Genomic DNA, 54530 nt, shown 5'->3' on the forward strand with positions numbered 1-54530 from the left:
CGTCGAGCAGCTCGTCCGCGCGGGCGCGCGCCGCGGGCCGGCGCATGCCCAGCAGCCGGCCGAGCAGCACCAGGTTCTCCCGGCCGGTGAGCTCCTCGTCCACCGAGGCCAGCTGCCCGGTGAGGCTCACCAGGTCACGGACGGCGTCGGACTCGGTGACGACGTCGTGCCCCAGCACCCGGGCGCTGCCCGAGTCCGGCCGGATCAGCGTGGCCAGCATCCGGATGGTCGTGGTCTTGCCCGCACCGTTGGGGCCGAGCACCCCGTAGATGACGCCGGCGGGGACGGCGAGGTCGATGCCGGCGACGGCCGTCGTCCCCCCGAACGACTTGACCAGGGCGGTGGCCTCGATGGCCAGGGGTGCCTGCGGGGGCATGGGGACCCTTCCGGGAGGTCGGGACTGGATGTCTCCTGTCCGACCGACTCTGCTCCCGGAACTCATCGACGGCGAGCGAGTTTCCCCGCGGCCACCGCCCCCGTACGCCGTCCCCGGATCAGCCGGGCAGCAGCCGGCCGAGGACACCCTTGGCCGTCGAGCCGGCCCGGTAGGACTGCACGAGCCAGGACCCGCACACGATGTTCGCGCCCGCCAGGACGGGCACCAGGAACTGGGTCGCGCGCTGGCGGTGCTGCCACGCGGCGATCTCGTCCGGGGTCCCTGCCGAGGGGATCGTCGCGTCCTCGACCGCGACCGGCGTGCCGCGCCGCTCGGCCTCCTCGGCCAGCTGGGCGATGCGGGCCCCGGAGTAGGACGCGAAGCCGGTGGCAGCCGCTCCGGCGACGACCACGCCCGCCTTAAGGGCGCCCACGGTGCCGAACCCCTTCTGCAGCGCGATCCGGCGGCCACCGGTACGGGTGAGCTGCAGGCCTGCGAGCACGGTGGCGGCGATGCCCGCCCACTGAGCCGGGGCGAAGCGTCCCCACGCCGCACTCGCCACCCGGATCCGGTCGATGCCCTGGCTCAGGTCCGCGCCCGACTTGTTGACCCCGGCCACCCCCATGACCGTTCCGCCGAACCACAGGGCCGAACCCAGGTCGTGCACCGCCTGTGCGGCGACGTGGTTGTCGCTGCGGGTCCCGAGCCCGCCGCGCGACCGCAAGGCTGCCGGTCCGGCGGAGCGCCTGGTCACGCGGAGTCCTCCTCGCCGGCACCCATGGCCTCGTCGACGCTGGTCTCGCCGCCGGTGCGGCCGCCTCCGGGCCGGTCGACGTCCTTCCCGACGCTCGCGCGCGAGCCCTCCTCGTCCTCGGGCAGAGGGGTGGCGTTCGGCTGCTCGGTCATCCGGTGCTCCTCGCTCGTCGGTCCGTGTCCTCTCATGGTGACCCGGGTCACCTCCTGGCGCATCCGCCCGCCGGTCAGGCGGTCACGAGTCCGGCCGGACGTGGCACCGGGCGGAGTAGGTTCTCAGCTGCCCGTTCACCGACCCGCCAGGAGACCGCCCGATGTCCGACGTGCTCCTCGTCCTGCTGATCGTCTTCCTGGTGGCCGTCGCGATCCTGGCTGCGGTCGTCCTCGTGCTGCGCCGCCGCAACCTGGCGAAGGCCGCCGCCCCGCGGCCCCGTGTCGACCCGCTGGCCGACGAGCCCGACGTCTACGACCCGCACTCGATCGGGGTCGGCGACGTGATCACCTACGCGGGCGTCGACCACGTCGTCCGCGGCACCATCGTGCTCGAGGAGGGCGGGATGACCTGGCGCGAGCACCTGCTCGACGGGTCGACCGGCCGGCGGTGGCTCACGGTCGAGGACGACGAGGGCGACCTCGAGATGACGCTCTGGATGCGCCGGGAGGGCACGAACCTGACCCCGGACGGCGACGTGATCCTCGACGACCGGGTGCACCGCCAGATCGAGCGCGGCCGGGCCGCCTACACCGCCGAGGGCACGACCGGCACGCCGCCGAGCGGCACCATGGAGTACGCCGACTACGCGACGGCCGACAAGACCGGGCAGATCGCGTTCGAGCGGTGGGCCCCCACGCAGTCGTGGGAGGTCTCCACCGGGCGCACCGTCAGCCGGGGCGAGCTGACCGTCTACCACCGGACGCCCGAGGCATGACCCTGCACCTGCTGGACGTCGAGCCGCGGGACGTCGCCGCCGGCGCTCTCGGCCTGCTCCTCGGCGGCCCGGCGCCCGAGCCGCTCGCGCGGCTGCGGCTGACCGACGCGCACGGCGGGTCGCTGATCCTCGGTGTGCTCGGCGCCTCGCACGTGGTGACGGCGCGGGCCCGCGGGGAGGAGTGCACCGAGGAGGTCTCCTGCGACGCGATCGGGGCGGGCGGCGCCCCCCTGCCCCCGGCCCTGCGGTCCGGCGGCTACGGCTTCTCCTCCGCGGTCACCCGCACGAACCGGCTCGAGCTGGACGCCACCGCCGACGGGCTGCGCGCGCGGGCGGCGCGGGACACGGCGTGGCTCTGCGGCGCCTTCCCCGGCTCGGGCAGCGCACTCACCGCCATGACCGCGGACCCGCTCCCCGACGGGGGCTGGGCCTGGCGGACCTGGCACCTCTACCCCGCCGGCGACACCGGCGAGGTCGTCACGACACAGACCAGGTGGACGCCGTGAGATCCATGTCCCGGATGGTGGCCCTCGCACTGGCCGCCGTCCTGCTCCTGACCAGCTGCGGGACCGGTACCCGCATCCGCGCCTTCCTCGACGACACCTACGAGCGGACCGAGATCGTCGGCGACGCCGCGGTCTACGCCTCGCCCGATCCGGTGGGCACCACGACCGCGGCCATCACCGACGCCGTCCCCCCGGCGGAACGGCAGGCCGACGGCGGGAACGAGTACCTGCGCTACGACGACGACATCGTGATCGTCAGCGCCGCAGCGAACGGCAGCACCGTGCGCGTCGAGGACCTCGACGAGCGGTACCGCAGCGGCTTCTTCGCCTTCCTCGGGCCGGGCTTCCGGCCGGGCTCCCCCGTCGGCACGGGCGGCAGCGGCGGTCCCGGGGACGCCAAGTGACCCCCGCCCGGCACGTCCCCACTCCCCTCGAGACCAGGAGCGACCTCACGTGAGCACGACCTACCAGGCCGTGGAGTTCGGCTACGTCGACGCCGACCTGCTGATCCAGGGCGTCGTCGGGACGCTGCTGTTCTTCGTCATCGGGGTGGGCGTGCTCGCCCTCGGGTTCCTCGCGCTCGACCTCATCACCCCGGGGAACCTCCGCACGCAGGTCTACCTCGACCACAACCCGAACGCGGCGATCCTGCTCGGCGCCAACCACCTCGCGCTGGCGATCATCGTGGTGACGGCGATCATGACCAGCGCCGACAACCTGGGCCAGGGGCTGGTGGACACGGCGGTCTACGGCCTGATCGGCGTGCTGCTGCAGGCCCTGGCGCTCCGGGTGCTGGACGCGGTCATCCCCGCCGACCTGCGCTCCCTGGTGAACCAGCCGCGGATGCGTGGCTCGGCGTGGGCGATCGGCATCAGCCTGGTGGCGATCGGCGCCGTGAACGCCGCCGCGCTGTCCTGAGGTCATGACGGCGACGGCGCAGGGGGTGTCGGCGGCGGGTCCCGCCGCGGCGGGCGGCGGCGTGCGCTCGCGCCCCCTGCTGCTGGCCGCCGTCGCCGTCTGCGCGGCGTGCGGGCTGATCTACGAGCTGGTGCTGCTCACCCTGTCGGCGAGCCTCACCGGTGGCGGGATCACCCAGACCTCGCTGATCGTGGCGGGGTTCGTCGCGGCGCTCGGCGCGGGCGCGCTGCTGGTCAAGCCGTTCCTCGGGCACGCCGCCGCGACCTTCGTGGCGGTGGAGATCCTGCTCGGTGTCGTGGGCGGCCTGAGCGCCGTGACGCTCTACGTCTCGTTCTCCTTCTACGGGACCAGCAGCGCGGTCCTGCTGGTCGGCACGGCGGTGATCGGCGTCCTCGTGGGTGCCGAGGTGCCGCTGCTCATGACGCTGCTGCAGTCCGGGCGCAGCGGTGTCGACGCCCGCGGCTCGGGCTCGCTGCTCGCCGACCTCAACGCCGCCGACTACGCCGGCGCGCTGCTCGGCGGCCTGGCCTGGCCGTTCCTGCTGCTGCCGCTGGCCGGTCAGATCCGCGGCGCGGCTTTCACCGGGGTGCTCAACCTCCTGGCCGCCGCGGTCGTGGCCACCTTCCTCCTGCGCGGTGAGCTGACCCCCCGCGCCCGCCGCACGGCCACGGCGGCGCTACTGGCGGCGGCCGCCGTCCTCGGGGTGCTGCTCCTCCGGGCCGAGGACATCGAGACCACCTCCCGGCAGCGGCTCTACGCCGACCCGGTGGTGGCCGCGCAGCGCTCGGACTACCAGGAGGTCGTGCTCACCGAGCGCGGCGACGACGTCCGGCTGTACCTCGACGGCGACCTGCAGTTCTCCAGCCGGGACGAGCACCGCTACACGGAGGCGTTGGTCCACCCGGTGCTGGCCCGCGATCCGGAGCGGGTGCTGATCCTCGGCGGCGGGGACGGGCTGGCCGCGCGCGAGGTGCTCCGCCACCCGACGGTCGGCGAGGTCGTGCAGGTGGAGCTGGACCCGGCGGTCGTCGACCTGGCGCGGACGCGGCTGGCCGGGCTCAACGCCGGCGCGCTGGACGACCCCCGGGTCGAGGTGGTGCTGGACGACGCCTTCCGCTGGCTGCGCTCCCCGGCCGCGACCGGCTTCGACGCGGTGGTCGTGGACATGCCCGACCCGGACACCCCGGTGCTCGGCCGGCTCTACTCCACCGAGTTCTACGGGCTCGTCGCCGCGGCCGTGGCGCCCGGCGGGCTGGTCACGGTGCAGGCCGGCAGCCCCTACTCCACGCCCACGGCCTTCTGGCGGACGATCGCGACGCTGGACTCGGCCGGGCTGGCGCCCACGCCGTACCACGTGCACGTGCCGAGCTTCGGCGACTGGGGCTTCGCCGTCGCGCAGTCCGGCGGGACCCCGCCCGGCCTCTCCCTCTCCCCCGCGGCCCCGCCGCTGCGGTTCCTCGACGACGCGGTCCTGCAGGCCGCCGGGGTCTTCCCGGCCGACCGGCGGCCGCAGCGCCTGGAGCCCTCCACCCTCGACCGGCCGCGGATCGTCGACGACATGCGCAGCGGCTACGTCGGCTGACGCATGTAGCGTTCTTGTCCTGGGCCGCCCTTCCGGGCCGCCCGTCCGGGCCGTGTGCCCGGACCCGCCGGACGCCGCCCGAGGGCCGGCCGCCGCGGGACGCGGAACCGAACGAGGAGAGTGCCACCGTGGCCGCCGTCACCGACGCAGCCGAACGACACGAGGCCGGCCGGGCCGCACGGTCGGCGGTCGCCGAGGCCGCCCGCCGGCGGACCTTCGCCGTGATCAGCCACCCCGACGCCGGGAAGTCCACGCTCACCGAGGCCCTCGCCCTGCACGCCCGGGTCATCGGCCAGGCCGGCGCGGTGCACGGCAAGGCCGGCCGCCGCGGCACGGTCTCGGACTGGATGGACATGGAGAAGGCCCGCGGCATCTCCATCACCTCCGCCGCCCTGCAGTTCGAGTACCGCGACGCGGTCATCAACCTGCTCGACACCCCCGGCCACGCCGACTTCTCCGAGGACACCTACCGGGTGCTCACCGCGGTCGACGCCGCCGTCATGCTCGTCGACGCCGCCAAGGGCCTCGAGACGCAGACGATGAAGCTGTTCGCCGTCTGCAAGCACCGGGGCATCCCGATCGTCACCGTGGTGAACAAGTGGGACCGGCCCGGCAAGGACGCCCTCGAGCTGATGGACGAGATCGCCGAGCGCACCGGGCTCACCCCCACCCCGCTGACCTGGCCGGTCGGCATCGCCGGCGACTTCCGTGGCGTTCTCGACCGGCGCGACGGCACCTTCCGCCGCTTCACCCGCACCGCCGGCGGCGCCACGATCGCCCCCGAGGAGCTGCTGACCGCCGCGGACGCCGCGGCCCAGGAGGGCGACGTCTGGCGGCAGGCCGAGGAGGAGGCCGAGCTGCTCGAGGCCACCGGTGCCGAGCACGACCAGGAGTCGTTCCTCGGTGGCGTCACCACGCCGGTGCTCTTCGCCTCCGCCGTCTCGAACTTCGGCGTCGGCGCGCTGCTGGACACCCTGGTCGACCTCGCCCCGCCGCCGGCCGGGCGGCCCGACGCCGACGGCGAGGTGCGCGGCCTCGACGAGCCGTTCAGCGCCTTCGTGTTCAAGGTGCAGTCGGGCATGGACGCCGCCCACCGCGACCGGCTGGCCTACATCCGCATCTGCACCGGGGTGTTCGAGCGCGGCATGGTCGTCACCCACGACCGCACCCGCCGTCCGTTCACCACCAAGTACGCCCAGCACGTCTTCGGCCGGGAACGCGAGAGCATCGAGACCGCCTACCCCGGCGACGTCGTGGGGCTGGTCAACGCCTCCGCCCTCGGGGTCGGCGACAGCCTCTACACCGACCGGCCTGTCAGCTATCCCCCGCTCACCACCTTCGCGCCCGAGCACTTCGCCGTCGCCCGCAGCCTCGAGACGGCCAAGCACAAGCAGTTCCGCAAGGGCATCGAGCAGCTGGACTCCGAGGGCGTGGTGCAGGTGCTGCGCTCGGACCGGCGCGGCGACGGCACCCCGGTGCTGGCCGTGGTGGGGCCGATGCAGTTCGAGGTCGCCACCCACCGCATGGAGCACGAGTTCAACGCCCCCGTGGCGCTGGACCGGCTGCCCTACAGCATCGCGATGCGCACCGACGAGGCGTCGCTGCCGCTGATCGCCGCGTCGGGCGGGGTGGAGGTCGTGCAGCGGACCAGCGGCGAGCTGCTGGCGCTGTTCACCGACAAGTGGGCGCTGCGGATGCTGCAGCAGCGGCACCCCACCCTCACGCTCGAGCCCCTGGTGGCCGCGCAGCTCGCCTGAACCGGCGCACCGGCGGTCAGCCTCGCAGCGACGCGTAGATCTCCTCGGCGTGGTCGAAGACCAGGAAGTGCCCCTCGCCGCTCAGCCAGTGCGCCGTGCAGTCGGGCAGCATCGCGCTGAGCACCTGGCCGAGGACGACGGGGACCTGCCAGTCCTGCGTCCCGTGCCAGACGTGCACGTGCTGGCGGACCGACGACAGCGGGAACCCCCACGGCCGGAACAGCAGGGCCCGGTCCTCGGCGAGCACGGCGGTGCCGTTGCGCAGCCCCTCGGTGAACGTCCGGGCCAGGATCCGCCGGACGGCCGGCCGGCCGATCACCCGCCGGTCGGCCGCGTTGAGCCGCAGCTGCAGGTAGCGCGGGATCATCGCCGGCCGCAGTCCGATCGGCGCCAGCACCGGCCGCAGCACGGCCGCGAGCCGAGCGGGGCGGTGCACGGTCTCCCGCACGCGACGGGGCACCCACCGCGGCCACGGCCACGGCACGTCGGGCGGCGGCGCCCCGCCGAGGATCCCCACCGCCCGGACGCGGTCGGCGAAGACGTGCGCGCAGGCCAGGGCGTAGGCCGCCCCGCCGGACAGGCTGACCACCGAGAAACGGTCGACGCCGAGGTGGTCGAGCAGCTGGCCGACGTCGTCGGGCCAGTCCATCACCCGGCGCCCGGGCTGCGGGTCCGAGCGCCCGAACCCCGGGCGATCGGGGACGATCAGGCGGATCCCCCAGCGTCGGTAGTCCGCGGGGTCCTCGACGTGGCGTTCCAGCCGTGAGCTCGGCGAACCGTGGCACGCCAGCACCGGCCAGCCGGCCGGGTCGCCGTGCTCGGCGTACGCGAGCGTCCGGCCGTCACGCAGCCGGATCGAGTCCTCCCGGGGCGATGCGTTCTCGATCATCGGGCTCCCCTACCCGGGTCGACGGGGTCCACCCGGGCTTCGCCATTGCTAGCTTGCCCGCATGGCGATCGATCCCCGCGGTGCAGACCTCAAGCGCTACCTCCAGGAGGACCCGGGCGGGCCGGTGGTGATGCTAAACCTGCTCCGGTACGCCGAGGGCGGCCGCGAGCTCTACGCGCAGTACGCCAAGGCGCTGTCGACCACGTTCCTGCCCCGGTACGGCGGCGAGGTGCTCTACGCCGGCGACGGGTCGACCGCCCTGGTGGCCGAGTCGGGCCAGGCCTGGGACACGGTGCTGCTGGTCCGCTACCCCTCGCGGGAGGCGTTCAGCAAGATGGTCGCCGACCCCGAGTACCAGCAGGTGACCGAGCTGCGCAGCCGCGCGCTCGCCGAGGCGGTCCTGCAGGCCACCACCGAGCGCTGACCGGGCCGACGTCCGGCCACGACCATTGCGCCCGCGGGGAGAAGCCGAGCGGGTCAGGCGCCGAGCCGGGCACTGACCTCGGCGACCGCGGCGAGCGAGGCCGATCGCAGCCGGGTGCGGTCCCCCCGCCAGCCGAGGGCGTGCAGCCCGAGATCCGCCGTGCGCAGCGGCTCGTCCGTCCGCCCCAGGCCGTCGGCCCGCAGGTTCGGCAGCGTCTCGGTCAGCCGGAAGACGACGTCGTCGTCGACCGGATCTGCCACCAGGACGTCGTCGGTCGGCTGCGGCAGCCCGGCGAGGACCTCCCGTGCCAGCTGCCGGTACCGCTCCCGCAGGTCGTCGCGCTCCCGGTGGAACCGGGCGAAGCGCTCGGTGCGCACCTCCGGCAGCAGGTACAGGATCCCGACGTTCCAGGCGCTCTCCCACAGCTGCCGCGAGTCCAGCAGGGCCAGCGCGTGCAGTCGTACCTCCGGGGGATCGGGGCGCTCGCCGAGCAGCGCCCAGGCCGCCAGCGGCCGGGTGACCGTGTCGCTGAGCAGCGCCTCGAGGATGTCGTCCTTGGTCCGGAAGTAGTGGTACAGCGACGCCTGCCGGATGCCGACGGCCTCGGCGATCTGCCGGGTGGAGGTCGCCGCGTACCCCCGCGTGGTGAACAGCTCCGCCGCGGCGTCCAGCACCTCCTCACCGGCGGTGGCACCGGGGCGTCTGCGGTCCTCGATCCGGGGACGCCCGGCGGTCGGTGTGCGCACACCGACGATCGTGCCCGCCGCCCCGGCCGACGGACGGACCGCCGCTCCCGCCGTCACCGGGCGGCCGCGAGGCCGGCCGGCGCCGGGACCGGCGCCGGGAGCGCGGCCGGGACCTCCACGACCACCCGCCGGGGGACCACGACGGCGACGACCACGTACCCCACGAGCGAGGCGACCGCCGACCAGATCGTCGACCAGCCGTCGACCGCGGAGGTGACCAGGCCGTTCGGCACGTGCAGGAGCGTGTTCTCGACGCCGTAGATCGTCGGCGTCAGGACGAAGAGCACCAGGCGGAGACCGATGCCGACCACGACGGACGCCAGCGCCGCGGCCGACCCTCCCCGCTGCCAGTACAGGCCCAGGACGAACGGCACGACGAGGCTGGCCAGCAGCAGGTCGAAGGTGAGGGTCAGCAGGATGCCGGTCTGCGGCACCCGCAGCGCGATCAGCGCGGCGAGCGCGGCCATGGGGAGGGTCGCCAGCCGGGTGGCCCGCAGGATCCGCGGGGTCATCTCCGGGGCGCCGGCATCGACCCGGACCACGTTGCGGACCAGCACCGACGCCGTGCTGAGCAGGACCCCGCTGACCGTGGTGACGGTGGCCGCCAGGATCCCCGAGATGACGACGACGGCCAGCCAGGCGGGGGCGTACTCGCCCAGGAGCGTGTAGAGGATCGGCCCGTCGGCCGCGGCGTCGCCCACCACCCCGACCGCGGCCACCGCCACGAACGACAGCGGCAGGCAGAACAGCAGGATCCCCGCGGCGGCACCGAAGCAGGCGCGCTGCGCGGTCCGCGGGCTGCGCGAGGAGAACACCCGCTGCATCAGGTCGATCGCGACCAGGTTGCCGAGCCCGAGGGCGATGATCGTGGCCCAGTTGATGACCGCACCGGAATCGGCCGCGGTGAGCTGCTCCAGGGAGCCGGCGCCGAGCCCCTCGGGTGCGTCGAAGCCGTAGGTGGTGCCCATCCACACGACGAGGGCGATCACCCCGACGACGTTGATCGCCACCTGGGCCACGCCGGTGTACACGCTGGCGAACATGCCGCCGGTGATCGTGTAGAGGAGCGCCAGCGGGATCACCAGCACGATGCCGACCGCGTAGCTGACGCCGACGAACCGCTCCAGGAGGAACCCGAGGGCCACCAGGTTGCCGGCCAGCAGCATCGAGAAGCTGCCGACGGTGAGCACCGAGGCGCTGAGCTCCATGGCCCGGCCGAACCGGCGGCGGAAGTACTCCGGCAGGGTCACGACGCCGGACCGGTGCATCCGGCGGGCGAAGAACAGGCCCATGAGCAGCAGGCAGAGCGCCAGCCCGATGGGCAGCGCGGCGCCGGCCCACCAGCCGAAGCCGGCGGCCAGGTCGGCGTTGCCGAGCGTGGCGTTGGAGTCGACCGCCTGGGAGATCAGGACGGCGCCGACCAGACCCGCGGACAGGCTGCGCCCGGCCACGAGGTAGTTGGCCGAGTTGCCGCGCACCCTGCGCGCGGACACCAGGCCGCTGACGGTGATCACCAGCAGGCAGACGCCGATACCGGCAACGATCATGAGAGGGGCTCCAGACGGGCGGACGGAACGGAACGGGGTTCGCGGTACGGGGCCCGGCGCCGTTGCCGGAGGAGGCGCGGAGGGGTCAGGCGTCCACGAGGTGCCGGCGCTGCGCGGTGGGCCAGTCGCCGTGCTCGCTGATGTCGGTGCCGGCGGCCCAGGCCTCCGGCGAGCAGCCGAACCCGACGGCGGACGAGCCGTCGGACAGCTCGACGCGGCCCAGGTACATCGGGGCGGGGAGCGCGGCCAGGAAGTCCCCCAGCTGCGCGGTGCCCACGAGCCACAGCTGGCCGCCGACCGCCACGCCGTCGGCCGGTCCGACCCGGGCCAGCCCGGGCTTGGCGGGCACGGTGCGCAGCCGGGCCAGCCGGTAGGCCGGCGCGGTGGTCGCGGGGCCTAGCCACCGCGCACCGCGGTCGTCCAGTTCGTGCTCCAGGGGCTGCCCGCGCAGGTGGGCGCCGACGACGAAGAGCCGGGTCGTCGCCGCACCGGCCCGCAGCGGCCACGGCAGCCCCGGACCCGGCGGCACCTCGGCGGCGCCCGGCCGGGCGACCGCGGGCGGGTCCAACTGCACCAGCCGGGCGAGGTCGAGGGCGAGGGCGTCGCCGCCGGCCCGGGCGATGACCGACACCCCGAAGCAGGAACCGCCGCCGTCGTCGTCCCGCACCGTGCCCGAGGGCACGGCCACGGCGCACAGGTCCATCAGGTTGCAGAAGTTCGTGTAGGTGCCGAGCCGGCTGTTCACCCCGACCGGGTCCGCGGCGACCTCCGCGAGCGTCGGGTGCTCCGTGGTCGTGGGCACCAGCAGGGCGTCGAACCCCTCGAGCCGCGCCAGCGCGGCGGCGGTGAGCTCGGCCAGCCGCTCGCGGTCGTGCAGCAGGCGGGTCGCCCCCACCGAGCCGGCCGCGCCGATGATCGCCCCGACCGTCGGGTCGACCTCGTCGGCGTGCGCGTCGACGAAGGCACCGACCGCGGCGTGCCGCTCGGCGACCAGCCCGCCGTCGTAGAGCAGCCGGGCGGCCGCCAGGAACGGCGCGAGGCCGATCGCCTCGATCTCCGCCCCCGTGGCGGCCAGCCGCTCGACCGCGGCCCCGAACGCCGCCTGCCAGGACGGCGACAGGCCCGGCAGCTCCCGGGGCACGGCGACGCGGGCGCGCGGCCGTGCGGCCAGCTGGGTGGCGGGCGGCCAGGGGCGGGCACCCCCGGCCATCTGCGCCATCGCGGCATCGGCCGTGTCCACGTCGCGGGCGAACACGGTCACGCAGTCGTAGGAACGGCAGGCGGGCACCACACCGGCGGTGGGCACGACGCCGACGGTGGGCTTGATCCCCACCAATCCCTGCAGCGCGGCCGGGACGCGGCCGGAGCCGGCCGTGTCGGTGCCCACGGCCACGTCCACCAGGCCCAGGGCGACGGCCACCGCCGACCCGGAGCTCGACCCGCCGGAGATCCGGTCCGGCCGCCGGGCGTCGCGGACCGCACCGTAGGGGCTGCGGGTGCCGACCAGGCCGGTGGCGAACTGGTCGAGGTTCGTCGTCCCGAGGACGACGGCGCCGGCGGCGCGCAGCCGGCTCACCACGGGGGCGTCCTCGGCCGCCGGCCCGGCAGCGTAGGAGGGGCAGCCGGCCGTGGTGGGCAGCCCGGCGACGTCGACATTGTTCTTGACCGCGGCGGCGAGCCCGGCCAGCGGCAACCGCTCCCCTGCTGCCACCCGCGCGTCGACCGCCGCGGCCTCGGCGACGACGTCGGCCTCCGGGCGCAGGTGGATCCAGACCTCCGGCCGGCCGACGTCCGCGATGGCGCGGTAGGCCGCCCGGACCCGCTCGACCGCGGTCACGACGCGGCTCCGGCCACGGCCGGCTCGGGGGCCTCGGCCGCCACGACCACCAGCGGGGTGCCGGCGGTGACCTGCGTGCCGGTGCCCACCAGGACGTGGGTCACCACGCCCTCGGCCGGTGCGGTCACGACCGACTCCATCTTCATCGCCTCCAGGGCCAGCAGTGGTTGTCCGGCGGACACCCGGTCGCCCACCGCGACGTCGATCCGCCACACGTTGGCCACGAAGGGCGCATCCACCCGCTCGGCCCCGTCGGGCAGCACCAGCTCGGCGGCCGGCGCGGCGACGGCCGCGGACTCCGCGCGACGGGCCCGGTCGAACTCCCCCGCCTCGGTCCAGGCGGTGCGCTCGGCGTCGAAGGCGGCGGCCTGCCGGGCACGGAAGGCCTCGATGGAGCCGGCGTTGTCGGCGAGGAACCGCTCGTGCTCGGCGAGCGAGAAGGAGCCCTCGGTGATCTCCACCGAGCCGCGGCCGGCGGCGAGGTCGGCGCGCAGGTCCAGCAGCTCCTCCGGGGAGACCGGGTACCAGGAGATCCGGTCGAAGAAGCGCAGCAGCCAGGGGCTGCCCGGCTCGAACGGCGCCGTCCGCCGGTACCGGCTCCAGACCTGGCTGGTGCGGCCGACGAACTGGTAGCCGCCGGGGCCCTCCATGCCGTAGATGCACAGGTAGGCGCCGCCGATGCCGACGGAGTTCTCCGCGGTCCAGGTGCGGGCGGGGTTGTACTTGGTGGTCACGAGGCGGTGGCGCGGATCGAGCGGAGTCGCCACCGGGGCGCCCAGGTAGACGTCGCCCAGGCCGAGGGTGAGGTACTCGGCCGCGAAAACGGTGTCCATCACGTCCTCGGCCCGCTCGAGGCCGTTGATCCGCCGGATGAAGTCGATGTTCGACGGGCACCACGGCGCGTCGTCGCGGACGCCGGACATGTACCGGGAGATCGCCTCCCGCGTCGCCGGGTCGTCCCAGCTCAGCGGCAGCCGCACCGACCGGCTCGGCACCACCAGCTCCGAGGTGGCCGGCAACTCCCGCTCGATCTCGGCCAGCAACCCGAGCAGCCGCGGCACCGGCAGGACGTCGGGGTCGACGTGCACCTGCAGCGAGCGGATGCCGGGCGTGAGGTCGACGACGCCGGGGAGCCGGAGCTCGGCGAGCCGGGTGTGCAGCGCGTGCACCCGGGCCCGGAGCGCGAGGTCCAGGACGATCTCCCCGTACTCGACGAGCACGTTGTCGTCCCCGCTGCGCCGGTAGGTCACCGACGGGGCGCCGTCCAGGGCCGGGTGCCGGGCCAGCACGCCGTCGTCGCCGTCGCCGCCGGAGCCGTGCACGGCCGGCGAGGCGGCCCGCCGGGCCGCCGACAGGTCTGCCCGGGAGGGGGCCTCGGCGGCCCGGACGGGGACGAACCGCACGGTGTCGCCCGGGCGCAGCTGCCCGAGCTTCCACCGGTCGGCCGCCACGACGGTCACCGGGCAGACGAACCCGCCCAGGCTGGGGCCGTCGGGCCCGAGCAGGATCGGGGTGTCGCCGGTGAAGTCCAGGGCGCCGACGGAGTAGGCGTTGTCGTGGATGTTCGACGGGTGCAGCCCCGCCTCGCCGCCGTCGGGTCGGGCCCACGTCGGCTGCGGTCCCTCCAGGCGCACACCGGTGCGGGCGGAGTTGAAGTGCACGGTGTAGGCGCTGGCGTAGAGCGTGTCGACGTCCTCCCGGGTGAAGAACTCCGGCGCCGCGTGCGGCCCCTCGGTCACCGCCAGCTGCCAGTCGTGCGGGATGGCCGGCCGCACCTCGGCCGGGACGGCCGCGGGCACCTGTGCGGGGGCCACCCCGGCCACGGTGCGCAGCACGTCCCCGGGACGCAGCGCCCTCCCGCCGTGCCCGCCGAACTGGCCCAGGGTGAAGGTGGCGGCGCTGCCGAGGTAGGCCGGCACGTCGAGGCCGCCGGCGAGGAGCACGTAGGCGCGCAGGCCGGTCCCCTCGGCGGTGCCGACGTCGAGCAGCCCGCCCGCGGGCACGTGCACCGGCTCCCACATCGGGACGGGCTCGCCGTCGACGGTGACGGGGCACTGCGCGCCGGTCACGCACACCGTGGTCGGGTGCGTGAAGCGCAGCGCCGGTCCGCCGGAGGTGCACTCCAGGCCCGGCGCGCCCTCGGGGTTGCCCAGCGCCCGGTTGCCGAGCCGGAACGACAGGTCGTCCATCGGCCCGCTCGGCGGTACGCCGACCTGCCACAGGCCGATCCGGCCGGGTGCGTCCTGGACCGTGGTCAGCAGGCCCGGGCGCTCGACGGTGATCCGCGGTCGCGGATCACCGACGCCGGCCAGGGTGGCGGTGCTGTGCGTGCCGGCGCGGACGTCGCCGTGACCGGGGACGGCGGCCAGCAGGCCGAGGTTGACCTCGATGCCGTGCATCGACGTCCGCTCCAGCGCGGTGGCCAACCGGTCCAGCGCCTCGTCGCGGTCGGCCCCCGAGGTGATGACCTTCGCCAGCAGCGGGTCGTAGGCCGGGGAGATCTCGGTGCCGCTCTCCACCCAGGTGTCGACGCGGACGCCGTCCCCGTCCGGGAAGGTGACGGCGGTGAGCACGCCGGCGCTGGGCTGGAAGTCGCGGGCCGGGTCCTCGGCGTACACCCGGGCCTCGACCGCGTGCCCGCGGACGGGCACCGCGCCGGTGCCCCGCCCGGCGGTCAGGTGGCCGTCGAGCACGCCGGTGTCCCCCTGTGCCAGCCGCAGCATCCAGGCGACGAGGTCGACGCCGGTCACCGCCTCGGTCACCGGGTGCTCGACCTGGAGGCGGGCGTTGACCTCCAGGAAGGAGGCCTCCTGGCGGCGGGCGTCGTAGACGAACTCCACGGTGCCCGCGGATCGGTAGTCCACCGACGCGGCCAGGGCGCGGGACGCCTCCTGCAGCCGCTCCCGGAGCTCGTCGGGCAGCCCGGGCGCGGGCGCCTCCTCCAGCACCTTCTGGTTGCGGCGCTGCAACGAGCAGTCGCGGTCCCCCAGCGACACGACGCGGCCGGTGCCGTCCCCGAAGACCTGGACCTCGACGTGGCGGGCGTTCTCGACGTAGCGCTCGGCGAACACACCGGTCGTGCCGAAGCTGCGCTCGGCCTGCCGGCTCACGCGGTCGTAGGCGGCCAGCAGCTCCCCGGCGTCGCGGCAGACCTGCATGCCGATGCCCCCGCCGCCGCCGGTGGCCTTGAGCATCAGCGGATAGCCGACCTCGTCGGCCGCGGCGAGCGCCGCCGGCGCGTCGGTGAGCAGGCCGGTGCCCGGGAAGATCGGCACGCCCGCGGCCTGGGCGGCGGCGCGCGCCGTGTGCTTGGTGCCGAAGATCCGCAGCTGCTCGGGGGTGGGCCCGACGAACACCAGGCCGGCGGCCTCGACCGCAGCGGCGAACCCGGCGTCCTCGGACAGGAAGCCGTAGCCGGGGTGCACCGCACCGGCGCCGGTGCGCACGGCGGCGTCGAGGACGGCCTCGGCCCGGAGATAGCTCTCCTGTGGTGCGGCCGGGCCGATGCGGACGGCGTCGTCGGCCAGGTGCACGTGCGGGGCACCGCGGTCGGCGTCGGAGAAGACGGCGACCGTGCGCAGTCCGAGCGCGCGGCCCGAGCGGATGATCCGCACGGCGATCTCGCCGCGGTTGGCGACGAGCAGGGTGTCGATGCTCATGCCGCGTCCCTCCCGGCGGGCCGGGTGACGACCATCCGGACGGGGGTCGGGTCGAAGGCGTTGCAGGGGTTGTTGATCTGCGGGCAGTTCGAGACCAGCACGAGGGTGTCGACGTCGGCCCGCAGGGCCACCCGCTTCCCCGGCCCGGAGAGGCCGTCGACGATGCCGAGGGCGCCGTCGGCATCGACCGGGACGTTCATGAACCAGTTGATGTTCGACGCGAGGTCACGGGCGGTCAGTCCGTGCCGGGCGCCCTCGAGGAGGAAGTTCTCCATGCACCCGTGCTGGGCGCGGGTGTGCTGGCCGTAGCGCAGGGTGTTCGACTCCTTCGAGCAGGCTCCGCCGAGGGTGTCGTGGACGCCGACCTCGTCGGCCACCACCGTCATCAGCGCCTGGCCGGTGTCGGCCCGCAGGACCGAGCCGGTGGTGAGGAAGATGCGGCCCTGCCGGCGGATGGTCTCCGGCGCGGAGTAGCGGACGGCGGTGTCGCCGGCGGCGTAGAGCAGGCAGTCGACGGCCTGGTTGCCGGCGAGGTCGACGATGGTCAGCACGTCCCCGGCGGCCACCACGGCCGACCAGGACGCGCGGGCCGGCACGTGCTCGTCGAGCAGCACGGCGCCCGGCACGAGGGCGGCCGCCGCGGCGTCCGGGGCGTCGGTCCGGTCGAGCTCTCGGATGGTCACAGCACTCCCCTGGCCCGGAGGTCGGCGTCGGTGTTGGCGATGGCCTGCAGGTGCTCGGGGCCCAGCGGCCCCACGAGCTCCCCGGCCGCGAGGCGGTCGAGTTCGGGGGCGGCACCCCAGGCGCGGACCTCCAGCGGGGAGCAGGTGAACTCCGGCCGCGGGTCGAGCGGGTGGGCGGTGTTGGCCAGCAGCACGATCGTGTCGGCGTGCAGCAGCAGGTCGACGGATGCGCCGGCCCCCGCGGAGCCGAGCCAGCCGAACCCGCCGTCGGCACCGACGCGCACGCCCTGGAAGAAGGAGATCGACGGCGGCAGGTCGCGTACCCCGATCCCGTGCTTGAGCGCGGCGAGGGTGAACAGCTCGCGCCCGGCCGGGCTGGCCGACTCCGGCTCCGCTGCGCCGTAGCGCGCCTGGTTCCCCGCGCGCGTCGACGTGCCGGTCAGCGCGTCGTGCATCCGGGACGAGTCGGCGACGACGGTCGCCAGCACCCGGCCGAAGCCGCTCAGCAGCGGGTGGCCGGTGGTCGGGTACGCCTGCCACGGGACCTTGACGGTGTCCGCGACGTTGAGCCGCTCGTGCGGCGAGTCCGCACGGTGCAGCAGCAGGTGGGCGCACGCGTCGCCGTCCCGGTCGGTCAGCCGCAGCCGGGTGCCGCGGGCGAGGACGGCGGTGGTGTAGCCGCCCGGCGCCACGGTCTCCGCCCAGGTCACGGCGGCGGCCCGGATGTCGTCGGGCTGCACGCCGGGCAGCTCCGGTGCGGTGGACGGCGGGACGTACCGCATGTGGGCGGCGACCTGGCCGTGCTGGGCGCGGGCGTGCGCCCGGGCGCCGGCCGTGGTGGCCGTGCCGGAGTCCTCCGGCACGCGTGCGGCGGTCGCGCGGATGGTGCTGGTCACGGGCGCTCCGTCCTGTCGGCGACCCCCTCGTGGAGAGGGGTTTCTGTCGCTCGACAGTTTTCGGGGCGCCGTCCGGTCGCGGGTTGCCGTGGAGTTACCGGTCCGGGCGCACTCGTTAAGAAGCGTCGCGATGTATTTCTGTCAGGTGACCGGAACCGCACCGTGACGCAGCGCCACGGAGAGCACGACCGGGGGCGCTCCGGGCCACCACCGCCCGGTAGCCCGGACGTCCGGGCACGGCCGTTGCGCGCTCGGCGTCGTCCCGACGGGCACGGGACGACGCTGAGCGCGCACTCGCGCCCCCGACCCCGGTCAGTGGCCCCGGAAGGCCTCGTCCAGCCACCACGAGGGCTCGTCGCGGGCGACCTTGGCGTCGACCAGCAGCGGCGCCGAACGCGGCCCGGCCAGCCACGCGGCCACCCCATCGAGGTCGGCCGGGCGCCGGACGGTGACCGCCGAGTAGCCGTGCCCGCGCGCGATCGCGGCGAAGTCGGTCTCCGGGAAGCGGACGACGTCCAGCGGGTGCCCGTCCGGGCCGAAGTGGTGCACCTCGGCGCCGTAGCCGGCGTCGTCGTAGACCACGACGACCATCGGCAGGCCCAGCCGGACGACGGTCTCCAGCTCGGCCGCGCCCATCAGCGCACCGCCGTCGCCAAGGGCGGCCACCGGCAGCCGGTCGGGCCTGGCCAGCGCGGCACCGATGGCGGTCGCCAGCCCGAGGCCGACGGACTGGAAGGCCTGGGTGAAGCAGAAACCGTGCTCGTCGGGGACGTCCAGGAACATGCTCGGGTAGCCCATGAAGTTGCCGGAGTCCACGGCCACGACCCGGTCGGCGGGCAGCAGGTCGTCGAGCGCGATCGTCAGGGTCCGCGGGTCGATGCGCTCGCCGTCGCCGGCGTCGGCGAACGGCTCGTCCCGCCAGCGCCCGCGGCGGGACAGCGCCTCGCGCACCTCTGGGGTCCGGTAGCCGGTCGCGCCGTCGTCCCCCAGCCCGGCGACGGCCGCCTCCGCGACGGCCCGGACGTCGCCGACCACGCCGAAGGCCACCTCGCGCTGGGCACCGACGGCGTCGGCGTCGAGGTCGACCTGCACCACGACGGCGTCGTCGGCGATCAGCCGGCCGTGCCGCATCGTCCACATGTTGAGCGCGCAGCCCCAGCCGACGACCAGGTCGGCGCCGGAGATCAGCTCCGCGGCCAGGGGTGTGGCGAACCCGCCGGAGACGTCCAGGTCCCACGGGCTGCCGCGGAAGAGGCCCTTGGCCACCGCCGAGGTGGCCAGCAGCGCGCCGCAGCGGCCGGCCAGCTCCTCCAGCGCCTCCCGGCACCCCGGCCCCCGGGCACCGCGGCCGGCCACGAACACCGGGCGGCGCGCCTGCCGCAGCGCATCGGCGAGCAGCTCCAGCTCCCGGCCGGCGGCAGGGGGCGCCGGGGGCGGGGCGGTGAGCGGGAGCGCGGCATGTCCCGCCCCGGCGCCCTGGACGTCCAGCGGCAGGTTGAGGACGACGACGCGTCGCTCGTCCCGGGCCCGCGCCACCGCCGCGGCGGCCTGCGTCGCCGCGTCGGCGGCCGACGTCACGCGCACGGAGAGCGCGCCGACCGCGGCGGCCAGCGCCGGCTGGTCGACGAAGAAGTTGGACCGCGGGGACGTCGCCTCCGCGGTCAGCACCACGAGCGGGGTCCGGCTCTTGGCGGCCTCGGTGATACCGGTGAGCGCGTTGGTCAGCCCGCACCCCTGGTGGACGCTGAGCACGGCGGGCCGGCCGCTGGTGCGGGCGTAGGCGTCGGCCATCGTGGCCGCCCCGCCCTCGTGCCGCGCGGCGACGTACCGCGCCCCGGCGGCGACCATCGCGGTGGTGGCGACGAAGTTGCCCGACCCCACCACGCCGAAGACGGTGTCGACCCCGGCGGTGACGAGCGCCTCCCCCACCGCGTGCGCGACCGTCCGCGCCCCGGGCGCAGGGGTCATCCGCGCTCGACCAGCGCCAGCACCCGCGACGGCGAGCCGGAGCCCGAGACGATCGGCAGCGGTGCGGCGATGATCAGGGCACCGGTGGGCGGCAGCCGGTGGAGGTTCTGCAGCTGGGTGAGGCCGTACTTGCCGCTGCCCATGAGCGCGGCGTGGCACGGGAACGGCGGGTCGAACGAGTGCGCCGCACCGGCGTCGGTGCCGACCGTCTCCACGCCGAGCCCGATGACCGGCGACTCCTCGGCCAGCCAGCGCGCGCAGGCCGGCGACAGACCCGGGGTGTGCGGGCCGGTGTCGTCGGCGTTGAGGAACGCCTGCTGGGAGTCCGACCGGGTGTCCCACCCGGTGCGGTAGAGCAGCCAGCCACCCGCGGGCAGCGGGCCGTGGGTGGCCTCCCACGCCCGGACGTGCTCGACCTCGAGCAGGAAGTCGGGGTCCTCGGCCGCCTGCGCGGAGAAGTCGAGGACCGCTGCCGGGGCGATCAGCTTCGCGGCCGGCACGGAGGCGACGTCGTCGCCGTCCTGGCCGGTGACCCAGTGGTTGGGCGCGTCGAAGTGCGTCCCGGTGTGCTCACCCGTGCGGAAGTTGTTCCAGTACCAGGCCGGGCCGCGGTCGTCGTACCGGCTGAGCTCCTCCAGCTCGAACCGCGCCGTCTGGGCGAACGGCTCGGGCAGCTGGATCACCGGGGTCTCCGCCGACAGCGGCGCGGTGAGGTCGACGACCTCGACCCGGTCGCCGGCCAGCGCCTCGGCGAGGCTGGAGAGGATCGACATCGCAGTCCCTTCGGGGCGGGCGGGAGGACAGCCAATCACAGCCCGTCCCCCGCCCCTGGGGACGGCTCAGCGCTCCTTGGGGATCATGATCCAGAGGATGATGTAGACCAGCTCCCCCACACCGAAGAGGCCGAACAGCACGAAGCCGAACCGCACCAGCCCCCGGGAGATGCCGAACCGGTTGGCCAGGGCGGCGCACACCCCGGCGATGACCTTCTGCGACCGTGGTCTGACCAGCGTCGATGTCATGCCGGAGCCCTACCCGGCACTCCGGGCGCGGACACCTCGGGCACCTCGATCAGGCCTGCCGCACCAGGCGCAGGACCGCCTCGGCCACGACGTCGGGCCGGTCGCCGGGCACGAAGTGGCTGGCGTCGTCGACCCAGGTGAGCCGGGCACCGGGGATGTCGTCGGCCAGCCGCTGCCCGTAGCCGGGCTTCATCTGGTGGTCCTTGCGACCCCACACGACCTCCGCCGGCAGCGACAGGCGCGGCAGGAACGGGGCCACCGTCCGGGTGTACACCGAGTCGAGCGACCGGAGGTGGCGGGCCAGCTGCGCCGGGCCGCCCGGGCGCTCCCAGGGGCCGACGAAGCGGTCGATGAACGGCGCGGCCCGCTCCTGGTGGGCGAACAGCGTGCGCAGCGCCGGCCGCAGCCCGGCCGCGACCACCGGCGGCGGCAGGTGCTCGAGCACCGGCCACGCGGCCTTCATGGCCCGCACCAGGGGCACCGGCCACCCGTCGTAGCAGACGCCGTTGACCACGCCCAGGCCGGCGACCCGGTCGGTGCTCGTGGTGGCCAGGATCTGCGCGACGCCGCCACCGAGGTCGTGGCCGACCACCACGGCGCGCTCGATGCCCAGCGTGTCGAGCAGCTGGAGCAGGAGGGCGGCCTGGGCGGCCAGATCCACCGGCCGGTCACCGGAGGGGTCGGAATCCCCGTAGCCGAGCATGTCGACGGCCACCACGCGGGCGGCCCCGGCGACCTCGGGGACGACGTCGTGCCACAGCAGGTGGTTGGTCGGGATGCCGTGGACCAGCAGGACCGCCGGCCCGTCGGCACCGGCCTCCCAGATGTTCAGGCGGCGGTCGCCGAGCTCGATCCTGCGGGTGGCTCCGATCGATACGTCCATGGTGCGCCTCCTGCCCCACCGGCCCCGCAGGGATGCCTCCGGTGATCGACGGCACCTGCCGGTGTCTCCCCGCTGTGCCGCGGGTAGGGGGTGGCGATGGACGCAGTCACTTTCGGGAAGGCCGGCCTCAAGGGCTGGCGCGCACGCGTGGCCGACGCCGTGGCCGGGCCGGTGGCCCAGCGGACGTCGGTCAGCGACGACCAGGTGCGGGCCGCGATCGGTGCGCTGTTCCTGGCGCTGGCATCGATGTACGTGGCCAAGGCGGTGAAGGACCTGGCGAGCAGCCGCTGAGCCGGCGCGTCAGCCGGCGAGCACCGCCCAGCCGTGCGCCGGGAGGCGCACCCGGGCGTGGCCGGTCCCGGGGTCGAGCAGGTCGGCCGTTCCGGAGAGGACCGCCCCGGCGTGCGGCGTCGGCAGCTCGGCCGGCCGGTCGGCCACCGAGAGCGCCACGACGAGCCGGTCCTCCCCCGCGCGGGTCTCGTACACCACCTGCTCGTTGGCCAGGTGCAGCGTGGCGGTGCGCGCGACGTGCAGCCACCGGTGCCGGCGCCGCAGCCCGATCAGCTCCTGGTGCAGCTGGTAGACCGGCAGGCCCACGGGTGAGAGCTCCCCGGGCGTGGCCGGGAAGGCCGGCCGGACGGCGTCGTCGCCGCCGGCGCGGTCCTCCGTGATTCCCCGGAAGGCGTGCTCGTCCCCCGCGTAGACCGCGGGCGTGCCCCCGGTGGTGAACAGCACGACCAGCGCGTGCGCGAGGTGGCGGTCGTCGTCGAGCTGGCTGGCGATGCGGGTGACGTCGTGGTTGCCGATGAACGTGTACGGGACGAAGCGCTCGAGGGCGTCGACGTGGCGGCCCAGCGCGGCGTCCAGCTCGAAGAAGTTGCGGTCGTTGAGCGAGCTCCAGATCGCTTTCCACAGCTCGTACTGCGTGACCGCGTCCAGCCCCGATTCGTCGACGAACCGGCGGTAGTCGCCGTGGATGACCTCGCCCATCAGGTAGGCGTCCCGATGGCGGGCGCGCACCCGGCCGGCCACCTCCGCCCAGAACGACGTCGGCACGGCGTAGGCCGCGTCCAGCCGCCAGCCGTCGGCGCCGCGGTCCAGCCAGTGCGCCATCACCTCGGCGACGTGGTCGACGACCGCCGGGGAGCCGTGGTCGAGGGCGACGAGGTGGGAGTGGCCCTCGAAGTCGTCGTAGTCCGGCTCGGTCCCCGGCGCCCAGGCCTGCTCCCCGCCCGGCCAGCGCAGCCGGAACCAGGACGCCGTCGCCGCGCCGGGGCCCTCGGCGAGCACCCGGGCGAACGCCGGGTGGCCGCGGCCGACGTGGTTGAACACCCCGTCGAGGAGCAGCCGCAGACCCCGCTCCCGGCAGGCGGCGACGAGCGCGTCGAAGTCGGCGTCGTCGCCGAGGCGGGGATCGATCCGCAGGTGGTCCACGGTGTCGTAGCCGTGGGTCTCGGACGCGAACACCGGGCCGAGCGCCAGTCCGGAGGCCCCGAGCTCGACGGCGTGGTCCAGCCAGGGCCCGAGCTGCCGCAGCCGGTGCCGCACGGGCTGCCCGGAGGTGGTGCGCGGCTCGGCCCCGACGAACCCGAGCGGGTAGACGTGCCACCAGATCGCGTCGTGCACCCAGCCCGGCTCGGACCTGCCCGGAGAAGTCATGACGGCGATGCTCTCCCAGGCACCGAGGCCCGCGGCCAGGCGGGTGGTCGACCGTCCGACACCCCGTGTGGGTGACCTCACCGCCGGTGCACCCGGGGTACCGCGTACAGTCCGTCTCGGTCGCTGTTGCGCCTCTGCTTTCGTTCTCGAACGTCCGCAGTCGTCTCTGCCTGACGTTCCTCTCGGTCCTGCCGGTCGGTGCGGCGGCCCCGCACCGTGTACATGCCCGGTGCGGACACCTCCCAGCACGGAAGAAGAACGACATGGCTCAGGGCACTGTGAAGTGGTTCAACGCGGAGAAGGGCTTCGGGTTCATCGCCCAGGACGGCGGCGGCGCCGACGTCTTCTGCCACTACTCGGCCATCACCGGTAGCGGCTACAAGTCCCTCGAGGAGGGGCAGCAGGTCGAGTTCGACGTCACCCAGGGCCAGAAGGGCCCCCAGGCGGAGAACGTCCGCGCGGTCTGACCGACGCGAACCGAGGGGCCACGGCGCACTGCGCCGTGGCCCTTCGGCGCCTCCGGGGCGGCAGATCCGGGGCGCGCCGCGGGGTACCCGGCGCCTGCCGTCTGGCGTAGCGTCGACCACGACACGGAGGGGAACCCCATCACCACACATGCCGGACGCTGCGCAGAGGCCAATCACGGTTGCCCGTGCCGGGGCGACCAAGCCGTCCACGAGGATCGCTCCCGCGCCCTGGACGAGGCGCGCGCCAGCGCCGGGGTCACGGTCGAGTGCCCGGAGTGCGGCGGCCCCACCACGCCGCTGTGCATCGTCTCGTGGGGCAACTGCCGCGCCTGCCGCACCGCGCACTCACGGGCCACGCACCCGTTGCGCTGGTGACCGTCCGGGCCACTAGCCACCACCTCGCCGGCGTCCCGGCCCCGACGCGGGCCGGCGCGCCCGGACCTCTGTCCGGCCGGGAAGCGTCCACAGCCGACCGAGGACCCGGTCGAGTTGGGGATCGAACGGGTCGAGCCCGCCACCGGGGTACGGGGTGAGCTCGCCGAACCACACCTCGCCGTCGACGTCGTAGAGGTCCACCCGGACGAAGTCGAAGTCCCGGCCCAGCGTCTCCGCCACCGCCAGCATCTCCCCGAGCGTCGCCGGTGGTGGTGTCACCGGGCCGGGGATCACGTGTGGCTCGTGCGCGGTCACCGACTCCCAGTCGCGGGTGTAGAGCCGGCGCCGGTGCAGTCCGGTGGAGCGACCGGTGTCGACCTGCACCAGGTGGACCGTGCCGTCGAAGACCAGGAACTTGTGGTCGGCGAGGACCGCTCCCGGCCTCCCCAGGAACTCCTCGACCAGCAGCAGTCGGCGGGCCTGGCTGTACACCCACTCGCCGCGCTCGGGCCAGAGCGGCTCGTCCAGCCAGCCGGTCGTGATCCGCCGCAGCCCCCCGATGTCCGGGCGTCCCGCACCGACGTGCACCCGGAGCGTGCCGTGGTTGGGCTTGAGCACCCACCGCTCCGGCAGGGACACCGCCACCAACTCGGCCACGTCGGTGCCCGACCAGAGCACCCGCGGGATGCGCACGCCCGGGCAGGTCCTGGCGGCGTACTCCTTCATGGCCAGCTTGTCGCCCAACTGGGCGATCAGCGGGCGCCGGTCGTGCACCACCCGCCAGTTGAGCTTCTCGGTGAAGGTCCGTGGATCGCCCAGGCGCGGACGCCGTCCGTGCGCCTCCGCGTAGAGCACCGCCCGCTTGGCGGCCAGCGGCAGCCGGCGGACGACGCTCCGGCGCAGCTTTCCGAGCTCTCCGGGCACCGCACCTCCCTCGGCTCGGCCGGCCGCGTGGCCGGCGCCGGCCCAGTGTGCCGAGCGGCCCGGCCGGTCGGCTTCTAGGGTCGTCCGGTGACCACCGTCGCGGAGCAGCTCTGAGTACGACCCACATCCCGGACAGGGCCGGACGCGTCGGCTTCGTCGCCAAGGACCCGTGGCATCCCGCCATCCGGCGCGAGCAGATGATCGCCGGGGAGCTCGTCCGCCGCGGCCATCCCGTGAGCTTCGTGCAGGCACCGGCCGACTGGCGTCGGCTGCGCTCGGACGCAGCCAACTGGTGGGCGCACCTGGACCGCGCCAGGTTCGCCCCCGTGGCGCCTGGCGTGCAGGTGACGGAGCGCTCGACCGTGCTGCCCGGTTCCCGCGGTCGTCTCGCCGCGCGGGCCGACACCGCGCTGCTCCGCCGGTTCCTGCGGCGGTCCGGCTGGGAGCAGGAGCTCACCGTCGTCATGCTCCCCTGGGAGTGGCGGGCGGCCCGGTACCTGCCCGGGCGGGTGGTCTTCGACTGCACCGACGACTGGGCCCGGCTCCTCCCGCACGCCCGTGGCCTGCCCGACCAGCTGCGCCGGATCGCCGCCGAGGCCGACGAGGTGGTGGTGGTCAACCCGGTGCTCGCCGACCTGTTCCCCGGCCGGACGCCGGTCGTCGTCCCGAACGGCACCGACGAGGCCCTGCTCGCCGCGCCGCGGACCACGGTGCGGGCCGACCGGCACGCGGTCTACGTCGGCAGCATCGCCGAGCGCTTCGACGTCGACCTGGTGCGGACCGTCCTCCGGGCCCTGCCGGACTGGACGATGTCGGTCCACGGGCAGCTGGTGTTCCCCGACCGGAGCCGGTGTGCCACCGAGCGCTTCCTGGCGCTGCAGCGGGAGTCCGGCGGCAGGTTCAGCTACGCCGGTCTGCTGTCCCGCGACCGGCTGCCCGCCGTGCTCGATGCGGCCACGGTCGGACTCCTCCCCGACGTGCCGGGGCGCGCGCTGGGCCAGTCGTCGATGAAGGCCTACGACTACTCCGCCCGTGGCCTGCCCCTGGTCGCGACCGCCGGTCACCTCGAGCACGCGGCGGAGCTGCCGCCGCACACCGCGCTCGTCTCCGGGCCCGACGAGATGGTCGCGGCGATGCGCGCCGCCGCGGACGAGCCGGAGAGCGCCGCACAGCAGCGCAGGGCCTGGGCCGCGGCGCGCACCTGGGACCGGCGGACCGACCGATGGCTCGAGGCGGCCCTCGGGCGGGCGGTCGCGGCGCCGGCCGACTCCCCTGGCTAGGGGAGTTCGCGCACCACCCGGGCCGGGTTGCCGACGGCGACGACGCCACCCGGGAGGTCGCCGGTCACGACCGCTCCGGCACCCACGACCGTGTCGGCGCCGATCGTCACGCCAGGCAGCACGATGACCCCGCCGCCGAGCCAGGCGTTGTCACCGATGGTCACCGGCTCCGCGTGCTGCCAGCCGGCCCGCCGGGCGGCCGGGTCGAGCGGATGCACGGCGGTCAGGAGCTGCACGTTGGGGCCGAGCTGCACGTGGTCGCCCAGGGTGATCGGCCCGACGTCGAGGAAGACCGCACCCCAGTTGACGAAGCAGTAGGCGCCCACCGAGATCCGGTGTCCGTAGTCGCAGCGGAAGTCCGAACGGATCGTCGTCCCGCCCCCCACCGCGCCGAGCAGCTCGGTGAGCACCTCGTGGCGCCGGTGTGGGTCCTCCTCGGCGTTGTAGACGGCGAGGAGCGCGGCCGCCCGGCGCCCATCGGCGGCGAGGTCGGGGTCGTCGGGGCGGTACGGCAGCCCGGCCAGCATCCGGTCCCTCATCTCTCCCATCCCGGGAACGCTAACCAGGCCGCGCCGCCGACGGCGCGGTCACCTCCGGGCGAGCCACTCCGCGGCCTCGCGGGCCACTTCCGGCGGGACGGCGTGCGCACCCGGGAACTCCCGGTAGGTCACCTCGTAGCCGTCCTCGCGCAGCGCGGGGACGATCTGCCGGCTGGTCCGGTCGACGGGCAGCACGGGGTCGTCCTCCCCGTGGGAGACGAACACCTCGGGCATCCCCGACCGTGGCGCCGGCGGCACGAAGCCCGGGGAGAGCGCGGCGATGCGGGAGAACAGCCGCCCGTTGGCCAGCCCGAGGCCCAGCGCGTACGAGGCGCCGTCGGAGAAACCGGCCACCGCGACCCGTCCGGGGTCGACCGGCAGGCGGCGGAAGACCTCGGCCAGCGCCTCGTCGATCAGCTCGACGTCCGCGCCGTAGGCGCCACCGATCGCATCCCAGGTCGACCCGCCGGACTCCGGGGCCAGCAGCACCAGTCCGTACTCCTCGGCCAGGGGCTCCAGCAGCGCCAGTCCCCCCTCGGCGTTCCCCCCGGCGCCGTGCAGCGTGACGACGAGCGGCAGCGCCTCGCCGGCGGGGAGGCCTGCCGGGACGTGCAGGAGCGGGTCGGCGCCGGCGTCCAGGCCCAGCGGGCGGGTACCGGGCTCGGGCGCTGCCGCGAGCAGCTCCGGCGGGGGCTCGGCAGGCGGCCGGGCGGAGAGCGCGGCCGCCGGCTCCGCGGATCCCGGCGCCCGCTGCCCGTCCGGTGACCGGTCCCCGCAGCCGGCCAGCGCGCCACCCAGGCAGAGCGCGACCCCGGCCGCGAGGACGTCGCGACGCGTGGGCACCCGCCACCGCTACCCGCCTTCCCCGGGCACCACACCGGGGTGCTCTGCGCGTCGGGCTGCGGACGGACCCCGACGTCGCCGACCACGTCGCGCTGGTGGCGCTGCGGGTGCTCGACGAGGGCGCCGGGACGGTCAGAGGCTGACGGCCACGGTCGCGGCCAGCTCGCGGCAGGCCTCGAGGTCGGCGGCGCCGGGTGCACCGGTGAGACTCAGCGGGGCGGCGACCTGCTTCCACCGGAGGGCGCCGGTGATCCGCTCGATGCTGCGCAGCGCGCCGGCCGTGTCGTCGGTGCCGTGCACGTAGACGCCGAACGGCGAGCCGACCGTCGCGTCGAGGCACGGGTAGTACACGGTGTCGAAGAAGTGCTTCAACGCCCCCGACATGTACCCGATGTTCGCCGGGGTGCCGAGCAGCACGCCGTCGGCCGCGAGCACGTCCGCCGCACCGGCCGAGAGCGCCGGGCGCAGGACCGGCTCGACGTCGTCGACGAGCCCGATCCCCTCCTTGACCGCCTCCAGCACCGCCTGCAGGGCGGGTGAGGGGGTGTGGTGGACGACGAGGAGACGGGGCACCCCGGCATTCTCGCTCCCGTCGGGCCCCGGGACGCCACCCCGGGCAGGCGGTGTGACAGTGAGGGCATGCATCTGCTGCTCGAGTACGTGCTGGCCGACGACTACCTGGAGCGCCGCGCCACCCTGCGGGCCGACCACCTGGCGCTGGCCCGTGCCGCGCACGAGCGCGGCGAGCTGCTGCTGGCCGGCGCGCTGCCCGACCCCTACGACCGCGCCCTGCTGGTGTGGACGGCGCCGCGCGAGGTGGTCGAGCGGTTCGTCGAGCAGGATCCCTACGTCGTCGAGGGGCTGGTGACCGGGTGGACGATCCGGCCGTGGAACGTGGTGGTGGGCTGATTCAGGGCCCGGTGCCCACGGCGCGCAGCTGCCGGTAGATGCGGGCCAGGTCGGGCAGCTGCACGTGGGCGTTGAGGCCGCTCGGGTTGGGCACCACCCAGGTCTCCGCGCCCCCGATGCGCTCGTCCTGCCGGCCCATGACCGCCTTGGGCCGGCCGAACCCCTCCCGCCAGGCGGTGATGCCCAGGACGGCGAGCACCCGGGGCCGGTACCGGTCCACCAGCCGCTCCAGCGCCTCCGCCCCGGCGCGGAGCTCCTCGGAGGACAGCTCGGCCGCGGTGCGGGTGGGCCGGTCGACGACGTTGGTGATCCCGAGCCCGTGGCGCAGCAGCTGACGGTCCTCGGCGGGCTGCAGCCGTCGAGGCGTGAGCCCGGCCAGGTGGAGGGCCGGCCAGAACCGGTTGCCCGGCCGGGCGAAGTGGTGACCGGTCTCCGCCGACATCAGCGACGGGTTGATCCCGCAGAACAGGACGTCCAGCCCGGGGCCGATGACGTCGGGCACGGACTTGTCGGGCAGCGGCTCGCCGGTCACCGCCCCATCCTTCCCCGAGCCTCGGAGGACGGCACGCGACCGTGGCGCCCGTCGGGCGATGATGGCGGGGTGCCGGACTCGCCAGAGGTGCAGTGGTTCGACCGCCCCCGGGGCGAGCCGGTCGTGCTCCACCCGCCGTCACCGCGGTGGGGTGAACTGGCCGCCGAATGGGCTGCCGCGATCGGTCGTGTGCTGTCGGCGCTGCAACCGCGGGTGGAGCACATCGGCTCCACGGCCGTCCCCGGGCTGCTCGCCAAGCCAGTGGTCGACCTGCAGGTGTCGGTCACCGACCTCGATGACGAGACGGCCTATCGCGTGCCGCTGGAATCGCTCGGGCTGGTGCTCCGGGCCCGAGAGCCGGAGCACCGCTTCTTCCGTCCCCCTGCCGAGCAGCCCCGGAGCGTGCACGTCCACGTGTGCCGGCGCGGTTCGGCCTGGGAGCGGACGCACCTCCTCTTCCGTGACCGGCTGCGCGCGCGGCCGGAGGTGGCCACGGCCTACGCCGAGCTGAAGCAGCACCTGGCCCGTGAGGTCGGCTCCGACCGTGCCGCCTGCACCAGGGCAAGACGGAGTTCATTCGGCGGGTCGTCGGATCCGCCGACGGCACGGCGTAGGGCCCGCGCCGTGGGACGGGCCCACGCTTGACGGGACGGCCCGCTGCCGGGATCAGCGGTAGCTGAGCAGGTGCCGCCGCTCCCCGGTGACGTGGGCGTGGTCGTTGAAGGCCAGCAGCGACATCCCGGAGGCACCCGCCACCACGGACGTGATCCCGACGTTGACCCCGGCCCGGTTGAGCGCGACCACGGCCTCGGCCGGGGCCGCGAGCAGGGCGGCGACCACGGCCGCGACGACCCCCGCGGACGTGGCGACGACCGCGTCCCGTCCGGGCGGCAGGCGGGCGACGAGGTCGTCCACGGCCGCGACCGCGCCGGTGGAGAAGGACGGCCAGCCGTCGGCGTCCCCGGCGGCGATCCAGGAGCGGAGCGCGCCGTCGAGCAACCGCTGCACCCGCCGCGATCCGGAGTCCCCCACCGGCGCACCGGAGTCGTCAGCCGGGTACCGCTTCAGCAGCTCCACGTGGTCGTACTCGTCGAGGCGGGCGTCGGTTCCCGGCGCGACGGCCCACCCGGCGGCCTCGGCGAGCAGTGCCGCGGTGTCCCGCTGGCGGCGCAGCGTGCCGGAGACGATCAGCGGATCGCGCAGCTCACGGCGGCGCAGCTCCTCCCCCACGCAGGTCGCCTGCTCGCGGCCGAGGTCGCTGAGGACGTCGTAGTCGTCCGAGCCGAACGAGGCCTGACCGTGCCGGACCAGGCAGATCAGCGGCATCCGGCCAGCCGTTCTGCGCGCTGCAGCAGGACGGCGGCGGCGACGCCGAAGTGGGCGAACCGCGGGTTCGTGGTGTGCCCGGACCGGTAGCGCGCCCAGATCTGCTGGATGATCACCGCCAGCCGGAACAGGCCGAACACCTCGTAGAACGTCCAGTTCTCCGTGCGCAGGCCGGTGCGGGCGAGGTAGCGCTCGACGATCTGCTCGCGGGTGGGCATCCCGGGCAGGGTGCTCGGCTGCGTGGACACCAGCCCGAACTCCTCGTCGTCGTCGGCGGTCACCCAGTAGGCCAGCGAGGCGCCGAGGTCCATGAGCGGGTCGCCGACGGTGGCCATCTCCCAGTCCAGGACGCCGGTGATCCGGGGCGTGCCCTCCAGGTCGAGGACCAGGTTGTCCAGCTTCCAGTCGCCGTGCAGCAGGCTGGCGCGCACGTCGGCGGGCTGGTGGGCCGCGAGCCAGGCCATCAGTTCCTCGGCGGGGGGCACGTCGTCGGTCAGGGCGTCACGGAACCGACGCGACCACCCTTCGACCTGGCGGCGCACGTAGCCCGGCCCCTTGCCCAGGTCGGCCAGCCCGGCCGGCCCGACGTCGATCGAGTGGAGGTCGGCGAGGGTGTCGTAGGTGGTCTCGCCGAGGACCCGGGCCTGCTCGGGGCTGACCTCCACACCCTCGGGCAGCTTCCGGCCGAGCACGATGCCGTTCAGCCGCTCCATCACGTAGAACTCGCTGCCGATCACCGACGGGTCCTGGCAGAAGCCGTGGATCTCGGCGACGACGTCCAGGTGCGGCCGCAGCCGCTGCTGGACGCGTACCTCCCGGCCCATGTCGTGGGCCGATGCGGCCTTGTGGCCGTGCGGTGGCCGGCGCAGCACCAGCTCGAGGTCGCCGTAGTCCAGCAGGTAGGTGAGGTTGCTGGCGCCGCCGGAGAACTGCCGCACCCGGGGCGCCGGCCGCGCTTCGAGCGCCGGCACCCGCGGCGTCAGCCACGCGTGCACCGCCTCGACGTCGAAGGCGTCCTCGGGGCGGACGTCGCGGAGCCCGGTCGTGTTCTCGCTCATCCGCCCCATCCCACCACGGGCATCGTGAGGCACGTCGCAGCGGTGCCGGCCCGACGCACTGTCGGGGATGATCGCGGGGCTGCCGTCGTCGGCCCGGCCACCACCCGGATCCGCGCGGGGCGCTCGCGACCCGACCGGCGCGGGGAGGCGTGACACCCGCGAGGCGGCACGGGTGCATCTCGGAACGACACCGGCGGGTATAGCGTGGCACCGGGCCGAGGCCCCGACCCGACGCAGCCGGCCGGCGTGCGCCGCGCGCCCGGGGCTGCCTCTCCCGGCACACGGCCCAGGGGTGGGGTGCCTGGCATGGCGTCGGACGCGAGCTCGGCCGGCCCGGTTCCCGACGGTGGACAGGTGCCCTTCCAGGTCTCCGTCGATCCCGAGCACGCACGGCTCGCCATCAGCGGCGAGTTCGACCGGGAGCACGCCCACCACGTACTCGCCGCGCTGACTGCGCTGGCCGGTACCGGACACCGCCGGTGGGCGATCGACACCGCACAGGTCGTCTTCTGCGACGCGGCGGGGCTGCGGGCCCTGGTCACGGCGCACCACCTGGCCCGGCGGCACGGGTGCGAGCTGGTGGTGGAGCGGCCGAGCCCGTGCCTGCACAGGCTGGTGCTCCTGGTGGGCCTCGACCAGGTCCTCGACATCCGAGCCGCGGGGTCCGCCGCGCCGCCGGCGGCCGGCGGTCACCGCCTGCAGCCCTCGACCGGACCGCTCCGCGCCGGGCACCCGGTCCGCACCGTCCCCGCCGGGGACTGACCCGGGCCCGGCCGCTACTGGACGGGCGCGTCGGGCGGCGGCAGCCGGTGGGCGAGCTGCTCGTCGACCGAGACCACCCCGGCCACGCCGGTGAGCGCGCCGAGCGTGCCGGGCGGCACCGAGCCGGTGATGATCCCGAGCCCGTCGAGCACCTGCTCCACCCGCATGCCCCGGGCGCGCAGGCTCTGGACGACGCCGTCGAGCGCGGCCAGGTGGCCGTCGTCGACGGTCACGCTGACGTGGGTCACGGCCCCGACGCTACGCGGGCACGGCCGTCCGGGGAACCGGCGTCCTGCGGGGCGACCGCCAGACCGGTGCCCGCGTCGACCGACGGCTGGAGCAGCCGCTCGCTCTCCAGGCAGAGCGTGGCCCACAGCTCGAGGCCCCGGCGGCCGGTGGCCTCGGCCCACAGCGCGGCCACGCCGGCCACGTGGGGCGTGGCCATGCTGGTCCCGCTGATCGTGTGGTGGCCGGCCGCCCCGGGCCACGACGACCGGATCTCCCATCCGGGGGCGGCGATGTCGATCTGCCCACCCCGCGACGGCACGCTGCGGGCCGAGAAGTACGCCATCTCCAGCGCCTGGTCGAGCGCGCCGACGGCCATGATCTCCCCGCTGTTCGCCGGCGCACCGACGAAGCCGGGGTCGGCGGCCCGCCGGTCGGCGTTGTTGCCGGCTGCGGCGATGATCAGCGACCCCTGCTGCAGCGCCCGGCGCCCGGCGGCCGAGTACGGCGGGTGGACCTGCGTCACGTCGGCGCCCAGGGACATGGAGATCACCGCACACCGGCCGGTCACGGCCCAGTTGATACCGGCGAGGATGCCGGCGTCGGTGCCGGCGCCGTCGTCCCCGAGCACCTTGCCGGCGTAGATGTCGGCCTCGCAGGCGACGCCGTAGCGCGGACCGCCCGAGGGCGTCCGCGGACCGCAGGCGGTGCCGACGCAGTGGGTGCCGTGTCCGTGCGCGTCCTGCGCACCCTCGCCGGCGACGAACGAGCGCGCGGTCAGCGCCCGGCCGGCGAAGTCGGGGTGGGACAGGTCGAAGCCGGTGTCCAGCACCGCGACGCGGATCCCGCGGCCGGACCAGGGTGAGGAGTCGGCCCGGACGGCCTGCACCCCCCAGGTCGCCTCCGGGGTGTCCGCGAACCCCGGCCCCACCCCACCGCTGCCGCCGGCGTCCCGGGAGAGCAACCGGCCGGTCAGGTCGGCCACGCCGTCCCGGTAGCCCTGCGCATACCCGCCGACGCCGTGCGGGAGGACGTGGTGCACCAGCTCCGGGGACACCGAGAGCACCGGCCGGGTCGACGCCGCCGTCCGCAGCGCGCCGACCTGGTCGGGCCCGCCCGCGACGACGGCGATGCCGAGGGCGGAGAAGACGGTGGCGCCCGCCTCACGGAGCGTCTCCGGGGGCACGTCACCGCCGGCGAAGTCCCGGGAGTCGGCCACGTCGCGCACCCCGATGCGGCCCCAGTCCACGGAGGCGCCGCCGTCCGCGTCGGCGAAGACGACGACCTGACGCCCCGTGGTCCGGGGCACGGGGCCTCCCGTGCGGTGCCGCACGCTGCCCGGGTCGACCGGATCGATCACTGCTCCCCCTCGCCGACGCGTCGCCAGCAGGCCAGGCGAAGGCAGCCCTGGCCTGCGGTCACCGGCCGTCGCGGCCGGTGGACCCAGCGTGGCGGGACCGGGGGCGCCCGGCAACCCGGGCTGCGCGCCGGGTCATCCCTGGGCGACCGCCGGGTCCATCCACATCACCTCCCAGACGTTGCCGTCCGGGTCGGTGAAGCTGCGGCCGTACATGACGCCGTGGTCCTGGGCTGGCAGCCACGGCTTGCCGCCGGCCGCGACGGCGCGGTCCACCACCTGGTCGACCTCCTCGCGACTGCCCGACGACAGGCAGGTGAGGACCGAGGTCGCCTGCGCGGGGTCACCGACCTCTCCGGCGACGAAGTCGGCGAACCGGTCGCGGGTCAGCAGCATCACGTGGATGTTCTCCTCGATGGCGTAGGAGACGCAGCGCTCGTCGGAGAACCGGTCGTTGCGGCGGAGCCCGAGCGCCCCGTAGAAGGCGTCGGCGCGGTCGCGGTCGGTCACGGGCAGGTTCACGAAGATCATGCGCACGGGGGCTCCTCGGTGCCGGTCGTGGTCGCCGCCCGGAGGTGGACGGCGGGGACGGCAGTGGAGACCGCCGTGCGCCGGAGAACTCATCGCCGGCCGGGCACGGCGACCCGGGCACCGCTCAATCGGGGAGGCCGGATCCCCCTGCGGCGTCGGGACGGGCCTGCACCTCGCGGGGGCCGGGCAGCTCGTGGCCGGCGTCGCAGACGAGCGCCACACGGACCGGCGCGCCGCACTCCCGGTGCTCCAGTGCGAGCGGAGGCGGCCCGTCACCGAGGTAGCGGTCCCCCCACTCCATCAGGGAGACGAGGGTCGGGTAGAGGTCGCGGCCCTTGTCGGTGAGCCGGTACTCGTGCCGCTGCCGTTCACCCTCGGCCTGGTACGGCTCACGCCGGAGGATGCCCTCCTGCACCAGCGTGGCCAGGCGGTCGGTGAGCACCGCCTTGGGGATGCCGAGCGCCCGCTGCACGTCGGCGAACCGGCGCACCCCCAGGAAGGCCTCGCGGAGGACGAGCAGGCTCCACTTCTCCCCCACCACCGCCAGGGTTCCGGCGACCGAGCAACGGGACCGGTCGAACGAGGCGTCGCTCACAGTGTGAGCATAACCATGCTGGGTTCACTTGCCGAACCGCTTCCGGCGGCGCAGAGTTCATGGTGCGAACCCAGGAGGCGGACGGTCTCCGGCCGGCCCGCCCGGCCCCCTGCAGAGCTCGCTGAGGAACCACTGCTCTGACGGAGGACACACCATGACCCGCATCCGCACCGCCCTCGCCCGCCGGCACGCTCTGCGCGCCCACCTGCGTCAGGAGCGCGCCCTCGCCCGCGCCTTCGCCGCAGCGCCCACCCTGGAGTCCGCGCACGAGATCGCCGCCCTGGGCGCCCGTCGCTGACGTCCGACCCGGGGAAGCGGGGCCCTGACCGCCGGGTCACGGCCCCGCCTGCCCGCCGCCCGCGCGGTCAGCGCGGCGCGACGATGCTCGCGTCCAGGTAGGGCTCGCCCTCCCACTCGGCGTACGCGTCGTCGGGCAGGTCCGCGCCGAGGGACTCCTCGACCTCCGTCACCTCGAACTCCTCCCACGGTTCGGCGGCGACGGCGACGGCCTGGCCGGGCCGGAGGTCACCGGGTTCACGGTCCATGACGACCAGGATGGGTTCGACGTCGCCCTCGCCGACGAGGGTGAAGGCGACCGGCGACACGATGCGGCCCACCTCTCCGGTGACGCTGACCTCCAGCCCGTTGTAGCCCTCCAGGTCGTCCCGGAACTCCTCGGTGTACGGCCCGTCGTAGGGGTCCTCGAGGTCGCCGGGCGGCCGGACGTCGGCGTCGGCGGGAACGGTCGGATCCGTGTCGTCCTCGCCGCAGCCGGCGAGGACGGTGCCCGCCAGGCCCGCGCTCAGGGCGACGGTGGCGAGCGCCCGGATCGATCGCCGGCTGGTCGTCATGGCCGTCGTCCTCCCATGGTCCGGTCCCCCCGGGATCACCCGCGGGCGGTGCTGTCGTGGCCGTCGCTCCCTTCCCCCGGCGGCGAGCGGATCCGTCGCACGGGACCGTTCGTCACCGCATCGCAACAGGGGTGCCCCCTTCGCCCGGCCGCTCGTTGCGAAGCCGTGACAGCGCCCGCCCCCGACCGCGGCCGAGGGCCCCGGGTGGCGGAGCTCCGGTGTCGCTCCCCACGCCCGGGGCCGGCCCATGTGACGGCCTCGTGGCGATCCGCGCCGCCGGCGCATCCGCCGCCGGCCCCCGGGGCAGGGCCCGGACGACTGCCGCCCGGCCCCACCCCGCCACGGAGGAAGCACCCGCATGAAGCGCTGGATCCTGCGCATCGCCGCCGTTGTCGGCGGACTGGTGCTCCTCCTGGTCGCGTACGGCGTGCTGATCGAACCGCGGCTGATCCTGGAGGAGGAGCGGGCGGAGGTGCCGCTCCCCCGGCTCGCCGCCACCGCCGACGGCACGGAGGTCGGGATGATCACCGACCCGCAGATCGGCATGTGGTGGGCGAACGAGGGCATGGTGGCCCGCGCGGTCGAGACGCTGGTCGAGGAGGAGCCGGACATCGCCCTCCTCGGCGGTGACTACGTCTACAGCACGGATCCGGACATCGCCGAACAGGTGGAGAACGTGCTCGACCTGCTCCAGCCGCTGATCGACTCCGGCATCCCCACGTACGCCGTCCTGGGCAACCACGACTACAAGGTGGGTGCGGCCCAGGAGCTGACCAGCGCCTTCGAGGCCGCCGGCATCACCGTGCTCCGCAACGAGGCCGCTCCGGTGCCCGGGACCGGCGAGGGGGCCGACGCCCTCCACGTGGTGGGGATCGGACCGGTCCGGCCGGGCGAGGCCGACGTCGACGCCGCACTGGCCGACGTGCCCGACGCCGCGCCGCGGGTCGTCCTCTCGCACAACCCCACGGCGTTCCCCGAGTTCCCCGCCGGCACCGCGCCGCTGGTGCTCGCCGGGCACACCCACTGCGGCCAGGTGGCACTGCCGGGCCGCCCGCGCTGGTCGTACCTGGCGCTCACCGAGGAGGAGAAGATCGTTCCCGAGGGCTGGGCGCCCGACGGCTACGGCGCCGAGGGCAACCGCATGTTCGTCTCGTGCGGCATCGGGTTCAGCATCGTGCCGTTGCGGATCAACGCCCCGCCGGAGCTGGTGCTGTTCGAGCTGGTGGCCGGGGGCTGACCGGCCGTCACGCGCCCCACTCCCAGCCCGCGTCCTCCACCAGCTGCCGCAGGCGGGCGCGGCGCCGGGCGCACTGCTCGGCCGCACCTCGCAGCTCCGCCGGATCCGTCAGCGGGATGCCGACGGCGGCGAGCCGGTCGGTCGCGGGCTCCGGCGGCGGGGCGTCGGCCGAGCCGCGACGGCGGCCCGAGTTGGCCGTGGCCACGTAGCGCTCGATCACCCGGCGAACCGGCCGGACCGCCTGGGCAGGTGGTCGCACCCGCGGGTCCACCGCCGACTCGAGGAGGAGCATCGCGTCGTCGAGCCGGGCGATCGCCACGGGCGCCGACGCCGAGGACCGCTCGCTGCGGAAGTAGTGCAGCACCGGATAGGCCAGGTGCTCCTCGGCGACGGAGGACAGGCGCGCCGGCAGCTGCAGCAGCTGCTGGGTGAACAGCGGGCTGAACCGGTCGCCGTCCCAGCCGTCGGCCACGATGTCCTGGGCGCTGTCCCCCAGGCCGTGCAGCTCCGTGGCGACGGCCCGGCGGGAGACGACCGCGGACATCACCGAGAACAGGTACGTGATGGCCAGCGTGACCAGCGCCAGGCCGCTGAAGCTGGCGAACGCCGACATCACGCGCCAGGCGGGCTCCGTGGCGACGAAGTCCCCGACGCCGAGCGTCGACACCGAGTAGCCCGCGAAGTAGACGACGTCGGCCACCGTTCCAGGCCGGCCGGTGCGCGCTTCCTCCACGGCGCCACTGCCCAGGAAGATGAGCGACCACCCGGCCCAGAACACGGCCACCCAGAGGGCGACCGTGATCGCCATGAGGAGCGGGCCGGCGGCGCTGAGCAGCCGGGGCTGCCGGGCGCCGCGCCGGCGGTGGACCCGGAGGAGCAGCTGCCAGGCGGCCGAGAGCAACCGGCGGGTCAGCGGCCCCGTCCCCTCGCCGAGGGTCAGCGTGGTGGCGGTGACGTCCCAGACCACCAGCCCGACGGCGAGGACGCCGAGGACGATCCACACCACCCCGGTCACCGGGTGGCCTTGCCGCGGTCGGTGCGGGCCGGACTGCTCGCGGAGCTGGCGTGCACGTTCCCCTTCCTCCCCGGCCACGGCGGGCGCCGGCCGGCTCGTCCGGCACCGGGTGGCCGGAGGCTCGGGATCCCACCGCCCGGAGAGCCGGGTGGTCACGGAGCCGTTCCATCCTGTCCGGTGGGGCGCCGGGGGCGCACGCCCGGGGTGGACCCGGCGGTGTCGCGCGCCCCGGCCGGGCGGTGCGCTGACGGGTGACCTTGAGCTGCGGCCCGCTCGGCCGGTCGGCACACTGACGGCATGTCCCGGTCGGTGCTGATCATCGAGGACGATCCGCGGATCCGGCGGATGCTCCAGATGACGCTGCAGCGCGAGGGGCTCGAGGTCACCGAGGCGCCGAGCGGTGAGGAGGGCCTCGAACGGCTGGCCGAGCGGACGTTCGACGTCATCCTCCTCGACCTCATGCTCCCGGGGAAGGACGGCTTCGAGGTGTGCCGGGAGATCCGGCGGTCCTCGAACACGCCGGTCATCATGGTCACCGCCCGGTCGGACAGCCACGACGTCGTCGCCGGCCTCGAGGCGGGCGCCGACGACTACGTGTCCAAACCGTTCGTCGTGAAGGAGCTGTCCGCGCGCATCCGGGCGCTGGCGCGGCGCACCCGGGCGCCGGAGCCGCGGGTCCGCTACGCCGTGGGCGACCTGGAGGTCTCACCGGTCGAGGGCACCGTCACCCGGGACGGCGAGCTGATCGGCCTGACCCGCACGGAGTTCCGGCTGCTCTGCGAGCTGGCCGCCGAGCCCGGCCGGGTGCTCAGCCGCGAAGAACTGCTGGAGCGGGTCTGGGGCTACGACTACTTCGGCGATTCCCGGCTGGTCGACGTCCACGTGCGCCGGCTGCGGAAGAAGATCGAACCCGACCCGGCCGATCCCGCGCTGGTCCTGACCGTCCGGGGCATGGGCTACCGGGTCCCGGGGTGACGGTCCGGCACCGCCCCGGGGCCGGCACCGCCGCCGCACCGGCCCGCCGACCGAGGCGTGCGCCGTTCCGGCTGCGCACCCTGCGGGCGCGGGCGACGGCCGCGTTCGCCGCGCTCACCCTGGCGCTGTCGACCGTGCTCGCGGTCGCGGTGTGGCTGGCCGTGTCGCAGTACCTGCTGGTGCAGCGGGAGCGGGTGACGCTCGTGCAGGCCACCGACAACGCGGCGCAGGTACAGCGGGCACTCGTCAGCGAGGGGCTCGGCGTGCCGCAGCTGCTGGCACAGCTGCCGCGGGAGATCGGCTCCACCTCGCTCCTGGCCGACGACGGCGCCTGGACCACGACCTCGCTGCTGATCGGGCGGGACGCCCTGCCGGAGGAGCTGCGCGAGACCGTCGTCGCCGGAACGCCGGCCCGGCAGCGGATCGAGGTGAACGGGGAGACGATGATGGCCGTCGGGATCCCGCTCGCCGAGCTGCGCCAGGCCTACATCGAGGTCTTCCCGCTCGACGAGCTCGACGACACCTACCGGGTGCTCGCCACCGTGCTGGCGGTGTCGGTCCTCGGGGCGGTCCCGCTCTCCCTCCTGATCGGCTGGTGGGTGACCGGCCCCACGCTGCGCCCGCTCGACCGGATCTCCGCCGCGGCGTCGGCCGTGGCGGGCGGGGCGCTCGACACCCGGATCGACCCGCGGGGCGACCCGTCGCTCGTCCCCATCGCGACGTCGTTCAACCAGACCGCCGAGGCGCTCGAGGCCCGGGTCCGCAGCGACGCCCGGTTCGCCGCCGATGTCAGCCACGAACTGCGCAGCCCGCTCACCACGATGCTCGGCGCGCTGGACCTCGTGGAGGCGACCGCGGACCCCGCCGACGAGGAGCAGGCCGAGGCCCTGGCGCTGCTGCGCTCCGAGGTCGTCCGGTTCGAGCGGCTCGTCGCCGACCTCCTGGAGATCTCCCGCGCCGACGCCGGCAGCACCGACCTCGCTGCCGAACCGGTCCGGCTGTCGGCGTTCACCCGCGAGGTGCTCGGACGGCACCGGCTCGACGGCAGCCTGGCCGAGTTGCTCACGGTCGCCGCCGGGGCCGAGGACGTGGTGGTCTGCGCCGACAAGCGGCGCCTGGAACGCGCGCTGAGCAACCTGCTCGACAACGCCGGCAGGCACGCCGGAGGGGTCGTCGCCGTCACCGTCACCCGGGACGGCGACGTGGCCCGGGTGATCGTCGACGACGCCGGGCCGGGAGTTCCCGACGTCGACCGGAGCCGGATCTTCGAACGCTTCGCCCGGGGGTCGGGCAGCCTCCGCACCCGGACCGAGGGATCGGGCCTCGGGCTGGCCCTCGTGGCCCGGCACGTGCGCACGATGGACGGGCGGGTGACCGTCGAGGACAGCCCCCGGGGCGGAGCCCGCTTCGTCGTCGAGCTCCCGGTGGAGGCCCGGCCGTGAGGTTGCTCGCCGGCCTGCTGGCCCTCCTGGTCGTGCTGACCGGCTGCGGCGTCGATCCGCAGCCGGACCCGGAACTGCTGACCATCCAGGCCCCGCCGGTCACCGAGGGGGGGCGGGCCTCCGCCGACCGGGGCCCGGAGCTGACCGTCTACTTCGTCGCCGGGGCCGACCTCGCACCCGTCAGCCGCGCCACCGACGTCGTCACCCCGGCGGCCGCCCTCGCGCGGCTGACCGCCGGGCCCACCCGCGCCGAGGTCATCGGCGGGGTGCGGACGGCACTGGCCCCGCAGGAGCTCCAGGTGGACGAGGGGCTGCCCGGCGGCATCACGTCGGTCTCGGTCACCCGCGAGTTCACCGGCATCAGCGGCGGCAACCAGTTGCTGGCCGTGGCCCAGGTCGTCTGGACGCTCACCGACCTGCCGGGCACCACCCGGGTGCGCTTCCTCCTCGACGGCGTGCCCGTCGAGGTGCCCACCGACGAGGGGCTGACCGAGGAGCCGGTCGCGCGCGACCACTACCGCTCGGTGGCTCCCGCCGGGGCCGCCGGCGACGGGAACGCCCCGCTACCCTCCCCCGGCGGCGACTGACCGTGGTCCCGCCGACGGGGCAGCCCGCCCGTGCACGACGAAGCGGAGGCGAGCGATGACCGACCCGTCCCCGGGCCCGGCACCTCCCGTGCGACGGGCACGCACCGGAGCGGCCCGGGTGGCCGTCGGCTCCGTCGCCGTGCTGGGCGTGATCGCGATCGGCTGGCTGGTGACCTGGCTGCTGGTCCGCCTGGCCCTCGTCACGATGTCGGTCATCGCCGCGCTGCTCCTGGCGGCGCTCGCCGGCCCGTTGTCGCGACTGCTCAGGCGCGCCGGTGCGCCGCCGGCGCTGGCCGCCGGCGGTGCGGTGCTCACCCTGCTCGCCATCATCGCCGGGATCAGCACGCTGGTCTGGCTGCGCACCAGCACCCGGCTGACCGATCTCGCCCCTGCTCTCGCCGTCGGGATCGACCGGGTGCGCACCTGGCTGGTCACCGGGCCCCTCTCGCTCGACCCCGACCGGGTCGCCGGCATCCGCGACACCCTGGTCACCCAGCTGGCCCAGGTGGTGCCGACGCCGGTGGCCGGCGCCCAGCTGGCCATCACCATCCTCAGCGCCCTCGTGCTCGTGCTGTTCATCGTCTTCTTCCTGATCAAGGACGGCGACGGCATGTGGGCGTGGGTGGTCGAACGGGTCCCCGCCACCCAGCGCGAGCGGGTCGACGGCGCCGGCCGGCAGGCGTGGACGACGCTGAGCTCCTACGTGCTGGGCGTGGTCGCGGTGGCAGCGATCGACGCCGTGCTGATCGGGCTCGGCCTGCTCCTGGTCGGGGTCCCGCTGTGGCTCTCCCTGACCCTGCTGACCTTCTTCGGCGCGTTCGTCCCGTACTTCGGGGCGGTCGTCAGCGGCATCGCGGCGGTGCTGGTCACGCTGGTCACGGACGGCCCGAGGGACGCCGTCATCATCCTCGTCGTGGTCCTGGTGGTTCAGCAGGTGGAGGGCAACCTGCTGCAGCCGCTGATCATGCGGCGGGCCGTGCAGGTGCACCCGGTGGTGACCATCGTGGTGATCACCGCCGGCACGCTGCTGTTCGGGATCGCCGGGGCGGTCGTCGCCGTGCCGGTCACCGCCGTCGCCCACCACGTCCTGGAGTACCTGCGCACCCACCCGGCGGCGGGCCACCCGCCGGCGGTTCCCGGTGCGCCCGACGACGGGACGGCCACATCCGGCGCGACGGCGACCGCGGCGACCGCGGCGGCGGGTGCCCAGGGATGAGCCGGACCGACCCCGTGTCCCGGGTGTGGCGGCTGGCCCGCGGCTCGCTCTGGCCGCTGCCCCTCCTCGCCGTCACCGCCGCGGTGGCCCTCGGGCTGCTGCTCCCGCTGCTGGACGAGCGCCTGGGCACCGCGAACGAGGGTTCCCCGCTGGCGTTCGTGTTCGGTGGCGGCCCGGCGGCGGCCCGCGACCTGCTGGCCGCGATCGCCGGCTCGCTGATCTCGGTGACCGGGGTGATCTTCTCGCTCACCGTCGTCGCCCTGCAGCTGGGCAGCAGCCAGTACTCCCCCCGCCTGCTGCAGACCTTCGCCACCGATCCGGTCGTGCAGGCGACCCTCGCCCAGCTCACGGGCACCTTCGTCTACGCGCTCACGGTGCTCCGGACGGTGCGCACCCCCGAGTCGACGGTCTCGGGGGAACCGGCCTTCATCCCGCGCCTGTCCATCACGCTGGCGTATCTGTTCTGCCTCGGCAGCGTGGCGGCCCTCGTCGTCTTCCTCGGCCACCTGGCGCGGTCGCTGCGCGTGGAGACCATGCTCCGCGACGTCCACGACGAGGCGGCCCAGGCCCTCCGCGACCGGCGCGAGGAGGGGACCGACGTCGCCGACGTGCTCCCCGACGGGCCCGGGACGCCGATCGAGGCGGCGCGCAGCGGCTTCGTCGTCGACGTGGACGAGGAGCGGCTCGTGTCGGCCGCCCGGGACGCCGACGTCGTGGTCGCGCTCTCCCCGAGGATGGGCGACTCGGTCGTCGCCGGCACGCCGCTGGCGCACGCGTGGGCGCGCGGCGGCGGGCCGGCCGGGGAGCGGGACGCGGTGACGGAGGCCGTCGTCGGGGCCGTGCGCCTGTCGGCCGAGCGCACCCCGGACCGGGACGCCGCGTACAGCCTCCGCAAGATCGTCGACATCGCCGGCCGGGCGCTGTCGCCCGGCATCAACGACCCGACGACGGCGGTGCACGCCCTGTCCCACGTCTCCGCGATCCTGGGGGACCTGCTGCCGCGCCGCACCACCGTGCACACCTGGCGGGACGACGACGGCGCGCTCCGGCTGGTGCTGCCCCGCTGGACGGCCGAGGAACTGCTGCGCCTCGGGCTGGAGGAACCGCTCGAGTACGCCTCGGGGCAGCCGGCCGTGCTGCGCCGGATCGCCGGGCTGCTGCACGAGCTGGCATGGCGGGTGCGCGGCCAGGACATGGACGAGACCCTGCGCGCACTGGTGGCGCGGACGGCGCGGCAGGCGCTGGAGAGCACCGCGATCGAGGAGCGCGAGACCACCGCCTGGCGGTCGGCCGTCGACGAGGCGCTCGCCGGCCGCTGGTCACCCGCCGCCGGCCTCGGTCCCCGGACGCCCGCCGCGGAGGCCGCCCAGGGCTGACGCCGAGCTGCCGAGCGGCCCGGTCAGGAGGTGATCGCCGAGTGGCCGGTCACTCCCTCGAGCGCCGAGCCGGCGCCGTACTTCTGGACCGGGATCACGCTCAGCGAACCGTCGCTCTCCAGGACCACCGCGGCGACCTCGGAGAGGTCCCCGGCGCCGGAGGAGCGGACCGCCTGGCGGATCTCGGAGATCACCACCCGCACCTCCCGCATCCGGTCCTCCAGCGGCTCGCCGTTCCGGAGCACGAGCGTGGGCTCCGAGGTGATGACCTTGCGCAGCCCCGGCCAGCGGGCAGTCAGCCACGCGACCACCCACTGCAGCAGCGCCAGCAGGCCGAGCGCCACCGCGCCCTCGGACCAGGCGACGTCGCTGCTGAGCAGGATCGTGGCCAGCGTGGAACCCAGCGCCACCGTGACGACGAGGTCGAAGGCGTTGAGCTTGGTCAGCGTCCGTTTCCCGGAGAGCCGCAGGACGAGCACCACGGTGGCGTAGGCCGCCGACCCCACCAGCAGAACCCGGAAGACATCGGACCATGCGTCGAACCACATGGGGTACCCCTACCCCTTCCGGGCCGCGGATGATGCGGCGCGGTCGTCGCCGGTTCCACCGGTCACCTTCCGGTACACCACGCGGCCGGGGCTGGCGGTCAGCCCGTGCACCAGCAGGCTGGCGGCGACCACGAGGCTGCCGGCCACCAGGACGACGGGGTCGATCCCCAGTCGCTCCGACTCCAGCGTGAGGTAGAACAGTGCCGACACCCCGATGGGCCCGAACCAGCCGAGGTAGACGGCGTCCGGCCGGGCCAGCCGCAGCGGCCGGCGGAGCAGGTAGACGATCGGCGGCCGGCGCAGCAGCAGGACCGCCACCGCGAACAGGACGCCGCTCCAGCCCAGCGCGCGCCACTCCTCCCACGGCACGATGGCCCCGAAGGCCAGGAACAGCGGCAGGACGACGAACCGGTTGACCGCCTCGTCGATCCGGACGTCGGCCGTGCGTTGCCGACCGGTGCTCACCGCGTTGAACGCGAGCCCGCAGACGAACACGGCCAGGATGCCGTCGACCCGGAGAAGGCCTCCGGCGCCGAGGACGGCGAAGGCGAGCACCACCGTGAACACCAGCTCGGGCCCGGGATCGGTCGCGCCGTGGTCGGCGCCGGAACGCAGGGCCCGGCCGCCCAGCCAGCCCAGCAGCGCACCGAGCAGGATCGCGCCGGCCACGTCCCAGAGCGACTCCAGCAGCGCCTCGCCCATCGTGGCCGGGCCGGCCAGCGCGATCGCGATCAGCACGATCGGGAACGCCAGGCCGTCGTTCGCCCCTGATTCCAGCGACAGCACCTGCCGGTCACGGCCGGGGAGGTCCTCCTCCGCGGGCGTGCCGGTGGTGACGGTGGACGCGAGCACCGGGTCGGTGGGGGTGAGCGCGGCGCCGATCAGCGCGGCCACTCCCAGGCCGACCCCCAGGGTGAGCGCGGCCAGCCCGGCGCTGACCACGGCCATGACCGGCATCACCACGGCCAGGAGCAGCAGCACCGGCCGCCAGCGGGCGCGAGCAGTGTGGAATGGGTAGCGGAGCGCGATCGACATGACCGAGATCGCGAGGAGCAGCCGGGCGGCGGTGTGCAGCCAGGCGTGGTCGTCCAGCAGCGCGGGCAGCGGCAGCACGCCCAGCACCGCCGGGCCGAGGAGGACGCCGATGAGCGCCGCCAGCAGGGGCTCGCTGACCGGCGCACGACGGATCCGCTCCGACCAGGCCGCGGCGACGAGCGCGAGGGCGCCCGCCGCCACCAGCAGCACGTCGACGGTCATCGCGGCTGCCCTTCCCGGTCGCGGTGGTTCCGCACGTGGATCAGCCCAGGCTGCTGATCAGCTCGCGACAGGCCTTCTCGCAGCGCCGGCACGCCTCGGCGCACACGCGGCAGTGCTCGTGCATGTCGGCGTGGCTGGCGCACTCGTCACCGCACGACTTGCACGCGGCGGCGCACGCCTCGAGGACCGCGCGGGTCAGGTTGGCGTCGTAGCCGGTGTGCCGCGAGAGCACCCGCCCGGTCGTGTCGCAGATGTCGGCGCAGTCGGTGTTGGTGCGGATGCACTTCGTCAGCTCGGCGACCATGTCCTCGCTGAGGCAGGCGTCGGCACAGGCGGTGCAGGCCTGGGCGCACTCGAAGCAGGCCTCGATGCATTCGAGGAGCTTCGCCTTGTCCACTCCGCCGAGGTCCTTCGGGTAGGTGTCGAGCATCTGGGAGGCGACGGTCACGGGGTTCTCCTTCGACGGATCGGCCCGGTCCGCGGTCGCGGCCGGGGTCTGGCACGAAGCCCCTACCCCGGCCGCTCGCCCCGGTACACGACCGATTTCGTCGACCACCCACCCGATGAACGAACGGGTCAACGCCCCGGCGAGACCGGGGCGGCCGGGTCAGCCCGCCGCTGCAGGACGAAGTCGTAGCGGGACTCCAGCCACGGCACGTCGATCGAGCCGCCGTCGGGCGTGGTCCCCGGTTCACGGGGCTCGAACGACGTCACCAGCTCCTGCTTGGTACCGAACACGACGTCGCTGTCCAGGTACTCCGCCCCCTCCTGGAACAGGTGGGTGATGAGCGGCTCGAAGCCGGGCACGTTGATCAGGAAGTGGATGTGCGCCGGCCGGAAGTGGCTGATCCCGGTGCGGGCCACGAGGTCGCCGACCGGTCCGTCCATCGGGATCGTGTAGCCCAGCGGCGCGATGGTGCGCACGCAGTACTCGCCGTTCTCACCGGTCGTGTACTTCGCCCGCAGCCGCGCCTCGTCGATGTCGGGGATCTGCGACTCGTAGGCGCCCTCGGTGTCGGCCTGCCAGACGTCGAGGACGGCCCCGGTCACCGGGGTGCCGTCGAGGTCGGTCACCCGGCCGTGCAGGAACAGCGGCGTCCCGGCCAGCCCCTCGGACATGTCCTCGGCGTAGCCGAGCTCGGGCGAGCCCTCGATGTGGAAGGGCCCCAGGACGGTGGCCGGCGTCGCCCGCGGGTCGAACCGGTGGTTCATCTGGACGACGAGCATCGACAGCCCCAGCACGTCGGAGGCGAGGATGAACTCCTCCCGCTTCTCGGTGCTGATCTGGCCGGTGCGGGTGAGCCACTGCATCGCGGCCATCCACTCGGCCTCGGTCAGCCGCACCTCGCGGGCGAAGTCGTGCAGGTGCCGCACGAGCGCGGTCATGACCTCGGCCAGGCGCGGATCGCGGGCGGTGGCCCAGCGCTCGACCGCCAGGTCGGTGATGTTCTCCTCGGTGACCAGCTGCACGGTGTCCTCCTGCCGTCCGCGCGGCCGGTGGACCGGCCGCGCATCCTCCTCCCCCGCGGCTCCCGCGGGGGCCCTGCTCGGCTAGGGCGTCAGCACCAGCCGGACGCCGGGGTCGCCGGTGGCCTGACGGCGCCAGGCAGCGGCGACGTCGGCCAGCGGGACCTGCTCGTGGGCGACGGCCAGGCGGCCCGCGGCGGCCTCCCGGGCGATGGCGGTGACCGCCTCCGCACGCTCGGCCGGGGTCAGCGCGTTGTTCGTGTAGCCGAGCACCGACAGGGACTTCCCCCGCAGCACCGCGGAGGAGAAGTCCGCGACGTCCCCCGAGGCCCCGCCGAGGTTGACCAGCCGCCCCCCGGCCGAGAGGGCCCGGGCGGCGGCCGTGGCAGCCGGCCCGAAGACCGGGTCGACGACGAGATCCAGGCGTCCCCCGGCGGCATCGGCGAACCGGGCGGCCAGCGCGTCGGTGTCGCCGTCGGTCGCGACCACCGCGTCCGCGCCGGCGGCCAGGGCGCGCTCCCGCGCCGCCACCGAACGCGCGGCCGCGACCACCCGTCCGGCGCCGAAGGACCGGGCCGCGCCCACCGCGGCCTGGCCCACGGCGCCGCCGGCACCGAGGACGAGCACGTGCTCGCCGGGCCGCAGCCCACCGCGCCAGGTGAGCGACATCCACGCCGCGACGGCGGAGAGGCCGAGAGCGGCCAGCGCGGCGTCCGGCACCCCGGTGGTGAGCGGCACGAGGTCCTCGGTCCGGACGGCGCAGCGCTGCGCCAGGCTGCCGTCGCCGGGTGCCATGCCGGCCTGCGTGGCGAACCAGACGCGGGTCCCGGGATCGAGGTCGTCGGAGCTCTCGACCACGCCGACGCCCTGGACGCCGGGGACGTAGGGCACCGCGGGCCGGCCGAAGTAGGAGGTGCCCGAGGCGCAGAGCAGGTCCAGCGGCACCAACGGGGCGGCGGTCACCCGCACCACGGCCGCGCCCGGTCCCGGCACCGGATCGGGGTGCTCCCCGTACTCCGGGAACTCGCCCGGCGTGTGCAGCACGGCGGCGCGCATACCGGCCTCAGCCCCGCGCGCCGTCGCCGGCGCCGGGCAGCGCCTCGGGGACGAACGGGTCGGGATCCACCGGCCGGTTGTGCAGGTCGACCGAGAGGAAGACGTCGTTGGCGACCGGGTGCCGCAGCTCCTCGGCGAGCTGGCCGATCAGCCCGGCGGTGCGGGCCAGCAGCGCGAAGCCGCGCAGCAGCTCCAGCGGCAGGCCGAGGTCGGCCAGCGCGGCGCCGCACACCCCGGCGCCGTTGAGCGGCAGCTGCCTGCCCAGCACCTGGGCGTGCACCCGGCCGATCGCGGCGAACAGCGACAGGTGCGGTCCGACCAGGTTCTCCTCGGCGGCGATCCGGAACAGCCGGGGGGTGCGCGGGTCGCCCTGCTTGTGCACGTGGTGGCCCAGCCCCGGCACGAAGCGGCCGGCGGCGCGCTGGGCGGCGACCGTCTCCAGGGCCAGCGCGTCCCAGCCGGCGTCGTCGGTCGGCAGGGCGCCGTCCACCGCCGTGAGCACCTCGTGCAGGAAGCGGCCGCAGTCCTCGGTGACACCGAGGAACCGCGAGCCCCCACCGAGCAGCCCGGCGGCGAGCGCGCCCTGGACCGAGTCCGGCGCCGACAGGTAGGTCAGCCGCGTGACGATCGCGGTCGGGGTGAAGCCGTGGTCGGCGAGCGCGGCGAGCACCGCTTCGAACACCCTCGTCTCGCCGCGGGACGGCCGGCGCTGGGTGGCCAGCCAGAAGGCCAGCTCCCCGAAGCCGACGGTGCCCATGACGTCCTCGGCCAGGTCGGTGCCGAGCAGGGTGATCGACTCGAGGCTGGAGGCGCCCAGCGCCGTCGGGTACTCCGGCGCGGTCATCGCGTCCCCTCCTCCGGCTCGGCCAGCCACCGCCGGATCTCCGCGCCGTGCTCGTCCAGATCGGGCGGCGGCAGCCGGTAGGCCGGCGGCGTCGCGGAGAAGGTGATCGGGTTGCGCACCGACGGGACGGCGGCCGCCCCCTCCCCTACCGTGACGACCGGGTCGAGACCGACCTCCTCGGCGAAGGCGACGCCCTGGTCGATGGTGTTGATGGGCCCGCAGGGCACACCCGCGCCGATGATGTCGCGGAACCACTCCTGCTTGCTGCGGGTGCGCAGCCGCTCCACCAGCAGCGGGCGCAGCTCGTCGCGGTTGGCGGTGCGGTCCTCGTTCCGGCTGAACCGCGGGTCGTCGGCCAGCTCCGGCACCCCGAGCACCTCCACCAGCCGGCGGAACTGCCCGTTGTTGCCGGCCGTGACGATCAGGTCGCCGTCGGCGCACGGCAGCGGCTCGTAGGGGAACAGGCTGGGGTGGCTGTTGCCCATCCGGAAGGGGACGACCTCACCGGTCACGTAGGCGCTGGTCTGGTTGACCAGGCCCGACAGCGCCGAGGAGAGCAGGTTGACCTCGACGTGCTGGCCCTGCCCGGTGGCGTGCCGGTGGTTGACCGCCGACAGCACGCCGATCGTCGCGTGCAGGCCCGCCATGACGTCGAACAGGGCGACCCCGGCCCGGTACGGCGAGCCGTCGGGGTCACCGGTGAGGCTCATGAACCCCGAGATGGCCTGCACGATGAGGTCGTAGCCCGGCAGCGGTGCACCCTTCGGCCCGCTGCCGAAGCCGCTGATCGAGGCGTACACGACCCCCGGGTTGGTCGCGGACACCGTCTCGTAGTCGAGGCCGAAGCGGGCCAGCCCACCGGGCTTGAAGTTCTCGACCAGGACGTCGGCGCGGCGGGCCAGTTCCCGTGCCGCGTCGGCGTCGGCGGGGTCCTTCAGGTCCAGCGCAACCGAGCGCTTGTTGCGGTTGACACCCATGTAGTACGTGGACACGCCCTCGCGCACGGGCGGCTGCCAGGTACGGGTGTCGTCGCCCGACGGCCCCTCGACCTTCACGACCTCGGCGCCGAGGTCGGCGAGCAGCATGGTGGCGTACGGGCCGGCCAGGATCCGCGAGAAGTCGGCCACGAGGAGCCCGGCGAGCGGGCCGGGGGTCGCCGTCCCCGCTGCGGTCCGCTCGGTCTCGTCAGCGCTCATCAGCGGTCCGCCACTCCTTCGGATCGAGCAGATGCGGACGGCTGTCCGCAGCGACTGCCGAAGTCTCCGACGCCCCTCCCGGCCTGTCAACCGGTGGACTGGACTGGTCGATACCGCTCGGATCGTCCGGTTGACACACGCATGCCCCGCAGGCCATGGTGACCTGCGTCGCACGTGCCGTCCGTAGCGCGGACAGGCGTCCGACGACCTGACGACGAGGTCCAGAGGAGACGATGATGCAGTCCGAGCCCACTCCGGTGCCCGGCCGGCCGGTGGTCCTGCGCGGCGGGACCGTGCTGACCATGGACGACTCGTGCACCGTGCTCGACGGCGCGGACGTGCTCGTGGTCGGTGACCGCGTCGCCGCCGTCGGCACCGGCCTGGACGTGCCCGAGGGCACCCAGGAGATCGACGCCCGAGGCGGCATCGTGATGCCGGGGATGATCGACACCCACCGCCACATGTGGCAGACGGCCATGCGGGGGTACGGCGCGGACTGGACGCTGACGCAGTACTTCGTCTGGTACTACCTCGAGCACGGGAAGAAATTCCGGCCAGAGGACGTCGCGGCCGGCAACCGGCTCTCGGCGCTGGAGGCGCTCGAGGCCGGCGTCACCACCACCGTCGACTGGTCGCACGGGCTGCAGACCGTCGACCACGCCGAGGCCGCCGTCGAGGCGCTGCGCTCGGTGCCCGGCCGGTACGTGCTCGCCTACGGCAACATCCAGGCCGCGCCGTGGGAGTGGACCGCCGACCCCGCCGTCCGCGGTTTCCTGGAGCGGCACCGCGACGCTGCCGACGACATGCTCGGCCTGCAGCTGGCCTTCGACGTCACCGGCGACCCCGGCTTCCCCGAGAGGGCCGCGTTCGAGGTGGCCCGGGAGCTCGGCCTGCCGGTCACCACGCACGCCGGCGTCTGGGGCGCGACCAACGACGACGGCATCCGCCTGATGCACGAGAACGGCTTCATGACGCCGGAGACCGTGTACGTGCACGCGGCGACCCTGTCCCCCGACTCCTACCACCGGATCGCCGCCACCGGCGGGTCGATCTCGGTGAGCACGGAGTCCGAGCAGAGCGCCGGCCAGGGCTACCCGCCCACCTGGCAGGTGCGTTCGCACGGCATCCCGGTCTCGCTGTCGATGGACACCAGCGTCTGGTGGAGCGGCGACCTGTTCTCCGCGATGCGCACCACCCTCGGCGCCGACCGTTCCCGCGAGCACTTCGAGGCGCACCTGACGGGCGACACGGTCACCCACCTGCAGCTGCGGGCGAAGGACGTCGTCCAGTGGGCCACCCGCGGTGGGGCGCTGGCGCTCGGCCGCGACGACCTCGGCAGCCTGCGGCCGGGGATGAAGGCGGACGTCGTCCTGATCAAGAACGACGCCTCGCCGGTCTCCTTCCCGCTGCTCAACCCGTTCGGGCACGTCGCCTTCCAGGCGCAGCGCGGGGACGTGCACACCGTGCTGGTCGACGGCCGGGTCGTGAAGCACGCGCACGCGCTGGTCGACGTCGACCTCGCCGCGGTCCGGCGGGAGGTCGACGCGACGGTCGAGCACCTGCGGTCCGCGATGGGCGAGGAGGCGTGGGCGGGCGGCATGTACCCCGATCTCCCCGACACCGAGGTGCTCGACAACCCGTACCAGTACACCGACTACAAGTCGCACGGCACCCACGCCGCCCGCGAGCCGCTGTTCGACGAGCACATGGCCACCGAGCGTCCGGCCGGCGAGCAGCCGACCAGCCACCACTGAGCCGTCGAGATCGGCGGCCCCGCACGATGCCCCGGCGGCAGGGCGCGGGGCCGCCGGTCTCACCGGCGAACCGAGGGAAGGACGACGGCACATGGCAGGGCGCGGGAGCGGACCCGACTTCGTCGAGGCGCTCGCACGGGGGCTCGACGTCCTCGCGTGCTTCGACCGGGCGCACCCCAGCATGTCGCTCACGGAGGTGGCCTCGGCGGCGGGCCTGGCGCGCCCCACCGCACGGCGGCTGCTGCTGACCCTCGTGGAGCTCGGCTTCGTCCGGTCCTCGGGCGGCGCGTTCTCGCTGACCCCGAAGGTGCTCTCGCTCGGGATGGCCTACGTCGGCGCGCTCGGCCTGTGGGACATCGCCCGGCCGCACCTCGAGGCCCTCGTCGCCCGCACCGGGGAGTCGTCGTCGATGGCCCAGCTCGACGGCTCCGACATCGTCTACGTCGCCCGGGTGTCGGTGCCGAAGCTGATCGCGCTCCGGGTCGACATCGGCACCCGCTTCCCCGCCACCCAGACCTCCCAGGGCAAGGTGCTGCTCGCCGCGCTCTCCCCCGACGAGCTGACCGCCACCCTCGCCGAGCGCAGCCGGGCCGGCCTCCCCCCGATGATCGGCCGACCGCCCGAGCAGCTTCGGGCCGAGCTGACCGAGGTCCGCGCCCGAGGCTGGGCGCTCGCCGACGAGGAGCTGGCCCCCGGCGTGCGGTCGGTGGCGGTGCCCGTGCGCGACGGCGCCGGCGTGGTCCGTGCGGCGATGAACGTGACCGTGCACGCGGCCGAGACCTCCGCCGAGCGGCTGCTGCGTGACCACCTCCCGCTGCTGCTGCGGACGGCGGGTGACGTCAGCGCCGAGTGGGCGATGTGGCAGTCCCGCCCGCATGTGGAGATCTCCCCGGACCGGTCCGCGGGCGACGCCGCCGGCTGAGCTCCAGGTCCCGCCGGCCGGGCTACGCGGCGATCAGCCTTCCTGATCGTCGGGCCACCTCCCTCACCGCCGAACGCGAGGGAGGACCCCTCCAGGCGAGGGAGGACCACCGATGATCAGGTGAGCTGATCCTCGATGTAGGGCGTGTGCGAGGGTGCCGGTCGTGACCGCCGTCCTCTCCATCCAGTCGCACGTCGCCTTCGGCCACGTGGGCAACAGCTCCGCCGTGTTCCCCCTTCAGCGCCTCGGGATCGAGGTGTGGCCGGTGCACACGGTGCAGTTCTCCAACCACACCGGCTACGGGGAGTGGCGCGGCCGGGTCTACGACGGTCAGTCGGTCGACGAGCTCGTGCAGGGCATCGCCGAGCGGGGTGCCCTCGCCGGCTGCGACGCCGTGCTGTCCGGCTACCTCGGCTCGGCCGACATCGGCCACGCCGTCGTCGGTGCGGTGGCCCGGGTGCGGGCGGCCAACCCCGACGCGGTCTACGCCTGCGATCCGGTGATCGGCGACGTCGGCCGTGGCGTGTTCGTCCGGCCGGGCATCGCGGAGTTCATGCGCGACGTCGCCGTCCCGGCCGCCGATCTCGTGACGCCCAACCACTACGAGCTGGACCTGCTCTCCGGCGTCGCCACCCGCTCGCTGACCTCGGTGAAGGACGCCGTCGCGGGTGTGCAAGCCCTGGGCCCGCGGGTCGTGCTCACCACGTCGCTGGTCGCCGAGGACACCCCCGACGACGCGGTGGACCTGCTCGCCTCGGAGGGTGGCCGGCACTTCCTCGTCCGCACCCCGCGACTGGGCGTGTCGGTCAACGGCGCCGGCGACGCCATCGCGGCCCTGTTCCTGGCCCACTGGCTCGCGACCCGGTCCGCCGGCGAGGCGCTGGGGCGGGCGGCGGCCTCGGTCTTCGGCCTCCTGCAGCGCACCGAGGACGCCCGGTCCCGGGAGATCCTGCTGGTGGCCGCGCAGGACGAGATCGTGGCGCCGAGCCGCACGTTCGAGGTCACCGAGATCTGACCGGCCGGTCCGGCGGTCCGGCGGGCCGACGGCGGGCCGTCAGGTCTTGCTCTTGCCCCGGGCGCTGGAGTGCTCGTGCCGGTCGTCGCCGTGGGGGTGGGTCTCGATCTGCTTGGACGCCCCGGTGGTGACACCGGCGGCGCTGGGGGCGACCCCCTGCTTCTTGGCCTCGCGGACGGCGGCCTTCTGGGCTTCCTGGTCGTTGTTCTTCGCCATGCGGCTGTGGCTACCCGTCGTCGCCGGGACAGACACCCGCCGATCGGCACGTCGTGCCGCATGCCTCGGCCCGGGGCCGGCCGCGTCGCCGGCCTAGTGGTCGGCGAGGGTCGCCTCGATCCGGGTGATCGTCGGCTCCTCCACCGGCAGGTGCGGCAGCACCACCGGCACCTCCTCGGGCTCGAGCCCGGCGTCCCCCAGCGCCGCGAGCAGCAGATCCGCCTCGTCCGGGGGCACCGGAACCGTGCAGCCGGAGTCGTCCAGCGCCGCCCGCGCCAGGAACAGCGCGCCGGCCAGGCTGTCGTCGGGTTGCGGGGCCGGTGCGGACACGGCCGCGCGGGTGGTCGCCTCGGCCGCCCGCACCAGGGACAGCGGCAGCCCCTCGGCCTCCACCTCGATCAGCGGGACGTCGCGCAGCGCGGCCAGGACGAAGTGCTCGGCGTCGATGCGCAGCGGCGCCTCCCAGCCGCCGGCGCGCACCACGTCGGCCACGTCGACCGGGTCCTCGCCCAGGTCGTCGGCGAGCTCGGCCCAGTCCGCGGGACGGGTCGCCCGTGCCCGTTCCCCGGTCAGCCGGCACGTCTCGGCCGCGAAAGGCACGAGCACCTCCTCGTCGAACCGCTCGGCCTCGAGCCGGCCGTCCGGACCGATCATGTTGAGGGCGTCCTGGAAGCTGCCGGGGCGGGCGTCCTCCAGGTCCAGCCGGCCGTCCTCGGCGCCGAGCGGCTGCCCGTTGGCGGCGCGCTCCCCCACCGTCAGGCCGCTGGGCGCCACGCGGCCGGAGCGGCGCCGGTAGTGC

At 74.9% G+C, this 54530-nt stretch carries 60 protein-coding genes (2 of these 60 cut by a window edge); 23 read left to right on the forward strand and 37 right to left on the reverse strand.

The annotated features are described in order from the left end of the window. The 3 genes from ABDB74_RS11475 to ABDB74_RS11485 all read right to left on the reverse strand — a co-directional run. Positions 1-376, reverse strand: partial view of an ATP-binding cassette domain-containing protein gene (locus ABDB74_RS11475; RefSeq protein ID WP_346618629.1) — the start only. 614 nt of this gene lie to the left of the window's left edge; 376 of the gene's 990 nt are visible here — the first part of the coding sequence; it begins with the start codon at positions 374-376; its stop codon lies beyond the left edge, outside the window. A gap of 118 nt (positions 377-494) precedes the next feature. Continuing rightward, the gene (locus ABDB74_RS11480) at positions 495-1130 is read right to left on the reverse strand and encodes a hypothetical protein (protein WP_346618630.1); all 636 of its coding nucleotides are present in this window, start codon (positions 1128-1130) and stop codon (positions 495-497) included. After that, a complete protein-coding gene (locus ABDB74_RS11485; RefSeq protein WP_346618631.1) occupies positions 1127-1282 on the reverse strand; it encodes a hypothetical protein in 156 nt (51 codons plus the stop codon). The genes ABDB74_RS11480 and ABDB74_RS11485 overlap by 4 nt, the downstream gene beginning before the upstream one ends. A 161-nt stretch (positions 1283-1443) precedes the next feature. Between ABDB74_RS11485 and ABDB74_RS11490 the strand changes: the two genes are divergently transcribed. The 6 genes from ABDB74_RS11490 to ABDB74_RS11515 all read left to right on the forward strand — a co-directional run bounded on the left by ABDB74_RS11490 (position 1444) and on the right by ABDB74_RS11515 (position 6821). Then, positions 1444-2058, forward strand: a complete 615-nt coding sequence (locus ABDB74_RS11490; RefSeq protein WP_346618632.1) for a DUF4178 domain-containing protein — start codon at positions 1444-1446, stop codon at positions 2056-2058. Then, a complete protein-coding gene (locus ABDB74_RS11495; RefSeq protein WP_346618634.1) occupies positions 2055-2564 on the forward strand; it encodes a DUF2617 family protein in 510 nt (169 codons plus the stop codon). The genes ABDB74_RS11490 and ABDB74_RS11495 overlap by 4 nt, the downstream gene beginning before the upstream one ends. A 5-nt stretch (positions 2565-2569) precedes the next feature. Then, positions 2570-2968, forward strand: coding sequence for a DUF4247 domain-containing protein (locus tag ABDB74_RS11500; protein WP_346623878.1), 399 nt, complete (start codon positions 2570-2572; stop codon positions 2966-2968). Positions 2969-3017: 49 nt separating this feature from the next. Beyond that, on the forward strand, positions 3018-3482 hold the full coding sequence (locus ABDB74_RS11505; protein ID WP_346618635.1) for a DUF350 domain-containing protein: 465 nt from the start codon (positions 3018-3020) through the stop codon (positions 3480-3482). Positions 3483-3486: 4 nt separating this feature from the next. Beyond that, complete coding sequence (locus ABDB74_RS11510) at positions 3487-5064, forward strand: polyamine aminopropyltransferase (protein WP_346618636.1); 1578 nt, start codon at positions 3487-3489, stop codon at positions 5062-5064. Positions 5065-5192: 128 nt separating this feature from the next. Then, positions 5193-6821: a peptide chain release factor 3 gene (locus tag ABDB74_RS11515; protein WP_346618638.1), complete on the forward strand. Its 1629-nt coding sequence runs from the start codon at positions 5193-5195 to the stop codon at positions 6819-6821. Positions 6822-6837: 16 nt separating this feature from the next. Here the strand turns inward: ABDB74_RS11515 and ABDB74_RS11520 are convergent, their stop codons facing one another. Then, complete coding sequence (locus ABDB74_RS11520; protein ID WP_346618639.1) at positions 6838-7710, reverse strand: alpha/beta hydrolase; 873 nt, start codon at positions 7708-7710, stop codon at positions 6838-6840. Positions 7711-7771: 61 nt separating this feature from the next. Here ABDB74_RS11520 and ABDB74_RS11525 point away from each other — a divergent pair, with 61 nt between their 5' ends. Continuing rightward, positions 7772-8134, forward strand: a complete 363-nt coding sequence (locus tag ABDB74_RS11525; RefSeq protein WP_346618640.1) for a DUF1330 domain-containing protein — start codon at positions 7772-7774, stop codon at positions 8132-8134. Between the two features lie 53 nt (positions 8135-8187). Here the strand turns inward: ABDB74_RS11525 and ABDB74_RS11530 are convergent, their stop codons facing one another. The 10 genes from ABDB74_RS11530 to ABDB74_RS11575 all read right to left on the reverse strand — a co-directional run bounded on the left by ABDB74_RS11530 (position 8188) and on the right by ABDB74_RS11575 (position 21375). Continuing rightward, positions 8188-8880: a helix-turn-helix domain-containing protein gene (locus ABDB74_RS11530; protein ID WP_346618641.1), complete on the reverse strand. Its 693-nt coding sequence runs from the start codon at positions 8878-8880 to the stop codon at positions 8188-8190. 53 nt (positions 8881-8933) lie between these two features. Beyond that, a complete protein-coding gene (locus ABDB74_RS11535; RefSeq protein ID WP_346618642.1) occupies positions 8934-10427 on the reverse strand; it encodes a sodium:solute symporter family transporter in 1494 nt (497 codons plus the stop codon). A gap of 85 nt (positions 10428-10512) precedes the next feature. Then, positions 10513-12264 carry an allophanate hydrolase gene (gene atzF, locus ABDB74_RS11540; protein WP_346618643.1) on the reverse strand — a complete coding sequence of 584 codons (1752 nt, stop codon included), beginning with the start codon at positions 12262-12264 and terminating at the stop codon, positions 10513-10515. Then, positions 12261-15923: an urea carboxylase gene (gene uca / locus ABDB74_RS11545; RefSeq protein WP_346618644.1), complete on the reverse strand. Its 3663-nt coding sequence runs from the start codon at positions 15921-15923 to the stop codon at positions 12261-12263. The genes atzF and uca overlap by 4 nt, the downstream gene beginning before the upstream one ends. Continuing rightward, positions 15920-16606, reverse strand: coding sequence for an urea amidolyase associated protein UAAP2 (locus tag ABDB74_RS11550; RefSeq protein WP_346618645.1), 687 nt, complete (start codon positions 16604-16606; stop codon positions 15920-15922). The genes uca and ABDB74_RS11550 overlap by 4 nt, the downstream gene beginning before the upstream one ends. Continuing rightward, a complete protein-coding gene (locus ABDB74_RS11555; protein ID WP_346618646.1) occupies positions 16603-17502 on the reverse strand; it encodes an urea amidolyase associated protein UAAP1 in 900 nt (299 codons plus the stop codon). The genes ABDB74_RS11550 and ABDB74_RS11555 overlap by 4 nt, the downstream gene beginning before the upstream one ends. A 312-nt stretch (positions 17503-17814) precedes the next feature. Beyond that, the gene (locus ABDB74_RS11560; RefSeq protein ID WP_346618647.1) at positions 17815-19470 is read right to left on the reverse strand and encodes a thiamine pyrophosphate-binding protein; all 1656 of its coding nucleotides are present in this window, start codon (positions 19468-19470) and stop codon (positions 17815-17817) included. After that, a complete protein-coding gene (locus tag ABDB74_RS11565; protein WP_346618648.1) occupies positions 19467-20243 on the reverse strand; it encodes a cyclase family protein in 777 nt (258 codons plus the stop codon). Before ABDB74_RS11565 ends, ABDB74_RS11560 begins: the two co-directional genes overlap by 4 nt. Before the next feature lie 66 nt (positions 20244-20309). Continuing rightward, entirely contained in the window at positions 20310-20492 is a 183-nt protein-coding gene (locus ABDB74_RS11570) for a PspC domain-containing protein (RefSeq protein ID WP_346618649.1), read from the reverse strand. A gap of 49 nt (positions 20493-20541) precedes the next feature. Beyond that, complete coding sequence (locus ABDB74_RS11575; protein WP_346618650.1) at positions 20542-21375, reverse strand: alpha/beta hydrolase; 834 nt, start codon at positions 21373-21375, stop codon at positions 20542-20544. A 96-nt stretch (positions 21376-21471) separates the two neighbouring features. On the opposite strand from ABDB74_RS11575, the gene ABDB74_RS11580 reads away from it, so the two are divergent. After that, positions 21472-21666, forward strand: coding sequence for a hypothetical protein (locus ABDB74_RS11580; RefSeq protein ID WP_346618651.1), 195 nt, complete (start codon positions 21472-21474; stop codon positions 21664-21666). Positions 21667-21675: 9 nt separating this feature from the next. On the opposite strand, the gene ABDB74_RS11585 is transcribed toward ABDB74_RS11580, so the two are convergent. Continuing rightward, a complete protein-coding gene (locus tag ABDB74_RS11585; protein WP_346618653.1) occupies positions 21676-23034 on the reverse strand; it encodes an alpha-amylase family glycosyl hydrolase in 1359 nt (452 codons plus the stop codon). 263 nt (positions 23035-23297) lie between these two features. Between ABDB74_RS11585 and ABDB74_RS11590 the strand changes: the two genes are divergently transcribed. Beyond that, entirely contained in the window at positions 23298-23501 is a 204-nt protein-coding gene (locus ABDB74_RS11590) for a cold-shock protein (RefSeq protein WP_346618654.1), read from the forward strand. 387 nt (positions 23502-23888) lie between these two features. Here the strand turns inward: ABDB74_RS11590 and ABDB74_RS11595 are convergent, their stop codons facing one another. After that, positions 23889-24800: an ATP-grasp fold amidoligase family protein gene (locus tag ABDB74_RS11595; RefSeq protein WP_346618655.1), complete on the reverse strand. Its 912-nt coding sequence runs from the start codon at positions 24798-24800 to the stop codon at positions 23889-23891. A 233-nt stretch (positions 24801-25033) separates the two neighbouring features. Here ABDB74_RS11595 and ABDB74_RS11600 point away from each other — a divergent pair, with 233 nt between their 5' ends. Then, positions 25034-26080, forward strand: coding sequence for a hypothetical protein (locus ABDB74_RS11600; RefSeq protein ID WP_346618656.1), 1047 nt, complete (start codon positions 25034-25036; stop codon positions 26078-26080). On the opposite strand, the gene ABDB74_RS11605 is transcribed toward ABDB74_RS11600, so the two are convergent. The 3 genes from ABDB74_RS11605 to ABDB74_RS11615 form a co-directional block, all read right to left on the reverse strand. Beyond that, the gene (locus tag ABDB74_RS11605; protein WP_346618657.1) at positions 26077-26628 is read right to left on the reverse strand and encodes a sugar O-acetyltransferase; all 552 of its coding nucleotides are present in this window, start codon (positions 26626-26628) and stop codon (positions 26077-26079) included. The two genes, ABDB74_RS11600 and ABDB74_RS11605, sit on opposite strands and share 4 nt — an antisense overlap. A gap of 39 nt (positions 26629-26667) precedes the next feature. Then, the gene (locus ABDB74_RS11610; protein WP_346618659.1) at positions 26668-27462 is read right to left on the reverse strand and encodes a PHB depolymerase family esterase; all 795 of its coding nucleotides are present in this window, start codon (positions 27460-27462) and stop codon (positions 26668-26670) included. Between the two features lie 132 nt (positions 27463-27594). Then, complete coding sequence (locus tag ABDB74_RS11615) at positions 27595-28035, reverse strand: NAD(P)H-dependent oxidoreductase (RefSeq protein WP_346618661.1); 441 nt, start codon at positions 28033-28035, stop codon at positions 27595-27597. 66 nt (positions 28036-28101) lie between these two features. Here ABDB74_RS11615 and ABDB74_RS11620 point away from each other — a divergent pair, with 66 nt between their 5' ends. Then, on the forward strand, positions 28102-28371 hold the full coding sequence (locus ABDB74_RS11620) for a YciI-like protein (protein ID WP_346618662.1): 270 nt from the start codon (positions 28102-28104) through the stop codon (positions 28369-28371). Position 28372: 1 nt separating this feature from the next. Here ABDB74_RS11620 and mug read toward each other — a convergent pair whose 3' ends face one another. Next, positions 28373-28903 (reverse strand): G/U mismatch-specific DNA glycosylase, encoded by a 531-nt coding sequence (mug, locus tag ABDB74_RS11625; RefSeq protein ID WP_346618664.1) that lies wholly within the window; start codon positions 28901-28903, stop codon positions 28373-28375. Positions 28904-28972: 69 nt separating this feature from the next. Here mug and ABDB74_RS11630 point away from each other — a divergent pair, with 69 nt between their 5' ends. Next, on the forward strand, positions 28973-29548 hold the full coding sequence (locus tag ABDB74_RS11630; protein WP_346618665.1) for a GrpB family protein: 576 nt from the start codon (positions 28973-28975) through the stop codon (positions 29546-29548). Positions 29549-29569: 21 nt separating this feature from the next. On the opposite strand, the gene ABDB74_RS11635 is transcribed toward ABDB74_RS11630, so the two are convergent. Next, positions 29570-30229, reverse strand: coding sequence for a histidine phosphatase family protein (locus ABDB74_RS11635; RefSeq protein ID WP_346618667.1), 660 nt, complete (start codon positions 30227-30229; stop codon positions 29570-29572). Next, a complete protein-coding gene (locus ABDB74_RS11640; protein ID WP_346618668.1) occupies positions 30220-31287 on the reverse strand; it encodes a phosphotransferase family protein in 1068 nt (355 codons plus the stop codon). Before ABDB74_RS11640 ends, ABDB74_RS11635 begins: the two co-directional genes overlap by 10 nt. 306 nt (positions 31288-31593) lie before the next feature. On the opposite strand from ABDB74_RS11640, the gene ABDB74_RS11645 reads away from it, so the two are divergent. Continuing rightward, a complete protein-coding gene (locus ABDB74_RS11645) occupies positions 31594-32049 on the forward strand; it encodes an STAS domain-containing protein (protein ID WP_346618670.1) in 456 nt (151 codons plus the stop codon). Between the two features lie 14 nt (positions 32050-32063). Here ABDB74_RS11645 and ABDB74_RS11650 read toward each other — a convergent pair whose 3' ends face one another. From ABDB74_RS11650 to ABDB74_RS11665, 4 genes are all read right to left on the reverse strand, one after another. Then, positions 32064-32297: a hypothetical protein gene (locus tag ABDB74_RS11650; RefSeq protein WP_346618672.1), complete on the reverse strand. Its 234-nt coding sequence runs from the start codon at positions 32295-32297 to the stop codon at positions 32064-32066. Then, positions 32294-33583, reverse strand: coding sequence for a S8 family serine peptidase (locus ABDB74_RS11655; protein WP_346618674.1), 1290 nt, complete (start codon positions 33581-33583; stop codon positions 32294-32296). The genes ABDB74_RS11650 and ABDB74_RS11655 overlap by 4 nt, the downstream gene beginning before the upstream one ends. A 183-nt stretch (positions 33584-33766) precedes the next feature. Next, positions 33767-34162, reverse strand: coding sequence for a VOC family protein (locus ABDB74_RS11660; RefSeq protein WP_346623880.1), 396 nt, complete (start codon positions 34160-34162; stop codon positions 33767-33769). A 124-nt stretch (positions 34163-34286) separates the two neighbouring features. Then, positions 34287-34757: a helix-turn-helix domain-containing protein gene (locus tag ABDB74_RS11665; protein WP_346618675.1), complete on the reverse strand. Its 471-nt coding sequence runs from the start codon at positions 34755-34757 to the stop codon at positions 34287-34289. A gap of 154 nt (positions 34758-34911) precedes the next feature. Here ABDB74_RS11665 and ABDB74_RS11670 point away from each other — a divergent pair, with 154 nt between their 5' ends. Beyond that, positions 34912-35055, forward strand: a complete 144-nt coding sequence (locus ABDB74_RS11670) for a hypothetical protein (RefSeq protein WP_346618677.1) — start codon at positions 34912-34914, stop codon at positions 35053-35055. 67 nt (positions 35056-35122) lie between these two features. On the opposite strand, the gene ABDB74_RS11675 is transcribed toward ABDB74_RS11670, so the two are convergent. Further along, the gene (locus tag ABDB74_RS11675; RefSeq protein ID WP_346618678.1) at positions 35123-35608 is read right to left on the reverse strand and encodes a hypothetical protein; all 486 of its coding nucleotides are present in this window, start codon (positions 35606-35608) and stop codon (positions 35123-35125) included. 358 nt (positions 35609-35966) lie between these two features. On the opposite strand from ABDB74_RS11675, the gene ABDB74_RS11680 reads away from it, so the two are divergent. After that, positions 35967-36845, forward strand: a complete 879-nt coding sequence (locus tag ABDB74_RS11680) for a metallophosphoesterase (protein ID WP_346618679.1) — start codon at positions 35967-35969, stop codon at positions 36843-36845. Between the two features lie 7 nt (positions 36846-36852). On the opposite strand, the gene ABDB74_RS11685 is transcribed toward ABDB74_RS11680, so the two are convergent. Next, complete coding sequence (locus ABDB74_RS11685) at positions 36853-37860, reverse strand: potassium channel family protein (protein ID WP_346618680.1); 1008 nt, start codon at positions 37858-37860, stop codon at positions 36853-36855. Between the two features lie 297 nt (positions 37861-38157). On the opposite strand from ABDB74_RS11685, the gene ABDB74_RS11690 reads away from it, so the two are divergent. The 5 genes from ABDB74_RS11690 to ABDB74_RS11710 are packed head-to-tail and all read left to right on the forward strand — an operon-like array spanning position 38158 to position 43456. Then, a complete protein-coding gene (locus tag ABDB74_RS11690; RefSeq protein ID WP_346618681.1) occupies positions 38158-38835 on the forward strand; it encodes a response regulator transcription factor in 678 nt (225 codons plus the stop codon). Further along, complete coding sequence (locus ABDB74_RS11695) at positions 38832-40277, forward strand: HAMP domain-containing sensor histidine kinase (RefSeq protein WP_346618682.1); 1446 nt, start codon at positions 38832-38834, stop codon at positions 40275-40277. The genes ABDB74_RS11690 and ABDB74_RS11695 overlap by 4 nt, the downstream gene beginning before the upstream one ends. After that, positions 40274-40864, forward strand: a complete 591-nt coding sequence (locus ABDB74_RS11700; protein ID WP_346618684.1) for a GerMN domain-containing protein — start codon at positions 40274-40276, stop codon at positions 40862-40864. The genes ABDB74_RS11695 and ABDB74_RS11700 overlap by 4 nt, the downstream gene beginning before the upstream one ends. A gap of 55 nt (positions 40865-40919) precedes the next feature. Beyond that, on the forward strand, positions 40920-42080 hold the full coding sequence (locus ABDB74_RS11705; protein WP_346618685.1) for an AI-2E family transporter: 1161 nt from the start codon (positions 40920-40922) through the stop codon (positions 42078-42080). Further along, positions 42077-43456 (forward strand): DUF2254 domain-containing protein, encoded by a 1380-nt coding sequence (locus ABDB74_RS11710; RefSeq protein WP_346618686.1) that lies wholly within the window; start codon positions 42077-42079, stop codon positions 43454-43456. Before ABDB74_RS11705 ends, ABDB74_RS11710 begins: the two co-directional genes overlap by 4 nt. 23 nt (positions 43457-43479) lie before the next feature. Here the strand turns inward: ABDB74_RS11710 and ABDB74_RS11715 are convergent, their stop codons facing one another. From ABDB74_RS11715 to ABDB74_RS11745, 7 genes are all read right to left on the reverse strand, one after another. Further along, positions 43480-44004, reverse strand: coding sequence for a YetF domain-containing protein (locus ABDB74_RS11715; protein WP_346618687.1), 525 nt, complete (start codon positions 44002-44004; stop codon positions 43480-43482). 9 nt (positions 44005-44013) lie between these two features. Next, a complete protein-coding gene (locus ABDB74_RS11720) occupies positions 44014-45261 on the reverse strand; it encodes a cation:proton antiporter (protein ID WP_346618688.1) in 1248 nt (415 codons plus the stop codon). A gap of 40 nt (positions 45262-45301) precedes the next feature. After that, a complete protein-coding gene (locus ABDB74_RS11725; protein ID WP_346618689.1) occupies positions 45302-45709 on the reverse strand; it encodes a four-helix bundle copper-binding protein in 408 nt (135 codons plus the stop codon). Positions 45710-45837: 128 nt separating this feature from the next. Then, positions 45838-46731 carry a dioxygenase gene (locus ABDB74_RS11730; RefSeq protein ID WP_346618690.1) on the reverse strand — a complete coding sequence of 298 codons (894 nt, stop codon included), beginning with the start codon at positions 46729-46731 and terminating at the stop codon, positions 45838-45840. 81 nt (positions 46732-46812) lie between these two features. Then, positions 46813-47784 carry a zinc-binding alcohol dehydrogenase family protein gene (locus ABDB74_RS11735; protein ID WP_346618691.1) on the reverse strand — a complete coding sequence of 324 codons (972 nt, stop codon included), beginning with the start codon at positions 47782-47784 and terminating at the stop codon, positions 46813-46815. A 7-nt stretch (positions 47785-47791) separates the two neighbouring features. After that, positions 47792-48628 carry a citryl-CoA lyase gene (locus ABDB74_RS11740; RefSeq protein ID WP_346618692.1) on the reverse strand — a complete coding sequence of 279 codons (837 nt, stop codon included), beginning with the start codon at positions 48626-48628 and terminating at the stop codon, positions 47792-47794. After that, positions 48625-49824 carry a CoA transferase gene (locus tag ABDB74_RS11745; protein WP_346618694.1) on the reverse strand — a complete coding sequence of 400 codons (1200 nt, stop codon included), beginning with the start codon at positions 49822-49824 and terminating at the stop codon, positions 48625-48627. The genes ABDB74_RS11740 and ABDB74_RS11745 overlap by 4 nt, the downstream gene beginning before the upstream one ends. Positions 49825-50057: 233 nt before the next feature. On the opposite strand from ABDB74_RS11745, the gene ABDB74_RS11750 reads away from it, so the two are divergent. The 3 genes from ABDB74_RS11750 to pdxY all read left to right on the forward strand — a co-directional run bounded on the left by ABDB74_RS11750 (position 50058) and on the right by pdxY (position 53515). After that, the gene (locus ABDB74_RS11750; RefSeq protein WP_346618695.1) at positions 50058-51578 is read left to right on the forward strand and encodes an amidohydrolase family protein; all 1521 of its coding nucleotides are present in this window, start codon (positions 50058-50060) and stop codon (positions 51576-51578) included. Positions 51579-51669: 91 nt separating this feature from the next. Further along, positions 51670-52500, forward strand: coding sequence for an IclR family transcriptional regulator C-terminal domain-containing protein (locus ABDB74_RS11755; protein ID WP_346618697.1), 831 nt, complete (start codon positions 51670-51672; stop codon positions 52498-52500). 163 nt (positions 52501-52663) lie between these two features. Next, on the forward strand, positions 52664-53515 hold the full coding sequence (pdxY, locus tag ABDB74_RS11760) for a pyridoxal kinase PdxY (protein WP_346618698.1): 852 nt from the start codon (positions 52664-52666) through the stop codon (positions 53513-53515). Positions 53516-53554: 39 nt separating this feature from the next. Here pdxY and ABDB74_RS11765 read toward each other — a convergent pair whose 3' ends face one another. Both ABDB74_RS11765 and ABDB74_RS11770 read right to left on the reverse strand, forming a co-directional pair. Next, positions 53555-53731, reverse strand: coding sequence for a hypothetical protein (locus ABDB74_RS11765; RefSeq protein ID WP_346618700.1), 177 nt, complete (start codon positions 53729-53731; stop codon positions 53555-53557). Positions 53732-53824: 93 nt separating this feature from the next. Then, positions 53825-54530, reverse strand: the 3' portion of a protein-coding gene (locus tag ABDB74_RS11770) for a hypothetical protein (RefSeq protein ID WP_346618701.1). It continues 110 nt past the right edge of the window; 706 of the gene's 816 nt are visible here — the last part of the coding sequence; its start codon lies beyond the right edge, outside the window; it ends in the stop codon at positions 53825-53827.

Source organism: Blastococcus sp. HT6-4, from assembly GCF_039679125.1.
GTDB lineage: Bacteria > Actinomycetota > Actinomycetes > Mycobacteriales > Geodermatophilaceae > Blastococcus > Blastococcus montanus.

What these genes read in the sequence shown, in the direction of transcription:
- ABDB74_RS11485 (WP_346618631.1), bottom strand. Translation starts at nt 1,282, where the DNA reads ATGACCGAGCAGCCGAACGCCACCCCTCTGCCCGAGGACGAGGAGGGC.
- ABDB74_RS11490 (WP_346618632.1), top strand. Translation starts at nt 1,444, where the DNA reads ATGTCCGACGTGCTCCTCGTCCTGCTGATCGTCTTCCTGGTGGCCGTC.
- ABDB74_RS11495 (WP_346618634.1), top strand. Translation starts at nt 2,055, where the DNA reads ATGACCCTGCACCTGCTGGACGTCGAGCCGCGGGACGTCGCCGCCGGC.
- ABDB74_RS11500 (WP_346623878.1), top strand. Translation starts at nt 2,570, where the DNA reads ATGTCCCGGATGGTGGCCCTCGCACTGGCCGCCGTCCTGCTCCTGACC.
- ABDB74_RS11510 (WP_346618636.1), top strand. Translation starts at nt 3,487, where the DNA reads ATGACGGCGACGGCGCAGGGGGTGTCGGCGGCGGGTCCCGCCGCGGCG.
- ABDB74_RS11520 (WP_346618639.1), bottom strand. Translation starts at nt 7,710, where the DNA reads ATGATCGAGAACGCATCGCCCCGGGAGGACTCGATCCGGCTGCGTGAC.
- ABDB74_RS11525 (WP_346618640.1), top strand. Translation starts at nt 7,772, where the DNA reads ATGGCGATCGATCCCCGCGGTGCAGACCTCAAGCGCTACCTCCAGGAG.
- ABDB74_RS11535 (WP_346618642.1), bottom strand. Translation starts at nt 10,427, where the DNA reads ATGATCGTTGCCGGTATCGGCGTCTGCCTGCTGGTGATCACCGTCAGC.
- uca (WP_346618644.1), bottom strand. Translation starts at nt 15,923, where the DNA reads ATGAGCATCGACACCCTGCTCGTCGCCAACCGCGGCGAGATCGCCGTG.
- ABDB74_RS11560 (WP_346618647.1), bottom strand. Translation starts at nt 19,470, where the DNA reads ATGACCCCTGCGCCCGGGGCGCGGACGGTCGCGCACGCGGTGGGGGAG.
- ABDB74_RS11565 (WP_346618648.1), bottom strand. Translation starts at nt 20,243, where the DNA reads ATGTCGATCCTCTCCAGCCTCGCCGAGGCGCTGGCCGGCGACCGGGTC.
- ABDB74_RS11570 (WP_346618649.1), bottom strand. Translation starts at nt 20,492, where the DNA reads ATGACATCGACGCTGGTCAGACCACGGTCGCAGAAGGTCATCGCCGGG.
- ABDB74_RS11575 (WP_346618650.1), bottom strand. Translation starts at nt 21,375, where the DNA reads ATGGACGTATCGATCGGAGCCACCCGCAGGATCGAGCTCGGCGACCGC.
- ABDB74_RS11580 (WP_346618651.1), top strand. Translation starts at nt 21,472, where the DNA reads ATGGACGCAGTCACTTTCGGGAAGGCCGGCCTCAAGGGCTGGCGCGCA.
- ABDB74_RS11585 (WP_346618653.1), bottom strand. Translation starts at nt 23,034, where the DNA reads ATGACTTCTCCGGGCAGGTCCGAGCCGGGCTGGGTGCACGACGCGATC.
- ABDB74_RS11590 (WP_346618654.1), top strand. Translation starts at nt 23,298, where the DNA reads ATGGCTCAGGGCACTGTGAAGTGGTTCAACGCGGAGAAGGGCTTCGGG.
- ABDB74_RS11605 (WP_346618657.1), bottom strand. Translation starts at nt 26,628, where the DNA reads ATGGGAGAGATGAGGGACCGGATGCTGGCCGGGCTGCCGTACCGCCCC.
- ABDB74_RS11620 (WP_346618662.1), top strand. Translation starts at nt 28,102, where the DNA reads ATGCATCTGCTGCTCGAGTACGTGCTGGCCGACGACTACCTGGAGCGC.
- ABDB74_RS11635 (WP_346618667.1), bottom strand. Translation starts at nt 30,229, where the DNA reads ATGCCGCTGATCTGCCTGGTCCGGCACGGTCAGGCCTCGTTCGGCTCG.
- ABDB74_RS11640 (WP_346618668.1), bottom strand. Translation starts at nt 31,287, where the DNA reads ATGAGCGAGAACACGACCGGGCTCCGCGACGTCCGCCCCGAGGACGCC.
- ABDB74_RS11645 (WP_346618670.1), top strand. Translation starts at nt 31,594, where the DNA reads ATGGCGTCGGACGCGAGCTCGGCCGGCCCGGTTCCCGACGGTGGACAG.
- ABDB74_RS11660 (WP_346623880.1), bottom strand. Translation starts at nt 34,162, where the DNA reads ATGATCTTCGTGAACCTGCCCGTGACCGACCGCGACCGCGCCGACGCC.
- ABDB74_RS11670 (WP_346618677.1), top strand. Translation starts at nt 34,912, where the DNA reads ATGACCCGCATCCGCACCGCCCTCGCCCGCCGGCACGCTCTGCGCGCC.
- ABDB74_RS11675 (WP_346618678.1), bottom strand. Translation starts at nt 35,608, where the DNA reads ATGACGACCAGCCGGCGATCGATCCGGGCGCTCGCCACCGTCGCCCTG.
- ABDB74_RS11680 (WP_346618679.1), top strand. Translation starts at nt 35,967, where the DNA reads ATGAAGCGCTGGATCCTGCGCATCGCCGCCGTTGTCGGCGGACTGGTG.
- ABDB74_RS11690 (WP_346618681.1), top strand. Translation starts at nt 38,158, where the DNA reads ATGTCCCGGTCGGTGCTGATCATCGAGGACGATCCGCGGATCCGGCGG.
- ABDB74_RS11705 (WP_346618685.1), top strand. Translation starts at nt 40,920, where the DNA reads ATGACCGACCCGTCCCCGGGCCCGGCACCTCCCGTGCGACGGGCACGC.
- ABDB74_RS11710 (WP_346618686.1), top strand. Translation starts at nt 42,077, where the DNA reads ATGAGCCGGACCGACCCCGTGTCCCGGGTGTGGCGGCTGGCCCGCGGC.
- ABDB74_RS11715 (WP_346618687.1), bottom strand. Translation starts at nt 44,004, where the DNA reads ATGTGGTTCGACGCATGGTCCGATGTCTTCCGGGTTCTGCTGGTGGGG.
- ABDB74_RS11720 (WP_346618688.1), bottom strand. Translation starts at nt 45,261, where the DNA reads ATGACCGTCGACGTGCTGCTGGTGGCGGCGGGCGCCCTCGCGCTCGTC.
- ABDB74_RS11735 (WP_346618691.1), bottom strand. Translation starts at nt 47,784, where the DNA reads ATGCGCGCCGCCGTGCTGCACACGCCGGGCGAGTTCCCGGAGTACGGG.
- ABDB74_RS11740 (WP_346618692.1), bottom strand. Translation starts at nt 48,628, where the DNA reads ATGACCGCGCCGGAGTACCCGACGGCGCTGGGCGCCTCCAGCCTCGAG.
- ABDB74_RS11745 (WP_346618694.1), bottom strand. Translation starts at nt 49,824, where the DNA reads ATGAGCGCTGACGAGACCGAGCGGACCGCAGCGGGGACGGCGACCCCC.
- ABDB74_RS11750 (WP_346618695.1), top strand. Translation starts at nt 50,058, where the DNA reads ATGATGCAGTCCGAGCCCACTCCGGTGCCCGGCCGGCCGGTGGTCCTG.
- ABDB74_RS11755 (WP_346618697.1), top strand. Translation starts at nt 51,670, where the DNA reads ATGGCAGGGCGCGGGAGCGGACCCGACTTCGTCGAGGCGCTCGCACGG.
- ABDB74_RS11765 (WP_346618700.1), bottom strand. Translation starts at nt 53,731, where the DNA reads ATGGCGAAGAACAACGACCAGGAAGCCCAGAAGGCCGCCGTCCGCGAG.